This window comes from Leptothoe spongobia TAU-MAC 1115 (genome assembly GCF_018739885.1).
Taxonomy (GTDB): domain Bacteria; phylum Cyanobacteriota; class Cyanobacteriia; order Phormidesmidales; family Phormidesmidaceae; genus Leptothoe; species Leptothoe spongobia.
Genome location: NZ_JADOES010000007.1, coordinates 1 through 57,671 on the forward strand (window position 1 = coordinate 1; position 57,671 = coordinate 57,671).

General features: G+C 45.4%; 36 protein-coding genes (1 of these 36 running past the window's edge). 19 read left to right on the forward strand and 17 right to left on the reverse strand.

Annotated features, from left to right (window positions below; genetic code table 11):
* Nucleotides 1-848: 848 nt before the first annotated feature.
* Complete coding sequence (locus tag IXB50_RS05180; protein ID WP_215607884.1) at nucleotides 849-1,700, forward strand: response regulator transcription factor; 852 nt, start codon at nucleotides 849-851, stop codon at nucleotides 1,698-1,700.
* A gap of 27 nt (nucleotides 1,701-1,727) precedes the next feature.
* Here IXB50_RS05180 and IXB50_RS05185 read toward each other — a convergent pair whose 3' ends face one another.
* On the reverse strand, nucleotides 1,728-2,354 hold the full coding sequence (locus IXB50_RS05185) for a transglutaminase-like domain-containing protein (RefSeq protein WP_215607979.1): 627 nt from the start codon (nucleotides 2,352-2,354) through the stop codon (nucleotides 1,728-1,730).
* 267 nt (nucleotides 2,355-2,621) lie between these two features.
* On the opposite strand from IXB50_RS05185, the gene IXB50_RS05190 reads away from it, so the two are divergent.
* The 4 genes from IXB50_RS05190 to IXB50_RS05205 all read left to right on the forward strand — a co-directional run bounded on the left by IXB50_RS05190 (nucleotide 2,622) and on the right by IXB50_RS05205 (nucleotide 9,612).
* The gene (locus IXB50_RS05190; protein WP_215607885.1) at nucleotides 2,622-5,909 is read left to right on the forward strand and encodes an aminotransferase class I/II-fold pyridoxal phosphate-dependent enzyme; all 3,288 of its coding nucleotides are present in this window, start codon (nucleotides 2,622-2,624) and stop codon (nucleotides 5,907-5,909) included.
* A 123-nt stretch (nucleotides 5,910-6,032) separates the two neighbouring features.
* Nucleotides 6,033-6,869, forward strand: coding sequence for an SAM-dependent methyltransferase (locus tag IXB50_RS05195; protein WP_215607886.1), 837 nt, complete (start codon nucleotides 6,033-6,035; stop codon nucleotides 6,867-6,869).
* Between the two features lie 38 nt (nucleotides 6,870-6,907).
* Complete coding sequence (locus tag IXB50_RS05200) at nucleotides 6,908-7,876, forward strand: NAD-dependent epimerase/dehydratase family protein (protein WP_215607887.1); 969 nt, start codon at nucleotides 6,908-6,910, stop codon at nucleotides 7,874-7,876.
* Between the two features lie 2 nt (nucleotides 7,877-7,878).
* Nucleotides 7,879-9,612, forward strand: coding sequence for an MFS transporter (locus tag IXB50_RS05205; RefSeq protein ID WP_215607888.1), 1,734 nt, complete (start codon nucleotides 7,879-7,881; stop codon nucleotides 9,610-9,612).
* Nucleotides 9,613-9,652: 40 nt separating this feature from the next.
* Here IXB50_RS05205 and IXB50_RS05210 read toward each other — a convergent pair whose 3' ends face one another.
* The gene (locus tag IXB50_RS05210; protein ID WP_215607889.1) at nucleotides 9,653-10,396 is read right to left on the reverse strand and encodes a metal ABC transporter ATP-binding protein; all 744 of its coding nucleotides are present in this window, start codon (nucleotides 10,394-10,396) and stop codon (nucleotides 9,653-9,655) included.
* Between the two features lie 183 nt (nucleotides 10,397-10,579).
* Entirely contained in the window at nucleotides 10,580-11,437 is an 858-nt protein-coding gene (locus IXB50_RS05215) for a metal ABC transporter permease (RefSeq protein ID WP_215607890.1), read from the reverse strand.
* A gap of 491 nt (nucleotides 11,438-11,928) precedes the next feature.
* Between IXB50_RS05215 and IXB50_RS05220 the strand changes: the two genes are divergently transcribed.
* Nucleotides 11,929-13,548 carry a right-handed parallel beta-helix repeat-containing protein gene (locus IXB50_RS05220; protein WP_215607891.1) on the forward strand — a complete coding sequence of 540 codons (1,620 nt, stop codon included), beginning with the start codon at nucleotides 11,929-11,931 and terminating at the stop codon, nucleotides 13,546-13,548.
* 13 nt (nucleotides 13,549-13,561) lie between these two features.
* Here the strand turns inward: IXB50_RS05220 and IXB50_RS05225 are convergent, their stop codons facing one another.
* From IXB50_RS05225 to IXB50_RS05235, 3 genes are all read right to left on the reverse strand, one after another.
* A complete protein-coding gene (locus IXB50_RS05225) occupies nucleotides 13,562-14,854 on the reverse strand; it encodes a cysteine desulfurase-like protein (protein WP_326520726.1) in 1,293 nt (430 codons plus the stop codon).
* Between the two features lie 13 nt (nucleotides 14,855-14,867).
* Nucleotides 14,868-15,545 carry a 2OG-Fe dioxygenase family protein gene (locus IXB50_RS05230; protein WP_215607893.1) on the reverse strand — a complete coding sequence of 226 codons (678 nt, stop codon included), beginning with the start codon at nucleotides 15,543-15,545 and terminating at the stop codon, nucleotides 14,868-14,870.
* A gap of 82 nt (nucleotides 15,546-15,627) precedes the next feature.
* Nucleotides 15,628-17,253, reverse strand: a complete 1,626-nt coding sequence (locus IXB50_RS05235) for an alpha-keto acid decarboxylase family protein (RefSeq protein WP_215607894.1) — start codon at nucleotides 17,251-17,253, stop codon at nucleotides 15,628-15,630.
* A 181-nt stretch (nucleotides 17,254-17,434) separates the two neighbouring features.
* Between IXB50_RS05235 and IXB50_RS05240 the strand changes: the two genes are divergently transcribed.
* Nucleotides 17,435-17,668, forward strand: coding sequence for a hypothetical protein (locus IXB50_RS05240; RefSeq protein ID WP_215607895.1), 234 nt, complete (start codon nucleotides 17,435-17,437; stop codon nucleotides 17,666-17,668).
* Nucleotides 17,669-17,816: 148 nt separating this feature from the next.
* Here the strand turns inward: IXB50_RS05240 and IXB50_RS05245 are convergent, their stop codons facing one another.
* The 3 genes from IXB50_RS05245 to IXB50_RS05255 form a co-directional block, all read right to left on the reverse strand.
* Nucleotides 17,817-18,950, reverse strand: coding sequence for a Glu/Leu/Phe/Val family dehydrogenase (locus IXB50_RS05245; protein WP_215607896.1), 1,134 nt, complete (start codon nucleotides 18,948-18,950; stop codon nucleotides 17,817-17,819).
* 181 nt (nucleotides 18,951-19,131) lie between these two features.
* Nucleotides 19,132-20,433: a fumarylacetoacetase gene (gene fahA / locus IXB50_RS05250; protein WP_215607897.1), complete on the reverse strand. Its 1,302-nt coding sequence runs from the start codon at nucleotides 20,431-20,433 to the stop codon at nucleotides 19,132-19,134.
* On the reverse strand, nucleotides 20,417-21,373 hold the full coding sequence (locus IXB50_RS05255) for a hypothetical protein (protein WP_215607898.1): 957 nt from the start codon (nucleotides 21,371-21,373) through the stop codon (nucleotides 20,417-20,419). The genes fahA and IXB50_RS05255 overlap by 17 nt, the downstream gene beginning before the upstream one ends.
* Nucleotides 21,374-21,739: 366 nt before the next feature.
* Between IXB50_RS05255 and hppD the strand changes: the two genes are divergently transcribed.
* From hppD to IXB50_RS05305, 10 genes are all read left to right on the forward strand, one after another.
* Nucleotides 21,740-22,855 (forward strand): 4-hydroxyphenylpyruvate dioxygenase, encoded by a 1,116-nt coding sequence (hppD, locus tag IXB50_RS05260; protein ID WP_215607899.1) that lies wholly within the window; start codon nucleotides 21,740-21,742, stop codon nucleotides 22,853-22,855.
* A complete protein-coding gene (locus IXB50_RS05265) occupies nucleotides 22,852-24,060 on the forward strand; it encodes a homogentisate 1,2-dioxygenase (RefSeq protein WP_215607900.1) in 1,209 nt (402 codons plus the stop codon). Before hppD ends, IXB50_RS05265 begins: the two co-directional genes overlap by 4 nt.
* A gap of 30 nt (nucleotides 24,061-24,090) precedes the next feature.
* Nucleotides 24,091-25,014 carry a hypothetical protein gene (locus IXB50_RS05270; protein ID WP_215607901.1) on the forward strand — a complete coding sequence of 308 codons (924 nt, stop codon included), beginning with the start codon at nucleotides 24,091-24,093 and terminating at the stop codon, nucleotides 25,012-25,014.
* Between the two features lie 11 nt (nucleotides 25,015-25,025).
* Nucleotides 25,026-26,885: an AMP-binding protein gene (locus IXB50_RS05275; RefSeq protein ID WP_215607902.1), complete on the forward strand. Its 1,860-nt coding sequence runs from the start codon at nucleotides 25,026-25,028 to the stop codon at nucleotides 26,883-26,885.
* Nucleotides 26,886-27,457: 572 nt separating this feature from the next.
* The gene (locus IXB50_RS05280; RefSeq protein ID WP_215607903.1) at nucleotides 27,458-27,637 is read left to right on the forward strand and encodes an NblA/ycf18 family protein; all 180 of its coding nucleotides are present in this window, start codon (nucleotides 27,458-27,460) and stop codon (nucleotides 27,635-27,637) included.
* A gap of 84 nt (nucleotides 27,638-27,721) precedes the next feature.
* Nucleotides 27,722-27,967, forward strand: a complete 246-nt coding sequence (locus IXB50_RS05285; protein WP_215607904.1) for a hypothetical protein — start codon at nucleotides 27,722-27,724, stop codon at nucleotides 27,965-27,967.
* Nucleotides 27,968-28,042: 75 nt separating this feature from the next.
* Complete coding sequence (locus IXB50_RS05290; RefSeq protein ID WP_215607905.1) at nucleotides 28,043-28,267, forward strand: hypothetical protein; 225 nt, start codon at nucleotides 28,043-28,045, stop codon at nucleotides 28,265-28,267.
* Between the two features lie 421 nt (nucleotides 28,268-28,688).
* Nucleotides 28,689-28,877, forward strand: coding sequence for a hypothetical protein (locus tag IXB50_RS05295; protein WP_246564112.1), 189 nt, complete (start codon nucleotides 28,689-28,691; stop codon nucleotides 28,875-28,877).
* A 233-nt stretch (nucleotides 28,878-29,110) separates the two neighbouring features.
* The gene (locus IXB50_RS05300) at nucleotides 29,111-31,333 is read left to right on the forward strand and encodes a CHASE2 domain-containing protein (RefSeq protein ID WP_215607906.1); all 2,223 of its coding nucleotides are present in this window, start codon (nucleotides 29,111-29,113) and stop codon (nucleotides 31,331-31,333) included.
* 328 nt (nucleotides 31,334-31,661) lie between these two features.
* On the forward strand, nucleotides 31,662-32,600 hold the full coding sequence (locus tag IXB50_RS05305; protein ID WP_215607907.1) for a DUF928 domain-containing protein: 939 nt from the start codon (nucleotides 31,662-31,664) through the stop codon (nucleotides 32,598-32,600).
* A gap of 111 nt (nucleotides 32,601-32,711) precedes the next feature.
* Here the strand turns inward: IXB50_RS05305 and IXB50_RS05310 are convergent, their stop codons facing one another.
* The 6 genes from IXB50_RS05310 to IXB50_RS05335 all read right to left on the reverse strand — a co-directional run bounded on the left by IXB50_RS05310 (nucleotide 32,712) and on the right by IXB50_RS05335 (nucleotide 53,584).
* Nucleotides 32,712-35,624, reverse strand: a complete 2,913-nt coding sequence (locus IXB50_RS05310; RefSeq protein WP_215607908.1) for a CHAT domain-containing protein — start codon at nucleotides 35,622-35,624, stop codon at nucleotides 32,712-32,714.
* A gap of 28 nt (nucleotides 35,625-35,652) precedes the next feature.
* Nucleotides 35,653-39,888 carry a two-partner secretion domain-containing protein gene (locus tag IXB50_RS05315; protein WP_215607909.1) on the reverse strand — a complete coding sequence of 1,412 codons (4,236 nt, stop codon included), beginning with the start codon at nucleotides 39,886-39,888 and terminating at the stop codon, nucleotides 35,653-35,655.
* A gap of 156 nt (nucleotides 39,889-40,044) precedes the next feature.
* The gene (locus IXB50_RS05320; RefSeq protein WP_215607910.1) at nucleotides 40,045-43,836 is read right to left on the reverse strand and encodes a two-partner secretion domain-containing protein; all 3,792 of its coding nucleotides are present in this window, start codon (nucleotides 43,834-43,836) and stop codon (nucleotides 40,045-40,047) included.
* Nucleotides 43,837-43,863: 27 nt separating this feature from the next.
* Nucleotides 43,864-47,775: a two-partner secretion domain-containing protein gene (locus IXB50_RS05325; protein ID WP_215607911.1), complete on the reverse strand. Its 3,912-nt coding sequence runs from the start codon at nucleotides 47,773-47,775 to the stop codon at nucleotides 43,864-43,866.
* Between the two features lie 108 nt (nucleotides 47,776-47,883).
* Nucleotides 47,884-51,687 (reverse strand): two-partner secretion domain-containing protein, encoded by a 3,804-nt coding sequence (locus IXB50_RS05330; RefSeq protein WP_215607912.1) that lies wholly within the window; start codon nucleotides 51,685-51,687, stop codon nucleotides 47,884-47,886.
* Between the two features lie 115 nt (nucleotides 51,688-51,802).
* Complete coding sequence (locus tag IXB50_RS05335) at nucleotides 51,803-53,584, reverse strand: ShlB/FhaC/HecB family hemolysin secretion/activation protein (protein WP_215607913.1); 1,782 nt, start codon at nucleotides 53,582-53,584, stop codon at nucleotides 51,803-51,805.
* A 320-nt stretch (nucleotides 53,585-53,904) separates the two neighbouring features.
* Here IXB50_RS05335 and IXB50_RS05340 point away from each other — a divergent pair, with 320 nt between their 5' ends.
* On the forward strand, nucleotides 53,905-54,993 hold the full coding sequence (locus tag IXB50_RS05340; protein ID WP_215607914.1) for a TIGR03032 family protein: 1,089 nt from the start codon (nucleotides 53,905-53,907) through the stop codon (nucleotides 54,991-54,993).
* Between the two features lie 82 nt (nucleotides 54,994-55,075).
* Here IXB50_RS05340 and IXB50_RS05345 read toward each other — a convergent pair whose 3' ends face one another.
* Complete coding sequence (locus IXB50_RS05345; RefSeq protein ID WP_326520727.1) at nucleotides 55,076-56,344, reverse strand: hypothetical protein; 1,269 nt, start codon at nucleotides 56,342-56,344, stop codon at nucleotides 55,076-55,078.
* A gap of 82 nt (nucleotides 56,345-56,426) precedes the next feature.
* Nucleotides 56,427-56,717, reverse strand: a complete 291-nt coding sequence (locus tag IXB50_RS05350; RefSeq protein WP_215607915.1) for a hypothetical protein — start codon at nucleotides 56,715-56,717, stop codon at nucleotides 56,427-56,429.
* 187 nt (nucleotides 56,718-56,904) lie between these two features.
* Between IXB50_RS05350 and IXB50_RS05355 the strand changes: the two genes are divergently transcribed.
* A protein-coding gene (locus IXB50_RS05355) for a CHAT domain-containing tetratricopeptide repeat protein (RefSeq protein WP_215607916.1) crosses the window boundary here: on the forward strand, nucleotides 56,905-57,671 show its 5' end (the start). The gene runs 1,891 nt beyond the window's last position; 767 of the gene's 2,658 nt are visible here — the first part of the coding sequence; the start codon lies at nucleotides 56,905-56,907; its stop codon lies beyond the right edge, outside the window.

Genomic DNA, 57,671 nt, shown 5'->3' on the forward strand with positions numbered 1-57,671 from the left:
TCTCTATTATCCCTAACGGGGAAGAATCTGAACTCTACACTAAATGTAGGGGGCTCCACGGGAATTCCGGAAGAGCCGCCCTGTTTTGCAAGTCATATTATGAGTGTTATGGTTACTTGATACTGATCAACAGTCGTAACTAGTGAGAAACAATTAGCTTAGTAAGGCTTAGGAAACGACTAATTTTTAACTCTAAACATCAATCCATTAGTCCATATTTAGAAAATAAAAATTACAAATGAGCTCTCAATAATAATGCTAAAGGCTAATAGCTTAGAGCTATTAAAGGCGATAGTATAAATTTCATACTATTAGCTTCATGCACAAAGAATCACACTCTAGCATCAGTTAAAATTAACGATTTTCTTGATCCCCATATTATAAATATATTCGTCTAATCCGGATAATAATAGTCAAACGCGAAATCCTATATATAGCTAGTCCACTATAAAATCGCAATTAATGTTTACCCTTACTTAGCAAAGATCATTATTTATGAGCTCATTTTATTCTGTACTATCAAAACTAACTACAGGCTTCAGAAAACCTAGATAAGAGCATGAAATAAATGATCTGAACTGAAGATTAGAAAACTTTAATCATTTTGATTATCGTTATAGTCTTCTCATATTTTTTTCATAAGTCTCTCATGACTTATATGCTGGGATTTGCTTAGATAGGAACTATAGTTAGGGCTATTAGATCATTTTTATTTGGCGATGAATCAATTGCTCTAGTCATACGCATAGTGTTTTAGTGCGGCAACATAAAAGCTTTGCATTTCTTTTTATTAACGTGTGAAGGCTTTTGATGAGCGCTTCATTTGAATAATCTTTAATCCGTTTCTCATGGTCAAAATAGTATTGATAAATAATGGTGAATCTAGCTATCAGACCCTGGAGCAAGGACTTAAACTCTACGAATATGAGGTGATAACCACTGATCGAGGGGATGACGGGCTGCTATTAGCATTGAGCGAATCTCCAAACTTAATTTTGGTTGATATGGAGGCCCCAGTATTAGATGGCTGGCAAATAATCAAAAACCTGAAGCAGTCTAGAGCTACCTGGCTAATTCCAGTCATCGCTTTGGCAAGTCGTGATATTGAAGGACAACTACTTATTCAGGCAGGCTTTGACGCCTATGATCGCAAGCCACTATCTCTCAAGCATCTTTTACGAAGAATTGAAGCTTTATTAGGTTCTCCTGCCTCTATCCAGACAGGAACAGACTATACCCATGCTATCCCAGTACCTATTAACACCACTTCTTCACCTGAAAAGATCGCTAACCTTGAAGAATCGTTAGCGTCTACCTCAGTAGTTTACGTGGATGATAGTCCAGCTGACAGCGAGGTTATGGCCGAAATTGTAAAAAAAGCAGGTTATAGCTATTTCAATATTTCTGACTCTTTACAAGCGTTACCACAACTGTTGGAGCTTAAACCGCAGCTTATCTTTTTAGATCTAGTCATGCCAATGGCCAATGGTTATGAATTATGTGCCCAGATTCGACGCATCTCTGCCTTTAAGAAGACTCCCATTGTCATTGTGACTAACAATAATGGAATTGCCGATCGACTACGTTCCAGGTTTGTAGGTGCGTACGGTTTTTTGCACAAACCGATTAGGGAGAAATACGTTTTAAAGATACTGAAAAAGTATGATTGTCAGCCACAAAGATATAAAGTGAGTGTTTAAAGCTATAGCAAGCACTGATGTTATGAACTATATGCGCAAGACTCTCTCTCTCTTGTCTAGAAGGCCATAACTTTTTGCAATTTCTAGAGAAACATCGGGAAGATTTTTCAGAAGGTTATCCCAGGTCTGATACGTGTGTAAGGCCTTAATCACCAGGGCTAAAGGTTCTGAAAGGATAGCAGGAAAATCAACCTCTTCTGTGAGTTTTAGCTGAAACGCCAATTGCTCTTGGGGTGGTCTAAACCGTGCGTCCACCCCTTGGCGGTTACCTCTGGCATCCATACGATACCAGCCGATTTCTGGTAGATAGACTGCACTCAACCCATGGAGACAGTAAGGTGCACCCTGGTCATTAATACTCAGGCGTTGATAGCAAAAACCAGCAGGAATACCATTGGCTCGTAATAAAGCGGCTAGCAGATGGCTTTTGGCATAACAATAACCTGTACGGGACTGCAACACATCTGATGCCTGGCAGGTAATAGGATTTAGCTGATAGTCAAAACTGTGATAAATTTCATCGCGCACCCATCGAAAGCAAGCTTTGGCTATTTCGGTTGAGCCTTCATGGTTTGCCGCTAACGTCTTAGCCAGGTCTAGAATGGCTGGATGTTGCCAGTCAATAATGTCAGTGGTCTGCAAATAGGCATCCATGGTCCCACAAGCGGTCATGTTGACCTCCAGGATTAAGTCAGTCTTCTCCTAGAAGCTTAGGAGATCAGGCCGCTATTGTAGACCAGTTATTTTGGCCTTATCTATCAACCGAATCAATGGATATTGATACATTTCTTATCTTGTCCCTCAAGCTTAAACCTGAATTTAGACCTGAAGAAACCTGAACTTTTAGGGATTTTTTCTGCCAGCTTTTGTCGATAACATCGAAGCATAGTGAACAGAACCATCATGAATGGTAGAGCTACTATGACAACCCCTGAATTCTCGATCCTTGTTGATTTACTAAAATATCGCGCAACTTATCAACCCAACCAGATTGCCTATACTTTCTTGCAGGATGGGGAAGTAGAATCTACAAATCTTAGCTATCAAACTTTAGATCAACAGGCTAAAAACATTGCTATTCACTTAAAACAGAAACTAATTCAGCCTGGCGATAGAGTGCTGTTACTGTATCCCTCAGGGCTAGACTTTATTGCAGCCTTTATGGGATGTCTGTATGCCGGTGTGGTAGCAGTACCCGCCTACCCACCCAGACACAATCAGAAATTATCGCGGCTAGAAGCGATCGCAAATGATGCCGACCCATCAGCTATTCTTACAACCAATGGGCTCCTGAGCAACTTGCAACGGCAATGGAAACAACATCCTCAATTGGCCCATTTACCTTGCGTCACAACAGAGAATATCCAGAACCAAACCCCGACTCACCTCGGCAATAACCACCCGCAAACTCACCATATCATCACAGCCGATACCCTGGCTTTCCTACAATACACATCTGGTTCTACCGGTAAGCCCAAGGGTGTCATGGTCAGCCATCGCAATATCCTTGCTAACCAAGAAATGATTAAATCCGCATTTCACCATAATGAAACAACGGTAATAGCCAGCTGGTTACCACTCTTTCATGATATGGGCTTGATCGGCACTATTTTGCAGCCCCTATACTTGGGCAGCCGCTCTATTTTAATGTCACCAACAGCCTTTCTACAAAAGCCCATTCGTTGGCTAAACACCATTTCCCATTACCGTGTCACCACGAGTGGCGGCCCCAATTTTGCTTATGATCTCTGTGTAAAACGGATTACTGCAGCGGAAAAAGCAACCCTCGACCTCAGCTCCTGGCGCATTGCCTTTAATGGTGCTGAACCCATACACGCCAAAACCTTACAAGCTTTTACAGAGGCTTTTTCACAGTGCGGATTTCGCTCTCAAACGTTCTACCCATGTTATGGCATGGCCGAAACAACTCTGCTAGTCTCTGGCGGCAGTCCTGAACGTACCCCCGTGCTTAAACAGGTAGAAAGGAACGCCCTGAAACATAATCAAGTCATTGCAAATAAGGATTCACAACAGGACTGCCAAACACTGGTGGGTTGTGGCCAAACCGTTTTAAACCAAGATATTGTTATCGTGGATCCCCATACCCAGAGGCCATGTCCTCCGAATCAGGTAGGCGAGATCTGGGTCACCGGAGCACATGTTGCCCAGGGTTACTGGGGACGTGAAGCAGAAACTCAGAAAACGTTTAAAGCCCATCCATTGGGCCTGTCAGAAAAAAACTATTTGCGCACAGGTGATCTCGGCATACTTGACTCAGGAGGAGAATTATTTATCACTGGACGGTTGAAGGAAGTCATTAATATCCGGGGTCGTAATTACTATCCCTATGACATTGAAAAAACGGTTGAAGAAAGCTGCTCACTATTATCTCCCCATACCTGTATCATAACCACGATTGAGCATAAAGAAGAATTAAAACCGATTGCAGTCGTAGAAGTCGCTAGACAATTTCGGAAATCGATCACACCAGAGGTATTCAAGGATATTTTAGCAGCCGTTTTCTCGCAACATCACCTTACTCTACATGACATCGTGATTCTCTCACCGACAAAAGTACCTAAAACGTCCAGTGGAAAATTAATGCGGACGTATTGCTCTGAACTATACCACGATCAGAAATTGCAGCCCATCTTATCCCTTCAAGAGGCATCCACACCGGATGCAATCTCAGAACAACCTGACAGGAAAAGTTTAGAGATGTTTGTTGTCAGAGAAGTTTCGGCCCTCGCCAAGATACCAGCAAAGCAGATTAAATTAACAGACAACATCAGTAGTTTAGGTCTAGATTCTCTATCAATTCAAGAGTTAGCGGTTAAGCTAGAGGCCGCCTTTAGTTGCTCAATATATATGGATTGGCTAGTCAGCGATCCAACCTTAGAAGATTTTATTGCTAAACTTTTGCATTCATCATCTGACGAGACTCAAGTTTCCAGGACTAAAGATGCAACTAGAAAAAATCTTCTGTTAGGGAAAGACAATCTACTCCATACTCTTTCTCAAGGACCGATTGCTGAACAGCTAACTAAAGTACCGATTCAGTTCTTAACAGTAGATGCTCAAAATGGCCGAGAAGTGATCATAAACAACAAAAAAGTTATTGATTTTGCATCCTGTAATTATTTGGGCCTGGATTTAGATGAAGAGGTGATGGCAGCGATCCCTGAGGCCATGAAAAAGTGGGGTGTGCATCCCAGTTGGACCCGTGCTGTGGCGTCCCCAAGGCCCTATCAAGAATTAGAAACGAACTTAGCAAAATTTGTTGGGGCTCCAGATGTGGCAGTATTTCCAAATTTAGCCATGACGAGTATCGCCACTCTAACCAGTTTAACGGTGCCTGGCTCTGTCATTTTTCTGTGCCAGGCCGCCCATAACACCATTCGAGAAGCGGCTGAACTGGCAATGGCGCGAGGTCGAGAAATTTGTGAATTTCGTTACATGGACTTCGATGATTTGGCCCAGAAAATGGCACGCTATCCTGAGTCTCCTAAGCTGATCGCTGTGGATGGAGTCTATTCGATGACATCAGAGTTTATTGACTTGCCTAAGTTATTGGCGGTAGCAGAACAGTTTGATGCTCAAATTTATGTCGATGATGCCCATGGGTTTGGGGTGATTGGGGAAAAGCCGACAGAAGAACTACCCTATGGTTTGCATGGCAACGGAATTGCTAAGCATTATGGCATTGACCTATCAACGGACCGAATTCTTTATGCCGCCGGTCTCTCTAAATCCTTTTCGTCCCATGCTGCCTTTGTGACTTGTGCCAACGCAGATATAAAACGGAAGTTGCAGTTGTCGTCTCCTTATATTTTCTCGGGACCAGTTCCCATTCCCACGTTAGCATCTGCATTAAAGGGGCTAGAGATCAATGCAATTCGGGGACAAGAAATCCGACAACGACTCTTTCAACTTACCACGCGATTGGTTGAAGGAGCCCGACAGCTGGGATACCAGGTCGATAACCACCATAGTTTTCCAGCCGTCTTTGTTGTGATTGGAGATTTGAATACTAGTATTAAAGCCATTGACTATCTGTGGGAAAAAGGAATTCTGTTGACACCAGGGCTCTATCCGGCAACCTCCTTGCACCGATGCGGAATTCGGCTATCGGTAACCGCCAATATTACCGAGCATCAGGTTAATTATTTACTGCAAGTGCTTTCCGAGCTTAAATCACAAGATTTATAACGCATGTCTAGATCAATCAAATGATGCCTAAGATTCTGAAGCCCCCTTAGCTCAATAAATTTGGGAGAGAGAAACCTCAAGGTCTATCAAATTCTATATTGCTAGTCAAATTAGGAGTTAACCATGAATACAACTATCAACCAATCGCTAGAACAAGTCTATGACCTGGATATTTGTGATTATTTAGGCCTACCGTACTCTATGACGGGCTATTGGGCTAATCATCCTGTTTCTGTAGCCGAAGCGCAAGAACACCAACTCGAATATCTATTTGCTCCACTCCAGCTTAATCCTAGCTGCCATGTTCTGGATATCGGTGGTGGTCAAGGAGGTTGTGCCATTTGGCTAGCCAAAAAGTATGGTTGTAAAGTCCTGGTAATCGATCTGGTTGAAGCTCAAATTTCAGCTGCTCAACAGCGTATTAAAGCAGAGGGATTAGAGGATCTCGTTGCTGCTGTCACTCAGGATGCCATTACCCTGGATTTCAGCCAGAAGTTTACCCACATTATCAGCATAGAAGCCATTTTTCATATCCCTGACAAAGCAAAATTATTTCAAAAAATGTTCAAATTCCTAAAAAAAGGAGGCGAATTTAAATTAACAACTCACCTGTACGACAAAGCTGTTTATCAGCCTTCTTTGATCGATAAAATCATTTTGTATCTTGTGTTAGGACAAGATCATTTAGAGTCAAAATCGATCTATGAAGATGCCATCATACAAGCAGGGTTTCAAGACTCTTGTTTTGAGAATATCAGTGCTCAAACCTTATATCCAACCTATAACAACATTGTTTCAGATCCTATTATAGGGCCTAAGTTAAGAACATATTTGAAGGAGATCAATGGTCGTTGGACACTTTGGTTCTATCCCTTGATCAAAAATAGGTTGCTGAAGGAATGCCAGAAGTCTGAACGGCTGTATGATTTGTATTCCATTAGTGGGAAAAAACCAGAATAAGGATCGTTATGGCAACCTCAGATCCTGGAGAGACACCTATGAAATTCTTTATCACCGGAGGAAACGGTTTTATTGGCTCCCATGTTGTCAAAAAACTGATAGAACAAGGTCATTCAGTTCGGTGTCTACTCCGGACAACCAGTAAATTACACCGCCTCGACAATCTAAACTACGAAGTTCAGTACGGAGATATTCGTGACAAAGAATCGCTAAAACAAGGCATGGCTGGGTGTGATGGGGTCATACACCTGGCCAGTTTATCGAGTTGGGATAGCATGACTGAACAGTGTAGTGATGGAATCATAATCACAGGGACCCAAAATCTTTTGGAAGCTGCTCAAGATATGGGACAGTTACGCTGTGTTTATGTGAGTAGTGCAGCAGCTGTCAACGGCAGTCTGCAACCAACCCTACACAATGAGAATAGCTCGTTTAGTCTGACGGGGAAGAGTTATGGGTATGCGATCGCAAAACATCGAACCGAAGTCCTTTGCCAACAATTCGTGAAATTAGGCTTACCCATCGTCATTGTTAACCCCACTGAAGTCTATGGACCTCTGGATACCGAGCAGGTCACCTGTGGTACACTCATCGACTTTCTCAATAGTAATCCTGTCATCGTCCCTCAGGGTGGTACCAGTATTGTCCATGTAGAAGATGTGGCCACTGGCATCATCCAAGCATGGAAAACTGGCAAATCTGGAGAGCGATATATCCTGGGAGGAGAAAATCTTACTGTTAAAGAACTGGCCAAACTCACCCTTAATATCCAGGGACAACAGAAGCCGATCTTCACCCTACCCCGTGCTGTTATCCTCACCCTGGCCTGGTTAGGGAAACAGTTGAAGATCCCCATGCCCTTCAACCCCAGCATTATTCCCTACGCCATACGTTATTGGATGATGGATAATTCAAAAGCCCGCCATGAACTCGGTATCGAATTTCGATCTGCCAGGGATGTGCTTGAGCCGACTATCCAATGGCTCGACACCACCTGGTTTCACTAGCCATGGATGAAAAACAGAGAACATTAGTCATTCTGATTTCTAGTATCCTGATAGATTTCATTGGCGTTGGCATTGTGATTCCACTGCTACCGTTCTACGCCCAAACCTTTAATGCATCTGCTTTAGAAGTAGGCATTTTACTGGGCCTATTTCCCCTAATGGGTATCCTGGCACCGACCCTGTGGGGAAATCTGAGTGACCGTATCGGGCGACGACCTGCACTCCTCTTTAATATTGCTGGCACCACATTATCTTATCTGTGGTTAGGATTAGCCAATTCACTCTGGATGCTGTACGTAGCCAGAATCTTAGCAGGAGCATCCAGTGCCAGTATCACCATTGCTCAATCCTACGTTGCGGATCTGACTACAACTGATCGCCGTACCAAGCTCTTAAGCTTTCTAGACGCAGCATCGGCTATTGGTATTGTGTTAGGTCTCGTCATTGGTGGACTCTTAGTCGGCAGCAACCCGTCACAGCCGAATTTCCAGCTACCTGCTTTCGCAGCAACGACTATTTCTGGGTTGACCTTTGGTTTGGCCTTGATGGCCTTACCTCAGTTTAGACATCGCACAATCGCCTCTAAACGTAGCCTCAATCCTCTCTCAAAACAGTTTTTCCTTGACCTGAAAAAAACACTCCAGCGCCCCTTGGTCGGGGTACTGATGACAATGGTATTCGCAATCCTATTTGCGACCACAGGAGTTGAAGCAATCTTCGCCCTGTGGTGTGAACAGCGACTGGGATGGGGACCTCAACAATTTAGTATTCTCATTGTCCTTTACTTTCTGGCAATCGCCAGCCTGCAAATTGGGATTACGGAGAAACTTGCTCATTCATTGGGAGAGACCAAGTTACTGTTGTTAGGGTTGTGTATGCTAACGCTGGGACTGATACTGCTACCCTTCTCCAACACAATTCTGCAGTTAGTTGGCTCTATGATGTTTTTTGTTATGGCTGAAGCCACAGCAACTCCTACGCTTACCAGCTTACTCAGCCGTCTATCTGGAGCACAACAACAGGGTAAAACCCTGGGCTTAATGCAATCAGTTTCAGGCATAGGCGGATTCTTCGGTTCCATTGGGGCAGGCTTCGTCTTTGGTTATCTGGGAGCCAATTGGCCCTATTGGATCAGTGCAATTCTCATGCTGATCGGAACCTTTGTCTGTTGGACATACATTAACCAAACCAGCCTATTATCTGTAATGCATCGGCGGCGACGGCAAAAGTCTATCCATTTATTTAAGCTGCTGGATCACAATAACAACGGCACCCTTGAACTTACAGACTTTCAACAAGCAGGTCAAAATTTAGCAAAACTCAGAGGATGGTCACCGAAAACGACTGAGTATGAAGTTCTACAAGTTTCCTTTAGCGGATTTTGGGAAATGCTACAACGGTTGGCCGATCGAGACGGGAATCAACGCATCGATCTAGCAGAATGGTTGCATCGTTTAGATCAGCAAATTGATAACGACTTTTCGAATTTCTTTCTACAGGTGATTGACACCAACCAGGACGGTCAGATGGTATTTGAGGAGCTACAAACCTTTTATCAAGCCTATGGCATCAATACGGACGACTTCGAAGATGCGTTCCACTCCCTCGACCTCAACCAAGATGGCCACATTTCTCAAAAGGAATTTGAAACTCTCTTTGCCCAGTTTCTCTATAGTGATGATGTACAGGCCCCAGGCAACTGGATATTTGGCGTCAGCCTACCCAGACAGCTGTAGAGGGAAGAAATAAGGGGTTGACCCTTGACGATGCTGTTAATTAACTCACCAACCGCATTGTTCTTGGCTGGGTAAATCTCGACGGCATATTACTGCCAAAGGCTCGCTGGATATTGTCCATGGTCATGACTGCCTGGGGACGATCGTCTGCCAGTAACTTACGATTCAATAGCAGCAATCGATCGTAACGGTTGAGGTTATCCCCCCATTCATGGCTGCACACCAGCAGCGTTTTTTGCTGGGCACTCAACTCAGCAAAAATATCCACCATGATGGCCTCAGTTTTTTTATCGATCCCGGTAAAGGGCTCATCCAGCAAAAATAGCTCCGCCTGCTGGGCCAGGGCACGAGCTAAAAATACTCGCTGCTGCTGACCACCGGACAGTTGACCAATGGGGCGATCTTTCAAAGTCAACATATCCACCCGGTCTAGGGCTGCGCTGGTCAGGCGCTTAGCTTCATTGCCAGGACGACGTCCCCAACCCAAAGACTTTGTCTGGGCCATCATGACTACATTCCAGACAGTAACGGGATAGTCCCAATCGATTTGCGATCGCTGGGGCACATAGGTCACCCGTCGTCGCTGCCGTCGTAGGGGAATCCCATTGAACAGCACCTGTCCCTGACAGGGCGCGAGTCCCAAAATAGCCTTAATCAGAGTGCTTTTACCTGCTCCATTGGGACCGATTAAGCCGACCAGTTCCCCCGGCATTAGGCTTAATGAAATTGCCTCCAGTGCCGAGATACCCCGGTAGCTAACGGACAGGTTTTCCACTTCTAACATTGGCAAAAATGATAATCGTTCTCGTATGGCGTTGAAACTATAGCAAATTTTTCCAGGTCTGCCACGGGTAATGGGTCAATGATTAAGCAATCTATACTCACACCCCGCCCAACTCAGGTTAGGGCAGAGTTCTAGGTAACTGGGTTTGTGGTTGTCTACCTTGATTTCTGTGGGAAAAAAGATTTAGTCCAGGCTATTTTGACCTTTAGCCATAGAGAAGTGGCTGGTCAAAACGCCTTGGCTGGGACTAAACAGTAGTGCTAGTAAAAAGCAGACAAACAGGGTCAACGTAATGGCAGGTCCTGAGGGAATATTCAGAAAATAACTCATATACATACCTATTAGGCTAGAGAGAACGCCCAGTCCGGAACCAATCATCATCATCCAATGAAGTTCTGTGGTGAGTAATGATGCGGCGGCAGCTGGGCTGATCATCAACGCCATCACTAAAATCACCCCTACGGTTTTCATGCCTGCAACGATGGCCAGGGTGATGACGGTCATCAAGCCCAGGTTAATGGCATTGACCGGTAAGCCACTGGCTTCTGCCCCTAGGCGGTCAAAGGTAAAAAATAAGAGTTCTTTGTAGAAAAACTTGACGGCTATCAGAATGGCTACGGTGATGAGTCCGACTTGCCAAACATCGGCAACGGTAATGCCAAGAATATCGCCAAATAGGAGTTCTTCCAGGTCTAAACGACTTTTTAGGGTGGTCAGTAGGGTAATGCCCAGGGCAAAAAAGCTGGAAAAGGTGATGGCCATGGCCGTGTCGATCTTGACCTTTGACTGGGTCTGGATCCAGGTGGTGACAAAGGTGCTGATCATGCCGGAAATAAAGGCTCCGAGGAGGAGGGGGATTTGCAGGAAGTTTGCGATCGCAAGTCCTGGCAACACCGCATGGGCCACCACATCCCCCAGCAAGGCCATTTGCTGCACGATCAAAAACGTACCAACCACCGGACACAACACACCGATCAACACACCGGCCATCAGCGCCTGACGCATAAAATCATAATTAAGGGGATCCAGCAGCCAATCCATGGCGAACCTCAGAGCACACGGTGAGTCAGTCTAGCATTCGCAAACCCTTCTAGCGCACCCATTTACCCCATCAATTACAACAATCGCTAATTCATGACTATAATGACTGTGAAGTTGGCCTTTACCTATATAAAGAAGACATCAAGCAGGCATAAACCCCTCGCAGGTCGGCTTCCAGAAGCATCCCGTGCTCACAAAAACTCCCGTATATAAGTCAGTTCCCTGTTTTCTAGAGGGCACCTACCCCATAACCTCTAAGTTCCCTCCAACAGCAATGCTCTAAATCAAAACCTTGCAGATCAAGTCATCTCAAGGATCAGCAGTGCTGAAAATTTAATTGCAGAGAAGCATGCTTTCACTGCTGATATGCATTGCCAATTCAAGGATCTATTAATAGCTCGGCAAATCCTTAGGACCACAACTTCAACCATGGCTGAGAAGCCCCTATTTCTCAGTACCGGTAAACCTGTTAATAATCAACCAGCAACTATATGTTCTTTTCTATACCAGTTGCAGATTTTGCAGCAACTCCCACCCTGGCCTATGTTGCTCCTAGCGCTACCAGCATTGTGGCCTCTGCCCCGACTAACAAAGCCAGCGAAGGACCCACAACGATTGATATTACAAACCTACCCCAGGCCGTTTTTGAAGCACATCCAGGTTTGGACAATGCAGTTGCAAATGATGGTCGCGATGATGCGGAGACAATCCAGGCAGTACTAAAATGGCTGAAAGCTAGACGTACAGCAGGCAATACTCAACCGACAACTATCTATATTCCCGCAGGTACCTTTGACCTAGCCAACCCCCTCAAAGTACAGACAGCAAACATTACCATCAAAGGGGCAGGGCCAGGTCAAACCATCCTGAAAAATGCCCCTTCGTTCAAAGTGGGTACCCAAGGATTACCCGATGGGGAAACTGTTTTTGACTCCATTAATCAAGACGCTTATTTGTTCACCGTAAAGGAAGCGACCAATAATGTCTCATTTATGAATATGACCGTCAGTGGGCCAACTATTCATGGGGCCATTCTGAGTGGGCGCAATCAGGGGCTAGTGGTTAAGAACCTGGAATTTAATGACTTTCTATGGAGCTCTGTGAGGCTCTTTGAAGTCAGGAATGCCAAAATCCACAACAATGTTTTTATTGATGCTGGAGGACAATCTGAGGGAAATAGTGGCATCACTGGCGGCTCAATTTTTGCCACCTATCTCAAAAATTCTGAAATCTACAACAACAAAATTTCTAAAAGCAGACAGCGTGAAGGTAACGTCTACGGTATCAAGGGTAGAGAGTTTAGAGATACCCGCATCTACAACAACACCATCAATACAAATTTTGCTATTGAGCTACCCTTCGAGAACGATTACTTTGTAGAGATTGATCACAACTATCTCAACGGTGCAATTTCGGTCCCCAAGTTTGCAGGTGGCGAAGTTCCTAAGGATGGGTTTACCTTTCACATCCATCATAACTACTTTACCCGCTCCTATTCCCTAGAATGGGCTCGTAATGGTGCCGAAGTTGATCACAATGTCTTTGTGTTTGACCCTGACAAGGACGGCGGGAATTTGATTTCAAACTTTGCGTCGGAACCCGCCAATGGTCCCACCAAGTTTCATAACAATCTAATTGTGAATCCAGGCAGGGGGATCGTTTGGCATGAGAATATCTATAATAACTTCTCGTTTTACAACAACGAAGTCATTGCCAATAAAACTAAAACACCGCGAACCGCTGGTCTATTCGGCTTCCATGAAAAAACAGACTTTAGCACAATTGCCATTAAAAATAACCTGATTAAAATCAATGGCGTCTCTCGACCACTGATGCGCAATCAGCAAAGCTATGGGGCCACTATCGAAAATAATCAACTAGTCAACGTCTCTGATGCCAATAAGTTTGATAATCCCAGTACAGGAGCAACGCGCGGTCTTACGGCACCCCTTGCATTCCAAGTGGGGGCCAATGGGGAGTTTGCAGTTAATGGCCAAGAGCTGATCACACATGCTAACAGCAAGACTCTGACCGCTCAGACTAGATGGTCTCCCAAGGCATTATTTGCCAGCATAATGGGTATATTCTCACAGTATATGCCTCGTAACTAATTGACGTTGGCCGTTAAGATGTCACCATAGTTGTCACCATAGTTGTCAATGCTGTTAACAAACGATTGACCTCGGCTAACGTGTTGTAATGCATTAGGCCAATCCGCAATAGACCACCCCGGTCTTCAACCCCTAACCGTCGCGTTAGGTTAAGGGCATAGAAATTACCATGCCAGGTAAAAATTCCCTGTTGTCCTAATGTGTTTGCAATAACTGCTGGGGGACACTTTGCCATCCGAATAGCCACTGTCGGTAGACGCCATCCCATCTGCTCTGATGCAGTAATGCCATAAATGGTTATCTCCGGCAGCTGTAACAGTCCCTTGATTAAGGATTGGCAAAGTTGTCCCCCATGGTGATGAATTGCCGTCATGGCTGCCAATATGGCTTTACGACGGTGGCTTACCTGGGGAGACACAATCTGTCCTAAGTCTGCTAAATAGTCCACAGCGGCCGTTACACCGGCTAGCCCTTCATGGTTTTGGGTACCGGTCTCCCATCTATCGGGAATTGCCTCCGAAGCTGGTCTCACCTTATAGGGGAAAATCTGCTCCAGATGTTCTTGTTTGCCATACAAAACCCCGATATGGGGACCAAAAAACTTATAGGGAGAACAAACTAAAAAATCACAATCTAGCTGGTGCACATCAATCGGTCCATGGGGGGCATAGTGCACTGCATCCACATATACCCAGGCTCCTGCATCATGGGCCAGTCGAATAATCGCTGGTAAATCATTGAGGGTACCTACAGCATTCGAGGCATAGGTAATTGCCAACAGACGAGTCCGGCGACTCAGCTTACTGGTTAAATCGTCGAGATCTAGAGTGCAATCCTGAGGATGCATATCGATCGTGTGAACAATCATGCCCCGCTCTCCCAAGGCCAACCATGGAGCCACATTGGCATCATGGTCTAAACAGGTAACCAAAATCTCATCCCCTGGCCGTAGCTGACGACCAATGGCGCGACTCATGGCAAAGGTGAGGCTGGTCATATTGGGACCAAAAATAATCTCTTTAGAATCGCATCCCAAAAAGTCAGCCATGGCCCCATGGGCAGCTGCAATCACATGATCAGTGCGTTGACTATTAGCAAAGGCTCCATGGGCGTTCGCATTGTCATGAGCTAGATAATGCCCCACCGCATCAATCACTCTTTGAGGCACTTGGGTACCGCCAGGACCATCAAGAAAGGCGACGGGATTGCCATTAATAGTTTGATCTAAGGCTGGAAACTGAGGACGAATCCAGGCCAACGGCAAGGTAGTAGGCTCAGAGGCAGGTGCAGCAACAAGTCGAGACACTAGAAAAGCTCCTTTACGCAGGGGAATCGAAGGGGATATCTGGGCAGGTAAAGACAAACACATCACGATAGCCACTGTTGCCTATGGGCAAAATCGGAGTGGTATAGTGGAAAAACTGATGGTCGTTAAACACTAATAATTCTCCAGGGTTGAGTACCTTACGCAGGATAGGCTCAGCTCCTTTCACAACAGACAGCTGAGTTTCCGCTCCTGATACACCCTGGCGAGCGATGCAAAGAATACCGACGAGATCAACACCGTCATGGTGGATACCCTCGGGGGCAGGGTTACCAGACTGATTGAGGTGGGTGGCAATGCGAATCTGATGTACGCCCACTTCCCGAAAGGGAGAACACTGTCTGCAGAACTCAAAGAAGGTCAGTACAGCCTGCTTAAACGGTTCGGACTGGACCAGCGCTATCGATAGTTCCTCGTAGTCTCGTTTGACATTGCCCAGCAGCCGATTGTAGGTTTTACTCTGGTAGAAAAAGGCATGGGGCAGCTGGGTGAGCTGACGATCTGTTATTTGGAAATGAGAAAATCGTCTAAAGCGGTAATTGCCTTCCAGGTAGGGGTCGGTTGGTAATGTTTCAAAAAATGGTTGGATCGTCTTGAGGTTGCGCTCGCTAATGGTTTCAATCGCGTAGCTACTCAGACAACTAAATTGTTTTCTGGTGGATAAAGACAGCATATAAAACTCCCGGCATTTTTGAGATCGTTTGAGTCCCCATGGGTCTCTCCTTGCACAAGTGCTGGAATGGTTCTAGAGATTATTATCCCTTCAATGTTTTAGCGAATAACGAGGCGATTTGCTGAGACGCCGGAGAAACATCATCGGCGGCAAGATGAACATCAAAGAGACAGACAGCATCAGATGTCCGCGCCTCGGTAAACGCCTGACGGAGTTGTTCACCCGTCTCGATGACAAATCCTTTGCCGCCCATCAAATTAGCTAACTGGGCATAGTCCAGCCGAGGAATCTTGACAAAGTCTGCCTCTTGGTGAGCCATCATCCGTAGTGAGGCATAGGAGCCGTTGTTAATCACAATTACAATTGGATTTAACCCCAGCCGCTGAGCCGTGAGCAGCTCCATGCCCGTCATCTGAAATGCCCCATCCCCCACTAAGACAATCGTCCGGCGGAAAGGGTCAGCCAGCTGCGCCCCAATCATACCGGGAATACCAAACCCCATACTGGCGTAGTAGGCGGGACTCAAGAAAGAGGTACCCTCCTTCATCCAAATATCATCCGCTGCAAAAATAACATCTCCTGAATCTGTTACCAAGAGAGTGTCACCATCAATAAACTGATTTAATTCGTAGATCAAGCCACCCATGGACAGAGAGCCCAAAGATGGGGCTACACGGGGAGCCATGGCCATAATAGATGACGGATCACGGTAGGGTAAATCCTGACTATTTCCCAATGCACGGATAAAATCTACAAACCGAATGTCAGGATATTGATGATGCTTAACAGAAACATGCTCTGATGTTACGGAGATGGCACAGGCTGGCTCTAAATGGGCACTAAACAACCCCAAGTTGATATCGGTCATAAAGGTGCCCAACATAATTAGACAGTCGGACTCTTCGACTACCCTGGCCACATAACTATTGCCAACGGCACCATTGTAAATACCAATATATTGAGGATGGCCTTCTGGAAAAGCAGATTTTCCCAGCATTGTAGAACAAACAGGAATGCCTAATCGTTCTGCAAAATCGATCACTTGCGCCTGCAACCCAAATCTGTGAACTTCTGCTCCCACAAGCATTACGGGAGATTTAGCTCGATTCAGCATCAGGCGTGTTTCAGCCATAGCTTCCACTAGCGTATCTGGATCTGTCTGTTTTAGTGAGAGGGGCGGATAGTCAGCCAACTCGATCTCGGCATAGACCATATCGCGAGGAATTTCCAGATAAACAGGCCGCTTAAATGTGATCGCCTGATCAAGGGCTCGATGAATTTCTAGATCAGCTGTGGCTGGATTATCAAGGGTCACGGCGTAAATCGTCACCTCATCGTACACCCGACGCTGGGAGTCAAAGGATTTAACCTTATGGTGCAATAACTCTCTTTCATGGCGTTCCTGTACTCCTGGACTGCCACTTAAAACCACCAGTGGTGACTTTTCAGCATAGGCTCCGGCAACAGGATTCACCATATTTAAACCGCCTACACCATAGGTGACGACGGCTAAACCCAAACCTCGGATCCGTGAATAAGCATCAGCAGCAAAGCCAGCCGATGGTTCGTGGGTCATGACAATCGGTTGAATATCACTCTCGGCTAAAGCGTCGTAGAGTGTCAGAGCAAAATCTCCAGGAATACCAAAGGCATGTTGCACCCCTTGCTGATGCAACAGATTAAAAATATGTGGTGCCAACTGAGGCATTTTACTTCCTCCTCAAAGGCTTGACTTTCTTAAAGAATTAAGTTGGCCCTAATCTCTTCTATAGATAGATCATGGCCGACATAATATAGAATGTGTGGATTTTGTTAAGAAAAAACATACGATAATTTGTGAAGATGTTGCGAGAGATTCTATATCTTTCAATGTCAAAGTATAAATAGCTATGATGGAACGACAGGCCTGTCGGGGGGTGTGGGGGAGTTTAGGCCCCCACGAACAGGAGGGGTTCGGGGAGGAAAGCCCTGAGCAACCCTTATCGCTATTGGCAAATTTTCAACCGATGATTTTTAAGTGGTTGGTCGATCGCAGAACCGACTGTTTGGGGCTCCTCCGAGTGCCCCAAACCCCAATGGCTAAGACGGGGCCGCCCGTCCTAGAACCTAGCGGAAAAATATAAATGTTATTCCCTAGTGGCGTGTTTGGGTGGTCGGTTGGGTGGTTTAGAATTTTGCGCGCTGCGACAAAATTCTAAAAAGAGGAGTCATCTAACTCTTAGCAGACTAAAATAGCCTAATTAGAACTTTGCTCTCATCTTCTATGAGTCTTTACGCAATCAACTGTAATCCAGCACCATGGCTCTTACTTCGATAGGCGGTAGCTCGACGTATACGCTGCTCAGCCATTTCAATCGCAATTTGTCGGGGTAGTTTATCCGTCTGCACAACATTTTCCAACATCAAGGTTATGTTCTTACGAATTTTCTCTTCAATGGTTTGAAATGCAATCTCCTGATTACCACCGCCATATTCTACCGCACCACAAATAACACCACCTGCATTGGCAATAAAATCAGGAATTACCAGAATATTACGGTCATGACAGATTTGTTCTGCTTTAGCCGTAAACGGAATATTGGCCCCTTGAATCACCAGTTTAGTCTTCAGTCGATGCACATTATCAGCCCGGATAACATCCGGTCTAGCTGCCGGAATCCAGATATCACAGGGAATATCGATGATGGCATCGCGAGACAGTTTGTCGCCGTCAGTATAATCTAGAACACTTTTCTTCTTACCCTTTAGTTTAGTTAGTTGAGTGACATCGATGCCGTTAGAATTAAATAATGTTCCTTGGGAGTCGGTGGCACCGATCAAGATAGCGCCTTGAGCAGTGAGAAATTTAGCCGCATGGAGACCGACTGAGCCAGTACCTTGGATCACAAATTTTGCCCCGATCAGATCAATATGACAAAAATTGCTAGCCACGTCTGCCACAACACTGAGTCCATAACCTGTCGCGCCCACTTCATCCAAAGGAATACCACCAATGGTTGCAGGTAAGCCAATGGCTCGACCTGTTTCTTCTCGAACCCAGGCCATACAGGCTTCATCTGTACCCATATCAGGGCCAGGGATATAGTCAGTTATATCTTTGATGGCTCTGCCAAAGGCCCTCATCAGAATTTCCTTTTTGGCTGCCGAAACTTTTGGATTGCTTAGAATGGCCGCCTTCCCACCGCCATGGGATAGATCGGCTGCGGCATTCTTCAACGTCATGGCTCGTGCCAGGCGAAAGACTTCTTCTGTAGTCACATCGGGAGCCATGCGAACGCCCCCCATAGCGGGACCACAGGCAACATTGTCCACCACCACAATAGCCTTTAGCCCACTGTCGTGATCATAAATATGGATGATTTTGTCTGGCCCTAAGCAGTCACCAAACTCAAAAATATTTTTCATTATTAGATTTCCTCCGAAGCGACATCTCGCCGTCATGTAATTCGGAGCATGTTAGGAGCTACCTACAGTGTGAAGAAATTATTCAATACCGTGTTGAATTTGATAAAAAACATAATGTAGCCTAAAAGGCCTTAGTCTTCATAGTTTCTCAGTACCCCTGGGGGCAATGTCTAACGCTCTCTTACCTTGAAAGAATTTTTCCCCGACAGTCACCAAAGCCAATTTTCCTATAATTGGGAGATTCGCAATATCCTCGCAGTATGACTTCGTCACCGTCGGCTAAGAAAGAACGCTGTTCTCCCGTAGGCAATTGAATGGGGGTGGTGCCCTGATGAGTGATTTCTAAGAGTGACCCCCAGGTCTCTGATGTGGGGCCTGAGACTGTCCCACTAGCGAGCAAATCGCCTGGCTGCAGGTTACAGCCATTGCTAGTGTGGTGGGTGATCATTTGAGCAGCGGTCCAATAAAGTTGGGCAAAGGATGCCTGACTGAGACGTATAGGGGAGATATTTTCCTGCGACATCTGGGCTGAACTGAGCCATACTTCTATCGTCAAATTAATTCCGCTCAAGTTGTTGTTTTCAGTTAAATATGGCAGTGGTTCTGGATCATCTACAGATCGCTGTAATGGAGAACACCGGAAGGGGGCCAGGGCAGCCATAGGGATGACCCAGGGAGATAGGCTGGTGGCAAAGCTTTTACCGAGAAAGGGGCCCAGGGGCTGATATTCCCAGGCTTGAATATCGCGGGCTGACCAATCATTGACCAGGCATAGGCCAAACAAATGCTCTTCTGCTTGATGAATAGGGATAGGCTCTCCTAAAGCGTTTCCCCGACCTACCAGTAGTCCTACTTCTCCTTCATAGTCAAGGCGTTGACTGGGGCGGAAACTGGGGAATTCTCCAGATGCTGCAGGTCGCTGTTGGCCCTGGGGACGATGAATCGGCGTATGACTGACCACAATAGATGAGGCCCGACCGTGGTAGGCGATGGGAATGTGCTTGTAGTTGGGTAATAGGGGGTGGTCGGGGCGAAACAGTTGACCGACGTTGGTAGCATGGTGAATCGATGCATAAAAATCAGTGTAATTACCAATTTGGGCCGGTAACAACATGTGAACCTCAGCCATGGGCACCAGAATCTCTTGGTCAGGGGGTGGGGTGGCTACTTCGAGCAGATGACTGAGCTGATGACGTAGGGTTGTGATCGCCCGTTGCCCTAAGCCCATGAGAGGGTTCAAATGGGTTGCCATACAGGCGACTTTGATCGCTTCTGGCAAGTCGGTCAATACCCCATTCTGAATACAGACAGACAAATCTACAATATAGTCACCAATCGCGATGCCAATGCGGGGTTGTGACCGACTCCGTTGAAATATACCAAAGGGAAGATTTTGGATCGGAAAATCAGTGTCTGGGAGGTTGGCACTAGCAACCCAGCTTTGCAGGTGCGGGTCATGGGTAGCATCAAGTGGAGAAGGCATAGGAAGATAATGGCGAAGGAGTCCGTAGCAGCCCTAAACGGTCCAGGTCCGCCAGGGAGTCTTGGAAGGAGCAGGAGCCAATGCCTAAAAAATAGCGACTGCGCACATGGGTCAGGAGCGCTAAGGGTAAATGTCCGGCTACAGTGGATAGTTCTGGTTCTTGGGACCACAGGGGACTATGGCAAATAATCTCCCGAGACGAGAAAATGAACGCATCAGGGTTTTCGATTTCTAGAATACTGGCAATCTCAGCCACGGTCGCTCCATAGCCATAGGCAAAGGCAGCGGCAAGAGCCATATTAAGAAAGCCATGCATTTTGACAAACCTACCGTTTGGCAGGGGTTGCCAGCTCCGTAGGGGATGGTGTAAACCGGCTGTTGCCTTAAAGGGAATACTGTTGCTGGCACAGGCGATGAGAAACTGAGCCAGGACTTTGATGCTGGGAAAATCGTTTGGAGTTAAGCCCCCTGTACGAACTTTAACAGCAGCCCGAGTACCCTGGAGTACAGCAAGATACTCGGACAAGGTGGCATCAAGGGGGACTTCGAAGAAGAGATCACTATGGGGGGGTAAATGAGGTAAAAGAGGTGCGATTGCCTCCACGCCACCCACCTTAAATTCAAGAGCCGAGATCGTAAACCGGTTTTGTTTTTCTAGCCACGGCGCTAACCTTTCTAATGCCTGCAATGAGGGCTCTAGAACAATACTAAGGGGCCAGAACGCAGCCGCATATTGCTGATCAAGCTGATCTAAACAAATTTCAAACTGTGGCAATTGAGACAGCGGTAAAACGAATCTACCCAGGAGCCAACGATGGGGAGTCTTGCTGTAATGCTCATAGGCAGCAATTACGGCTGACAAATCTAATGCTGCAGGAGGGAAAAGCCCTGCATAGTCAATTAACGTTGAGAGAAATAACCGGAGAGAAGGGGCAGCCATAGACTATCAACGCATGATTAAACTAGTGTGCATATGATGTGCGCAATAATTTGTGACGGAATTTAGTAAACGGAATTTAGTAAACGCTAAGCTACTGCGCCAGCAAAATCAATTATAGTCTCTCCAGCTAGACTAAAGCATTGGCTATAATAAAAATGTGAGACATCTTCAAAAGAGTGTCCTCAATGTTTATCAAGTCTCCATCAGAAACCCTGACGGAGACCTATATTATCCCTAAGCTAACCAGACTTGACGTGTCTGCGCTAGAGGTATTCTGTTATAAACTCCTCTAAACTCTTACCTGACTAGCCTTTGACCTTAGATTCAAGCCAGAATGAGGCTTTAGGGAGGAGGCTGTTTCAAGTTATGAAGAACACCTGTCCCCTACTAGGACTTGATCATTTGGAATTTTATGTAGGCAATGCTAAACAGGCTGCCTATTTCTATGAGCAACAGTTCGGTTTTACCCCCATTGCGTTTCGAGGATTAGAAACGGGCGATCGCAAAGCCGCATCCTATCTATTGCAGCAGGGCCATATTCAATTTGTACTGAGTAGTGGCCTGAATAGCGAAAACTCTATCACTGAGACAGTGGCTCGCCATGGCGACAGCGTCGCCGTCATTGCCTTTACCGTGGCCGATGTCCATCAAGTTTATAAAACATTGTTACAACATGGAGCAACCGCTGCAATTCCACCAACGACCATTGAAACGGAAGCTGGTCAATGGCGGTTTGCAGCCATCCAAGGCTATGGCGATGTGCTCTTTAAGTTTGTTGAACGTCACCATTACCAGGGCATTTTTGCCCCTGGCTTTGTGCCATCTCCCATCACTGTTCCGGCGCGGAACGAAACCGGTCTATTTGAAATTGACCATGTGGTGGGCAATGTTGAAACTGGAGCCATGGACCGATGGGTTAACTTTTTTATCAGAGCCCTGGGCTGCCAACTGCTGGCTCACTTTGATGATAAGACGATTGCCACTAAGTATTCAGCCCTGATGTCTAAGGTGGTCCAAGACCCAACCGGTAGGATTAAACTACCGATCAATGAGCCTGCCCACGGTCAGCGACAGTCACAAATTGAAGAATATTTACAGTTTAATGACGGGCCTGGGGTCCAACACATTGCCCTGGCTACCCGAGATATTATCCACACGGTGCGACAGCTTAAATCAGCGGGTGTGGCCTTTCTCAAAACCCCGATGACCTACTACGACACTTTAGAAAAGCGGGTGGGGGCCATTGATCAATCCATTGATGAACTGGCTGAATTGGGCATTTTGGTGGACCGCGATGCTACCGGCTATCTACTACAAATTTTCACCCAACCGGTGGAAGACCGTCCCACTCTATTTTTTGAAGTAATTGAGCGGCACGGAGCCACCAGCTTTGGTGAAGGCAATTTTAAGGCCCTGTTTAAAGCGATTGAGCGAGAACAGGCCCGCCGTGGCAATCTTGAGCCGGTTGGGAGGGTGGCATGACCTACTACACTCATTTGGGCCAGATTCCCCCCAAGCGTCATACCCAATTTCGACAGCCGAATGGCACACTCTACCATGAAGAACTGATTGGTAACCAGGGATTTTCAGGTAGTCATTCGCTGCTATACCATCTGCGTCCGCCCACAGAACTGGAACAGGTTACCGTCATCGGGTCTACCCAACTGGCCCATGAAGACGCTGGCGCATTGCGTCCACGACATTTTAGAACTGCTGAGAGGGGCACTGGAGAAGATGCGAATTACCAAGTCAGCGCTGATGCGATCGCATCCCGCATTCCCCTACTCACCAATACCGATCTCACCCTTGCCATTGCCCAGCCCAACGAACCCATGACCTACTGGTATCGCTTTGCCCATGGGGATGAACTCCTATTTATTCATCAAGGCAGGGGACAGCTAGAAACCCAGCTAGGGGAACTGCACTATGGTCCAGGGGACTATCTAATTATCCCAGCGGGTGTCCTTTGGCGACTGATACCAGACGTTGATGTAGCACAAACCCATTTGATCCTAGAAGTAACCGGACATCTCCACCCACCGTCCCAGTATCTGAGTCCCCAGGGTAAATTTCTAGAACAGGCCCCCTACTGCGAGCGTGATATTCGCCCACCGGAGAGACTGTTGACCCACGACGAAGTCGGCATATTTGAGGTGCGAGTCAAAGCAAGAGGCCGTCTCACCCAATACCTTTACAGCCATCATCCCTTAGACATCGTGGGATGGGATGGCAATTTATGGCCCTACGCCTTTAATATCGAAGACTTTGAACCCATCACTGGACGGATTCACCAACCCCCATCGGTACACCAAACCTTTGCAGGACCTAATTTTGTTGTCTGCTCCTTCGTGCCCCGTTTGTTTGACTATCATCCCCAGGGGATTCCCGCTCCCTATAATCATGCCAACGTTGACTCCGACGAAGTAATTTACTACGTCGAGGGACAGTTTATGTCTCGCAAAGGTATTGAACCTGGCTCCATTACCTTTCACCCCAGCGGGCTGCCCCACGGCCCCCACCCCGGCACCTATGCCGCCTCTATTGGTCAATCCCACACCGAAGAGTTAGCGGTCATGATTGACACCTTTCGACCGCTGCAGGTAACAACCCAGGCCAGGGCCATGGAAGATGTTGATTATGTCCATAGCTGGCGACCCTCGCAGCATAAAGAGCCCATGTCTCAATGATATTTTGCAATTCTCCTGGAGTTCCAGACCATGACCTACACCCCTCTCCCCCCTCCCAAACCCCTAAAAATTTCATCCCGTATCCAAACTCGTCTCTATCGTGGTGAGCTAGCTTCCCAACAGGTTGAAACATTTCAAGACTTTTTAAACGAGGTTGAACAGCAATTTTTGCATCATCGGATTATTTTGCACAATGCCTATACCCATTGGTTTAGCAAGGGATTGGCCACCGACAAAGAATTACGCCACTTTGTCCAACAGTTTTCAGTGTTCTCCAATCAGTTTTTGGTGGCGGCTCTAAATAAGGTGATTAATGCCCCAACATTAGAGCAATCACGAGCTAGTCGTGAGATTCTACTCAATGAGCTAGGGGTCATTTATCGTAACCCTCAGGTCACCCAAGCACAGCTTCCCAGCCTTAGCGAAGAGGATAAAGATCGGCAGGGTGACCCAGCCTTAGTCAGCACCGAAGGCACCGTTGACGGCGGCATTTGCCGGTTTCGTGCCGCTCACTTTGAGTGGCTACTCGGTGTCGCTAAGGGGTTGGGTCTCTCCTATGAAGACCTGGGTCAGTGTAAACACGGTAGTTCCACCACAATCCACTTCTGCAATGAACTCATTCGCCTCTATGGTAGCGACAACCCCAACCTTGCGGAAGGAGCTAGCTTTGCCGTTGAAAACTGGGCGGCGGCAGGATTCTGGCAAGAGCTAGAAGACGGCCTCCTAAAAATCAAACAGAGTCGTCATCCTCAGCTAAAACTAGCCTTTTTCACCTGGCATAACCGAGTAGAAGCCCAGCACGCCGGACATACCCTCGAAGAACTGGAATCAGTGTACTTCCATCCTGAATTTAACCGCGACCAGTTTCTCCAAGGTGGCCAGGAGATTCTAGAAGCCATTGCTGTGTTTTGGGATGGGTTAGAAGAGGATCGGCTCCCGAGAGGGGAGTTATGAGGCTTCCTGTTATGACACCTGCTTCACTTACCAATAATCTGTCTACCAATCCATCCGCCTGGTATCCTACTTCTGACCAGATCCAGAGTACCAACATCACCGCCCTACAACAGCAGCTGGGTCTAGATAGCTACGAGCAGCTCTACCAATGGTCCATCGACCATCGCGATCAGTTCTGGCACCAGATGATTCAGCGGCTGGGTATTCAGTTTCAACAGCCTTACTCCACTGTTTTGGACCTCAGCAATGGTATAGAACAGCCCCACTGGTTAGTGAATGCTCGATTTAACATCGTGGAGAGCTGTTTTTTGGCACCGCAGACAGAGACGGCGGTGATTTTTCAGCAGCCGGGTGGCCCCCTGCAGCGATGGACCTACGGTGAACTGGAGAGGCTTACAAATCGGGTAGCCAATGGACTGGTAACAGCGGGGTATGGCGTGGGGGATGAGATCGCAGTCATCATGCCCATGACCGTACAAGCCGTCGTTATCTACCTCGCCATTATCAAAATGGGGGGTGTCGTTGTATCCATTGCCGATAGCTTTGCTCCAGTAGAAATTGCCACTCGGCTCCATCTAAGTCGGACTAAGGCCGTTTTTACTCAAGTCAGCCTGAGGCGACGGGGCAAGGACTTGCCGCTTTACAGCAAATTAGTCACCGCTGTCGCCCCCCGTGCTGTGGTGATACCGACAGAAATTCCCTACGCTTTACGACCTGGAGATCTAACCTGGGATGACTTTCTCAGTGACGACGACCAGTTCACGGCTATCCCCTGTGACGCCAAGGCACCGCTCAACATCCTTTTCTCCTCTGGCACCACAGGCACACCGAAGGCTATTCCCTGGACCCACACCACCCCGATCAAATGTGCCACCGATGGCCACCTACACCACGATATTCACCCAGAAGATGTCATTGCCTGGCCCACCAGCCTGGGCTGGATGATGGGTCCCTGGCTGATCTATGCCGCTATGATCAATCAGGCAACCATAGCCCTGTATGACGACGCACCTCTGGATCGAGGGTTTGGTACCTTTGTCCAAGCGGCCGGGGTAACCCTCCTGGGCGTCGTCCCCAGTCTAGTCAGTGCCTGGCGACGCAGCGGCTGCATGACCGGTATAGACTGGCATCAGATCAAGGCCTTTAGCTCCACAGGAGAATGCTCTAATCCAGGTGATATGGCATTTCTGATGGCTTTGGGCGGTCACAAACCAGTGATTGAATATTGTGGCGGCACTGAGATCGGCGGTGGTTATATCACCGGCACCCTGGTGCAGCCAGCTTACCCATCGACATTTTCCACTCCGGCCCTTGGGCTAGCGGTGGTTATCCTTGATGACCAGGGGCATGCCAGTGATCGGGGGGAGGCCTTTATCATTCCTCCGTCCATGGGCCTATCGACCACGTTACTCAATCGCGATCACCATCAGGTTTACTTTGCAGATACCCCTGCCTACCCGCGCCCCTTGCGCCGCCATGGTGACCGTTTAGTGCAACTGGCTAATGGCTATTATCAAATCCAGGGACGGGTTGACGACACCATGAACCTGGGCGGGATTAAAATCAGCGCCGTCGAGATTGAGCGTGTGCTACAAGCACTGCCTAATGTGCAGGAAGTTGCTGCCATCTCAAGCGCGTCGAGTGGTCCCAGCGAGCTCGTGATCTATGCCGTCCTCACCCCATCGGGGCAATCTACCCAACAAGACTTACAAAACTGTTTCCAGCAAGCCATTCGACAGTGCTTAAACCCTCTTTTCCAAATTAAAGATGTTGTCATTGTCGAGACACTGCCCCGGACAGCGTCTCAAAAGATTTTACGACGAGACCTGCGAGCACATTATCAGGGCCAGGAATCTATGACACAGGAATAATCCGAAATCCTGACTGATAGCATCCGGTATCGAAGGGCATCCACAAGGGAGTGCCCCTACAGGATTGTCCATTATAGGCAATCTGTTACCATAACAATAACAACTGTAAAGTACTGTTGCGAAAACAGGGAAATTGTGTTTGCTATAATGAATATAAGAAAACGCAAGCTTGATAAGTGTAGTTTATCAACATAACCTCAAAACACTGTTCAAGTCTGCTTTTCCTCAGAGATAGAGCGTCTAGAAAATAAATTTAAAAGACAAAAGACGGGTCTACCTCTGATCACGCTACTTGTCCCGATAGCAAGTACTCATTTCGCTTGAAGGTCGATCGTTTTGGGTATGTCACCTTGAAAATTGGATAGCTATTGAGGCAGTACTATTCACACTTGTCGTAGAGTACTAACAACTGTTGGACATAATCTGGTCGATTCAGCATTCAACAAGTTAACTCCGCTAGTTTAGAGAGTTTATCTTTGGGACATTCCTGTAAAGGACTCTACACTACACCATGTGAATCAGTCATTAATAGCTGGTAAACGTGGGCTTTTGCAGAGCCCAAGGAGGATCTTATGAATACACCTGGCACATTATCATTAGAGCAGGAATTTCAACTCAAAATCTTGAGAGAACAAGTTGAAAACCTCTCACCCAATCAAGCTCAAGAGTTTTTGCTTGAAGCCATGCGTCAGCTCATGCTGAAAGATAATTGGATCAAGCATACGTTCAAAGAGTGTTGTTTGCAACTATAGACTCATGCTCAAAATCCATACTCAAAAGAGTGTGAACGGGCTGATCGAGATCTCTCAATCAGCCCTTAAATTAAGGAGGTTATCATGATTAGACAAATGGCTTGGCTACCCCAAGATGAGGGTAAGGAAAAGATTCTACATCTACGCATTGAGAGAGGCACACCCTGGCGTCCTTACACAATGTTCCCTCAGTTTACAATCCCTGACCATATGGCCATCGGCTCACGGGGCTTCTCTACGTTTCAAAAACTGTTGCGTGAGGGCTGGGAAATTATTGCTACTGAAAATGCCAATCAGCTATCGCTATTGAATGATTCTGAAGCTGCCTAGAGTGTCCTTGATAGAATTTCCGGGAAGCGGGCGTGTGATGCTTATAATGCGCAGACTCGGTTTGTCAATCTTGAAATGAATCTAAAGCCGTTGCGAGGCAAGTATCGGCCCAATGCTGTCAGGCAGGCAGACGTGCTGAATGATGAATTGATTTTGGATCGGTACCTTCGGTGTTTGGAGTTACCGTTCAAAATCTATGACTTGTGTTGTGCCCATGCAGGACGGATGGCGATTAAGGGAACTGCCCCGGCTATTGCCGCTAGATCTCAAGGTCATAGTCTGGGTAGTACAATTTTGTAAAGGTTAAAGAAAACTAACCTGAAACTAAGAATCCCATACTGTAAGGACTTTGGTACTGTCTGATTATTCTCTAGTCTTTAAGAAATAAAACTACCCGTGATTGTTTCGTGACAGGTTATGAATGGATGATTCTTCAGTTGATGTAGCCTATGCCCCTTGCTGTAATTTTGACAACCTTACCGGTTGCTGGCGTTTAGACAAATAATCTCATCAAGAGCGAGACAGATCACTCCACAAGCGACTCTGAGAAAGTACCACCAACCTCAGATGCTATGAATAGTGTTGCTGAGCTTAATTATTTCGCAAACGTGCCTACGGGTTATTATACGGCCTGACTGATAGCACCCGATATCGAAGGTCTCCCACAAAGGGATGCCTCTACAGAATTATCCATTTTGAATCGGGGTTGAGGAATTCGGATTTGGTATTAGGCAATGGGCGATATGTATTGTTTGACCTCATGGATATGGATAGCGTGATCACGAGTCGTAAGCTCCCTAGCTTTGCGGAAGCGTCTCTGTTGCCTGCGTTTCGTCGTCAATGGTCAAGCCTGTACAAAACCCTTGAGCGCCTTGAGTCGTCTGCTGACAAACTGATGCATTTGCAATAGACTACTACTTGCTTAAGGAGCATCGGCTAGTGTTGGCAGGTGACCATACGGCCTGGTCACGGCTCTGGTCACCAACATTAAAAGGGCATACCCATGCGCAGCCAAAGTGAGCTCCAGGCACAAATCTCGTTTTGACGAAATTCTATAGAAAAGCAAAGAAGCAGTGGGTTTCTTTGGCATTTCAGGTTGAAATAGCCAGAATGGTGGAATCAAGCTGATTTGAAATGAAGCCCATGCCCCATGCATTGATATTGACAGCCATCCCTGTTGAGTACTTGGAAGTACGTCAGCATTTAAAATCATTGCGAAAACAAAAACATCCTATTACAGGGAAAAATTACGAGCGGGGAAAATTTATTGCGGATAATCGCTCAATATGGAATGTCAATGTTGAAATCTATAGGCATTTAAAGTCGCTACGGAAAGACAATCTTCATACAGAGAAAGCTTATGGGGAAGTAAGAAAATTTATTTCTAACATTCAAACAATATACAACGTAGTTATTTCCGAACTGAAGAAGCTTCTTCTCGGTAAGCGGACAAGATGGGATGTGACCATTACTGAAATTGGCCTGAGTAATTCAAACGCAGCTGACGTCACAACACAGGCAATTAATTACTGCAATCCAGATATTATCTTTTTTGTAGGTATTGCTGGGGGTATAAAAGATGTCAAAATTGGCGATGTAGTAATTGCCGATAAAGTTTACTACTACGAAATGGGAAAAGATAATAAAAAATTTTCACCTCGCCCAGATATACGGCGATGTTCAAATGTGCTTATTGACCAGGCTAAATCAATTATAGGAAGTGAATGGTCCCAACGCATAATTAACGAATCAATGGCCATTATTAATCCCAGAGCCATGGTAGGGGCAATTGCAGCAGGAGAGAGAGTTTTAGGGGCTAAAGATTCAGAAACTTATAAGTTGTTGAGAGAAACTTATGGAGATGCACTTTCAGTTGATATGGAGAGCTTTGGCTTTCTCCAATCGGTTGCTAATTATCCTAAAGTCAAAGCACTTGTAATTCGCGGTATATCAGATAAAATAGAAGACAAAAATGCTGACGATCCCATTGAAGGGAGTGAAAATGAACGCCAGAGACGAGCATCTTGTCATGCCAGTGCTTTCGCGTTTGAGATGCTAGCAAGCCTGGAAGTTTCAATACCTCTGCAGAAGCTACTAAGGCATGGCCTTCATGCAATGATGCTAATTATTTTGATGCGCTTAATAGGTATACTACAGCCTTTTGAGTTGATAGCCTATGACATCTTAATGAGTTCACGGCCAGATGAAAAAATGGATAATCGAATTGCAATTATCGAGATCACAGAGCAAAATTTCCAAGGGACTGAAATCTCAAATGAAAAGCTATTAGCTCTCTTAACCACACTTAAAGAAGACTATAAACCTGAGATAATTGGCCTAGACGTTTATGTGGATCGACCTGAAAAGTCAGGCAATAAAGAATTAATCGAACATTTAAGAGATGCAAATAACAATATAATTTCCACATGTGTCATTGTTTCCCAAAAACCAGAAAGTACTCCAGGTGGAATTCCACCTGCTACCGTTCCAGCACAGCAATTAGGCTTTACAAACGTTCCATCTGAGGACGTTTTGGGTTTCAACTTACTTAGAGAACCTAGTTTCATTCGACGTTATCAATTAACTCCTCCTACACCAACCAAGGATGAGCAAGAAAGATTACCTAGTTGTGATGCAAATTTTTCGCTAGGTTTCTCACTAGCAACAAAATATCTAGAGTCCAAAAATTTTACACCTGCTCAAACTGTTTATAATTCAGAAATATACATGGAAAATGAGGAAGGTTATATTGAATATGAGCCTAAAAATATCGTTATAGAAGAACTTGAAGCTTGGGGAGGATATCGATGGCGAGATGTAGAAGGCTACCAAGTTTTACTTAATTATCGGTCCAATAAACATGGAAATAGTTTTCTGCGAGTAGGCATTGATGAAGTTATAGCTGAAAAAGTGCACAAAGATGTCTTGGCTAACAAGATTGTACTAATTGGTTACACTTCGGATATTCCAGGTCAATACCCTGATCATTACTATACTCCTCAAAGCTTACGATTCCCTCCTGGACAGCGTATGCCAGGGGTTCTTATTCATGCTCATCTAGTAAGTCAAATTCTCAGTTCTGTTATAGATGATCGCATTCAGATTAAGGTGTGGTCCTTTTACCATGATCTTCTTTGGATTGGAGTTTTGTCCTTTATAAGCATCGGAAGCATTTGGTTACGTCCACTGATGAAGCTATGGTTATTTGCAGTTATCAAAACAATATTAATAATCTCGATGTGCTGGTTTTTATTATCCAAACTTGGATTGTGGGTGCCTCTTGTTCCACCCACGTTAGTAGCATATAGAATCACATGGAAAGCACATAAACTAAGAGTGATTGAAAATAAATGGCTAACTCAATAAATATTTGATGAAATACCTTACACAGTATAAAGTCAGTATGTTAATCTTCCATACTTTGATTTTTGAAAAAGGCAGAAAGGAAATTATCATTATATTTTGAACTTATTTTTTATATTATTTTTTATATGGCATTTCTTTATCTGGTGAGATGTGTACTTAAAGCCAAAAAATTAGTCAGTCAATACTCCTGGTTCACTTCATTTGAGTAGGTCTCACTATAGGCTTGCTTAAATCGTAGTTAATATTCATAAGTAGTTTCGATCAAATTTCAGTTTTCAGACTTTTTGAATGTCAACAGAATACTAACAATGAGGAGAATATATACAGAATGATGTCGCGAATTATAATGATATTTACTTTAGTAATCATCCTATCGCTTAGTGACTTCACTAAGCATGATCTTTCTGCAATAGCCCAACCTTATTTCTCAGCAAAATCAAATGTGCAGACTAACCTTACTAAGATATTGACCTCTAAGCCAATATTTTTCATTGCTGAGGAACAAGGATTTGGAAAACAAGCTCAAAATCAACAACAAGCTAATCCTCCAAGGCGCGAAAGACGTAACCGTTCATTCTGGGCTCGACTACAAGATTTAGGAAGACGAGGTTCCTGCGGTGACTTGAATCCACCTCTGATCGCCCTTATGCCATCTTCTATAAATGATCAGGCCTTGGAATGGAATTTATTAGGAGAACTCCAAGATGCTCTAGCGTTTACTGTAAACTCATATCCAACTTTCTGGTTTTATATACCTGAGCTTTTACAAAAGGTCGAAGTCGCTGAGTTTATGATGCAAGATGAAAATGGTAAGGATATATTTGAACAACCAATTTATGTTCGACTTGAGACATCTGGCATTGTTGGCCTTGAACTTCCGAACCAAGAAAGGCCTTTAGTCCCTAACACACCATATCACTGGTATTTCTCTCCAATATGTGATTCTGAAAGGCCTGCCAGAAATCCCAGCATTGATGGATGGGTTGAACGGATTTCAACCAATACAACCGTTGAACTACAAGCACAACAAGACAATGTAGAAATGACGATAGAAGAGCTCTATAGCGTCAATGCCTGGTACGATGCTTTAGCACTCCTGCTAAATCTCCGTTGTGATGATCCAAAAAACTCTGCTCTAGGGACATACTGGCCCAGCATGCTTGAAGCTTTGAATTTGCCAAAAGCAACCTTGTCTGAAACAGACTTTTGCCCCCAGCAAAGGCAATTACAAGTTATTTACAACGGCCAATCGGCTGATACATTTTAAAGCTAGTGTTAGTCAAAATGCAAGAAGACTCTTCAACTTTGAAGCTTCTGGCCGAGACTTTAGAAATAAAAGGAGCAATGATCAAGCTTATTTTAATTTCTCAGATCTTCTCTAACGCCAGTCCCCTACCAGAAGATAAGGTGCCCAACTAGACAGGTTATGACCATTCTTTAAGAGGTTAATTTGAGCATTCTGTAAAGCTTGAGCTTTTGAGATATCTCGATCAACCAGCTGTTCATAGAAGGTTCTCATCAAAATAGATGTAGAGGAATCGTTAATACTCCAGAGAGTTGCCAAGGTACTTCTAGCACCTGATTGGATAGAAATACCTGCAATGCCCAATACTTCGCGATTGTCTCCAGTAGCAGTTTCACAAGCGCTTAACACTAATAGTTCTATGGGATTTAGGTCTCGACTGCGAAACAGCTCATTCAGCTCATTCAAGTTGATTTTGCCATCAACATCAACTTTAGCTTTATCTTGATCTTTTACCTTATCCTGAGATTCTTGACTTGGTGGTGTCGCAACGATAAACGTGTTTTCTCGCCCTGTTCCAAACTCACCATGGGTGGCTAAGTGCACCACATTGTGATTTGTAGAAGCTAAAGCTTTTTCAAGGCTTTCTTGGGTGAAGTTTTTATTTTTGATTTCATCCATATTGGGTACTGTTGCTCGAATGAAATCTAATTCCCTCTGTACAAAAGGTAAGGGGCCGAAACCCTTTAGTTTGGGATCTTCTGAAAGCCCTGCGGCTAATATGCTGAAGGTTTTATCAGGTTCTGATTGTGGTAATTGTAGGTCACCGAAGGTTACTGCGATCGCATATTTCTCAATCAAAAACTGCTCCTTTTCTTGATCATATAGAGCAGCCATGGGCACATTACGGAATGCCCCATCCAATATAAACACTAATGTTTCCATTGATTCTAGTTCTTCCCCAGCAGGACGAATCAACCAGTCATAAATCTCTGATGCTAATGGCTTACCTCGTTTGCTAGAGAAATAGGGACGTTCAAGTTCCTTACGAAATTGCTCTAGTTTTTCCTCGGTAGCAGAGAAGTTAGCATTAGTGCTAATCCCACTGGGGGGCTCTATCAGAATACTTTTTGAGATATATCTTTCTATCGGTTTGTCTGGTAGTTGTAGCAATACCTCTAATCGATCAGCTCCAGGATTATCTTCATCTGGCAAAATGATCGGATAAATGATGGCTGTTTTTGTATCTTGTTTGGCAATGTCTTGAATAGATGCTCTTTGAATGTCATCATTAGGTTCGATCAGTCCACAGGCCAAAAAACTTTCTAATTCGGCTACTCTTAAGTCATCAATGACGGTCTGAGCTTGGATGAGTTGGGTTGGATCCCCTTGTAAGTCTACATCCTCTTTTTCCTGATTTTTGGGGAGTAGTACCCCAATGTATTGTCGATATAAGGGCTCAATATTATCCCGAAAATTAAACTGCTCATCTGGCCCCACATATAGCAAATCTTTCCTCACCGTCTGTGCGTTTCTAAACGCTGCATCATAGTGCCAAAGTACACTTTCTCGATTTCGTTGCAGATTTTTATCCAGACGTCCCAGTTGCCACTCCCATTGATAAACCAAGCTAGGTTGATTATGGGCTTTGACCAGGGCCGCATCAGTGAATCGCCAAGCATCTTCATCACGTTTTGTCGTTTCGTAAAGATTTCCCAGGTAACCTAACGCGTAAGACTCGGCGATTTCGTCGTTGAGTGCTTGAGCTTTTTCTCTAGTATCAGCTAATAGTTCATAGAGCCGACTCTTTGAAATGTGCAGTTTAGTAGGGCATTTTGCTGTGCAGGTATCAAGAAGGCGTACCAATTTCATACGGATAAATAGTGACGGACGGCCTTTTGGTAAAGCATTTAGTTCTTCTAGTAAAGATTCTGGCTTCTTTTGTAACAACTTTTGCAGAAGTTCTTCTACTTCCTGCCACTTTTGATGGTGAATGGCCATATCAAGATGATTAAGTTGTGCTTGAAACTTTATTAATAAGGGAGGAGTAAGCACCTCTCTCTCATCATCTTTTTCAGAGTTATATAGTTCCTTATAGGCAGTGGATGCATCACCATATAGTTCCCCCGCATAATCCCAATCAGATGTTTGATTAGTTCGACTCGCAATAGCTCTCTTTTGTTGAGCCATAGCCTGTAACGTATTACCTAAGCTCAGCTGGGTTGCCGCTACCTCTGTTGGTAGATTTAACTTCTCAGCTAGCTCTAGACTTTTGTCTAGTGAAGTTTTAGAATCCACCAGATTTCCCATCAGACGCTCGGTTTCTCCTAAGTGACGCATAAGGATAACCTTGAGGGAAGATTCGGTTTGTTTCGCTAAAAGCTCACTAGCTTCTGACAGATGGTCGCTTGATTGTCGGAAAAAGCCTAAACTTCGTAGGGCAAGGCTTTGGTTGATTAAGCTTTTGACTCTGCCCTCGGGATAGTTAGCCTGTGTATAAACTTTGGTTGCTTCTTTCCATTTCTCCCGAGCTTCATCAGTTTGACCTTGAGCTAAATATAAATGCCCCTGAGTGTTAAGGGTTTGACCGTAAATTCTTAACCCTTGCTTAGAAAGCGATTTCGTTGGCTCAAGTAATTTATGGCTTGCGTTAATAGCAGCCTCGGCTTCTGGCCATTGGCCTAATTGACGATAGGCTAATGACAGGTTACTCAAGACTGTTGCTTGACTAAGGGTATTACCCTGGCGTTCAAATAACTGTTGAGCCTGTAACCAAGTAGTAGCGGCTTCAGCAAATCGTCCTGCAGTGTAGTATTTTCGCCCCTCTTGTAGCAGTTGCTGGCCATTGTTAGATTGGGCAAGAACCTGACTTTCTAAGAGTTGATCAGAGTGAGAGCTAACCGATGAAGTGATTGCTATTGCTGGATTCAGAAACTTGATCGGACTCCAACCATGCATGCCTAAAAATACTGTTAGAAGCGTAGTAGTTAGTGCTAGTCCTAACGGACGAAGCCATTGGCGAAATCGTATGAAGGGACTGATTTTCATGGTTAGCTACCGTCGCAATTGATCAAACTTATGAGGGCTGATGTAGAGATGCACAGGATAGGGAAGGTTGCCAACTGCTTTCAGCAATTAGAAATACTTCCCCTAATTCTGTCATAATTGCGTCTTGAGCGTCAGCTAACGTATCAAATTGTGGCTTTTCCGGGAGTAGACTTTCTGGTAATGGGGTAGATGATTCAGGTTGAGTAATAGTGGGTCCCAAGTCATCAAGGGGAGCATCATAACCTGGGATACCGGTTGGACCGATGGGCTGTCCCCCACGTCCGGTAATCTCGAAGTTACCTGCTGTTGAGCTATCTGCAGTAGCATTACCTCCAATATTGCAGCCTTGAGCAATCTGATCACTAGGATCGTTCAAATTACTGGGGAGTTCAGTAAGGCCCTGACTAGGGTCAAGATTTAAGTTATTGAGAATGACTTCTCCAGGATCACCAAATTGGGAGCTAGCACTGAGATCATTAGTGGGTCGGGCTCGCAGCTCAGCTGTAGTGAGTCCTTCTGGATCACTAAAGTTTAAAATACTTAGAGCAGTGACCTCAATGCGTCCACCATTACCACTGACTGCATTAGCAATGATGTCATTGTTTTCAAGCAAAGGGGCTACTAGAAAATCGGTTGAGATCGTAATGTTGCCTCCATCACCAGCATTTGGGGTTGTATTGGTGGATTCTGCATTAATGAAACTCCCGCGACGCATGACAATGGCTCCATCCACCAAAAAGTTGATATTGCCTCCTCCTTCCTCTGAAGCCGTTTGAGCAGAGAGTTCAACCGCATCTTTTAAGATGACTATGTCAGCAGCAACATCAAGGTCACCTGCCGGACCAGTTGTAGCACCTGTACTTTCAACGGTTAGATCACCTGCCCCTTGAACGGTAAGAGTATCTGGCACCGTAAGTATCAAATTGCCCCCTGCAGCTCCACTAGATGTCTTGGCTTCAATCAAGCCGTTACTCGATAAGGTGATACGTAAGTCTGAGCTGTTATTAGATTGCAAACGGACATCCCCTGCTGTGCCTTCATTGGAGGTAGATGCACTGATCTGACCATCATTGCTCACTGAGAGAGTATCGGTAGCAATGTTAATCCCGCTACTATTACCCAAGCCGCCTTCTTCTTCTTCACTCATCGGCTTATTCACCTGGCTAGCAATGGAAGAAGCCTCTCCATCAACCATAATATCACTGGCAATAATGCTTAAGAGACCTGAATCCCCTGTACCTCCAGTAGAAGTATCTACTTTGCCACCGTTTTCAGCGATTAGGTTCCGGGTGGTGATAGTCAAATTCCCACTATTACCTATTGCCCCTTCCTCAGCTTGGCTCCCAATACGAGAGCTAATGCCCTCAAAGCGACCATTTGCATCAATGCGCTCAACACGGCCATTGACTCTTGTCTCACCAGTGGCGGTAATTTCGATGGAACCTGAATTTCCTTTCCCCCCGTTAGCAGTTGAAGTACTGACACTACCTAGATTCTGCACCAAAAGATTATTCGTGTTGATGATCATCCCGCCACTATCACCTATCGCCCCTGAACTCACTTCACTAACAATGGCAGAATCTTCACCATCAACAATTATGTTGCCAGTGGCAGTAATTGTTAACTGGCCTGAATCATTACTAGGTGTAATAGTGGTTTTATCACTAGCCGTTGAAGTACTGACCCGACCAATATTTTGTACGAAGAGATTTCCAGTGTTGATGACAAGGCCTTCACTGTTGCCATCTCCATCTATGTTTACTTGACTAGCAATAAAAGAACCATCACCATCAACTGTAATGGTATCAGTGACAGTGATCATAACGGGGCCTGCATTTCCAATACCTCCAGTAGAAGCATCGATCTTTCCACCCTCTGTAACTGACAAGTTATTAGCATTAGTAATAACAATACCTTCACTGCGACCTTCTGCCCTATCTTTTACTAGGCTCAAGATACCTGAACCATTACCGCTAACTGTTATATTGCCATCAGCAGTAATCTGCACCTGACCTGCATCGTTAGTAGGGGTAATAGCAGTCGCATCACTAGCAGTTGAAGCACTAATCTGTCCCTGATCAAGCACTAAAAGATCATTGGTTTGGAGAATAATACCTTCACTACGACCATCTCCATCTACATTCACCTGACTGGCAATAGAAGAACCCTCATTCTCAACCCTAATGTTGTCATTAGCAGTAATCATTATGGGACCTGCATTTCCAGCACCTCCAGTGGAAGAATCAATCTTTCCACCACCTGTAACAGTAAGGTTATTAGCATTAGCAATAACAATACCGCTGCTATTACCCTCTGCTCCGTTTTCTACTTGGCTTAAAATTCCTGAACCGTTCCCACTGACTAGTACATCATTAGTAGCTGCAATGGTTATCAAACCTGCATCTCCGATTCCTCCGTTAACAGTAGAGGCACTAATACTCCCTCCATCAATAACTGAAAGAGGATTGATATTGTTCTCAAGCCTAATGTTGCCAGTAGCAGTAACCACTATGGAACCTGCATTTCCGATACCTCCAATTGAGGCATCAATCTTGCCACCGTTTTCAACAGTAAGATTTTGGGTAGCAAGAGTGATGCCTCTGCTATTGCCCACAGCACCGTTTTGCACCTGGCTAAAAATGCCAGAGCCATTCCCACTTACTAGTACATCACCAGTAGCCATAACGGCTATCAAGCCTGCAGTTCCAGTACCGCCGCTAGTGGTAGAAGCACTAATACTACCACCCTCTACTAATTCAAGATTATTGGTGATGATAACAATTCCACCACTCTCACCATTTGCCCCCGGATTTACCTGACTAGTTATACCCAAGAGGGCCTCGACTCTTATATTCTCAGCAGTGATATTAATCTGACCTGAATCACTACTACCGCCTGTAGAGGTGTCGAATTTTCCAAAACCTGCAATGGTCAAGTCTTGGGTCTCTACAATAATGTCCCCACCCCCTTGTTGGGCTAAGCCATCATTCACTTGAATAATTGGGGCTTCGAGAGCTAAATCATTAGAACTGTTGGAATTTACCTCTCCATTTACTGAGATTGTTTCTGAAGCTTGTAGGGTTAAGTTGCCGTTACTCAGTAAACTTCCAATTGTTCCGCTAGTGAGGGTTTGATCGCCAGGGTCTTCTGAAATAGACCAAATCCCATCATCCTGAAGCCCTGAAGGAATGTTAACAGTAACTGGATCATCCACAATGGTTATATTGGTCGGATCCAGCAGCAACATTCCGGTTTCACCCAAGGGTGCCGTCGTGTCTACCGTGCCTTGGAAGGTCAAAAACTCAGCTCCACTAACTTCTACGAAGCCTCCATTACCTTCCGTAATGCCACCCTTTGCGGTAATCGAGCCATAAAATTGAGTATTCCCATCTGCCCAAACAATGACTTGACCACCATTACCACCTTCTAATGCATCAGCGGTAATAATTACATCTAGACCAACAAACGTTTGCTCTGCAGTGGGCACCATTCCCTGGCCTTGATAGTCGCCACCCAGCAAAACTGAGCCACCTCCAGCAATGCTAGCAACATCTACCGTAGCCTGGTCAATTAAACCGACTGAGTTACCAAGAACCTGTATTTCGCCGCCCACAGCAGTAAGATGACCACTACTAAGAACAGTATCGCCAAATAGTGTAAGCGTTTGGCCTGGTCCTACAGCCAAATTGCCTTGATTGGTGATATCTTCCTGAGGGACATCGCTGAACTGTACCCCCAATGGCACACTCATCGTTAAAAGTGATGCTCCTTGAGGATTGTCAGCACTAAATAAGCTTCCGTCAGTGAATTCAAGCGCGCCTGCTGTACTAGCCGTAAACGCACCTTGAATATCAAGCTCAGCATTGGGACCAAAGGTAATGCCATTTGGGTTTAGCAGAAATAAATTAGCCGTACCATCCACACCCAGTAAGCCGTCAATATCAGAGCTATTGAGTCCGGTAATTCGACTCAGAATCGTTTCAATGTTTTCAGGGTTGGAAAAATAGACCTGTTGCCCATTGCCGATATTAAAATCTTGAAAGCTGTGGAATAAATTTGCTCCTCGAATTGCTCCGCCATCAACACGGTCAATGTTGTTGTCATTAATAACAATGGAGCTTTCATTTCCTAACGTGTCATCGGGAATAATTTGTGCGATCAGAACTCCGTCGTCAGGTGATAATGCATGAACTGCCGTTGTCCCATAACTGATGACAAACACTAAACCAAATTGCAGCCAGCGAGCATATTGGGAGTAAGCCATAGGACACGAAGGTAGATTATACTCATACTACACAATCGCTGCAGTAGCATAACTCTTACGCAATCTTTTGTATAGGTAATTGCACTTAACCTTTGTTGACGTCCAGAAATGGCATATTTCCAGAAAGGAAGCTAATGGGTTCAAATCGGACTTGGTCTATGAAGGTGGATGTAAGGCTGCACATGATACGGAAGACCGCCAGGCAGTGTCTGCAACTAGAAAGACCTCTCCTGATTCGGTTACAATCGCTTCTTGGGCATCAGTTAATTGGGACCGATTTGGAGCAGTAGGGATTGAACTTTCTGTATCTGGCTTCTTCGATGACTCAGGCTGAATTATGTCTGGCCCCAGATCATCAAGCGGTGCATCTTCGCTAGCAATATCAGTTGGTTCTAGACGCTGTCCCCCACGCCCGGTGATGATAAAGTCACCAGGTGGACCATCATTACTAGTAAAGTCCTCAGCACGGCAGCCTTGAGTAATGCGGTTAGCTGGGTCTACAAGATCGGTTGGCAGTTCAGTAAGTTCCGGGGCAGGATCAGCATCCAATCTCACCGTTCCATCGATACCAAAGTTAGAACTGGCGCTAATATCGCTGATAAAGTTTCCTCTCAAAGTAGGACTGAACTGCTCGACTTCTCGAAACCCAACAATAAGATTGGCATTAATGTCAATGACACCACCTTGGCCAAACAAGCTATTAGCCAGGATGTCGTTGTCTTCTTCGGGAATCGTGAAGACAAAACTTGCATCGATATCAACATTACCACCTCCACCTGTAGTACTTGCATCTGCCAGAATCAGACTACCTCGTCGCATAAGGAGCAAATCCACATTCTGAATAAAGATGCTCCCTGCACCACCAGGACCATTGCTGCTGGTTATAAGCTCCGTGTTGTCTAACTTTACCACTTCTGCATCACGAATGCTGATGCTGCCTGCACGTCCACTTCCGCCTGTGTCTGTATTAAAGATAGTACTATTGAGGACAACATTGTCGTTAGCAACAAAGGTAACATTACCACCATTGCCAGTGCTATTTGCGCTGGTATTACTAAGGATTTGACTATTATTTAGTTGGATTGTACCAGAACTCAAGAATTGAATATCACCAGCATCTGTAGCTCGATTAGTATTACTCCGAATGTCTACATCAGTCAAATTTAAATTCCCAGCACTGGTAATAATCGTATTGCCGGACTGGCCAAAGTTACTAAGATCTAAAGGTATCCGATTGTTAGGATCGAAAGGATCCATAATGTCTACTTGACGGCTTGTGGTCAGATTTAGATTGCTGATCGTTAAATTCTTCCCTAAGCCTTGAATATCAATATTGCCTGATTCACCATCACTTGAGAGGGTAAATATCTCGATGCCAAAAATATTGCTCGCTTCTAAGTTTGCGAGTCCGCCTGCTCCTGTTGTACCTCCTCCTGGCGCAACAGAAAAAGCCAATATCGAAGTATCGTTGCCCATAATGAGACCATCTTCAGTCAGAAGAGTAATATCACCACCACTTCCTGCAGTGCCCGACAATGAAAACGAAAATAAGTCAAGATTTTTATTGATTGTGATATTGCCTGAATTCAAAGATTCGATAGAAATGCTACCTCCATCGCCAGCACTACGTGAACTTGAAAGCGAAGATGAGTTTAACCTTTCGTTGGTTGTAATATCGCCTGAGGTAGAGGAGAGAACAATGTCCCCACCATTGCCAGCATCACCCAAGTTGGAGTTTGAGAATGAGAACGAATTCAACCTTTCGTTGGTTGTAATATCGCCTGAGGTAGAGGAGAGAATAATGTTTCCTCCATCTCCAGCATCTCCAGAAGTTTGAAATGAGGCAGAAGATGAGTTTAATTCGCCATCACTAATGATATCACCTGACATGGAAGAGATAGTAATGTCCCCACCATTGCCAGTGACACCCGAGCTAGAGTACGAGGTTGCTCTTACATCCTGGGTGATTCTGATATCGCCTGACATGGAAGAGATAGAAATATTTCCGGCATTACTAGTAGCTCCTGTAACCGAGTCTGAATAAGAATCTAATCTTCCATCGATTGTAATATCTGATTTTGAAGAGATAGAAATATTCCCACCATTCCCAGTATTGCCATTACGTGCGAATGAGGAGGACGAAGTCAAAGAGTCACTATTATTGATTGTGATGTTGCCTAAGGTTGCCTCGATGGAAATATCTCCTCCATTACCAGCATTACCTATTTCAGAGGATGAGGGTGAGGCCACATTTCCATTGATTGTGATATCACCTGATATTGAGGAAATAGAAATATTACCCCCATTACTAGAATTTCCTGGGTCTTTCATTGAAGCTGATACTGAGTTTAAGTTTCTGGCACTAATATCCCCCAAGGCGGAGATAGAAATACTTCCTGCATTACCAGAATTTCCCGCATAAGAGTAGGAGAAGGTATTTACTTCATCATTAATTGAAATATCACCTGAACTTGAGGTGATCGAAATGCTTCCCCCATTACCAGAATCATCCACGGTTGAAACTGAGAGAGATTCTAACTTTCCATTGATTATAATATTGCCAGTTGCCGAGATAATAATCGACCCTGCATCGCCACCATTGTTATCAGAGGTATTGATACTGTCAATAATGATACTTCCCGGAGGTTGGTCAGCTACGGTACCTTCTTCAAACGTTGTTCCTCCGACTGTTTGTGGTAAATTAGGTGGGCTAACTAAATTTACCCCTGATCGCAGGATTGCAGTCCGATTGCTGGCCAATAAATCTTCATCAGAACCTGACCCATCCGCCACCAAGGTTGTATCTGGACCCGTGATAGAAATATCCCCACCTTGAATACTGCCTGTAGCTTCAACCTTTAAGGATGCACCAGTGTAATCTCCAAGTATCACATCTCCATCAGCAAAAATACTTGGGTCATGGAAGCTGACAAAATTTCCCGGTGTCCTTTCTAGTGTAAGCAACTGAAAGTTTCCCCCACTCTCAAAGTGGGCATCCCCTGAAATTGTCCCGCCACTGATGAGGGTCAAATCCCCTCTACTAATAAAGGGTGTGTGCTCTAAATGTTGTAATGTCCAAATATCAATACCTTGATTTCCCTGAATTGTTAGATCATTGCCTGATCTAGTGATAAAAGCATCTGTCGCTGTATCTCTAATTGTTACTGTATCTTGGGCCTGCAATGCTAGATTGCCTCCCGCCATTAATTGCCCTTCCAAATACAGCTGATTTCCAAATAGCGTCAGACCTTGTCCAGTTTCTAAAATTCCAGTGCTGGTAATATTCCCTTGGACTGAGTTACCGAATTGTACTCCCAGTGGAACACTCATCGTCAAAAACGATGTCCCTTGAGGATTGACAGCACTAAACACACTACCGTCGGTAAACTCAAGTGTGTCTGCTGTACTTGCTGTAAACGCACCACGAATATCAAGCTCAGCATTAGGACCAAAGCTAATACCGTTTGGGTTTAGCAGAAATAAATCGGCAGTGCCGTCAACACCTAGTAATCCATCAATGTTAGATACATTACTCCCGGTAACCCGACTGAGAATGGTTCCGATACCCTCAGGATTCACAAAGTAAACCTGCTGTCCGGTATTAACATTAAAGTCTTGAAAGCTATGGAATAGGTTAGCGCCTCTAATTGCTCCACCGTTAATGAAATCGCTATTACCGTTATCAATAACGATGGAACCTTCACTGCCTAGGGTATCATCTGGAATAATCTGTGCAATGAGTTCCTCTTCAGCAGGAAACAAGATTTCAGGAGAATTAGCAGGATACTTGTTAGGTATGTAAGACTGAAGTTGGATATCATTCGGTGAGGCAGCATAGACAACTGTTGTTATCTGATTTGCGAGTAAAAATAAACCAGACAGCAACCAGTATTTACCTTGGTGAGTATGAGGTATGACAACAGGGAATCGGATGGTAGATATCTTCATTTTCAGAAACTCCTAAGTTGCTCCAACTCATGAGGGTTGACTTAATGCAGTACATGATACAGAAGGTTGCCAAGCACCATCAGCAATAAGGAAAACTTCACCTGATTCAGTGACAATGGCGGTTTGAGAATCTGCTAATGGGACAGGTTGCTGGTTTAAGGGAAGCGAACTTTCTGTATCTGGCATCAATGATTCAGGCTGAACTATGTCTGGCCCCAGGTCATCAAGCGGTGCATCTTCGCTGACGATGTCAGATGGTGCCAGAAGCTGTCCCCCACGTCCGGTGATAATGAAATCACCAGGTGGACCATCGTTAATGGTAAAGTCTTCGGCACGGCAGCCTTGGGCAATACGGTTCGCTGGGTCTATCAGATCTGTCGGTAATTCGGTGAGTTCCGAAGCAGGGTCAGTATCCAGGCGTATTGTGCCATCGACATCGAATTCAGAGCTAGCATTAATGTCGCTGATGCGATTGCCCCTCAATGTTGGGCTAAACTGCTCGACTTTTCGAAAACCAACAATAAGATTAGCGGTGATATCAATCATGCCGCCTTGACCAAACGAAGCGTTAGCCAGAATATCGTTATCTTCTTCAGGAATGGTAAACACAAATCCTGCATCAATGACAACATTACCGCCACCTCCTGTATCACTTGCTTCAGCCAGTATCAAACTACCTCGACGCATAAGAAGCACATCGACATTCTCAACAAAAATGCTGCCTGCACTACCAGAGCCGTTACCACTGGTGACGAGTTCAGTGTTATCTAATTTTGCAACGACTGCATCACGGATGGTGATATTTCCCCCAGTACCTCTGCTACCAGTCCCCGTAGAGGCTGAAATTTGAGGGCCTTCTCCAAGGGTATTGATTTCAATACTGCCGCTGTTTTTAGGTTGCAGTATTACGCTACCAGCAGAAGCTGGGCCACTAGTACTGACTGATACTATCGTTTCGCTGTCAGCAAGATTAATCTCATCAGCTCCTATAGTTATGGTCCCGCCAATACCTTCATTTACAGGGCTGCTAGTTTCGGCAGTTACACGGGCTCCATTTTGAATATTTAGCAAAGGCGTCATGATACTAATACTACCTGCACGACCACTGCCTTCTGTGTTGGTATTAATGCGGCCACCGTTAAGCGTTATACTGTTTTCTCCTGTAATGAAAATATTGCCACCATTTCCGCTACTACCAGAATTGGTATTACTAAGAATTGCACTGTCGTTGAGTTGAATATCGCCAGCACTAATTATTTCTAGGTCGCCAGCAGCCGCAGCCCGATTCGCATCGCTAAGGATTTTAACTGCATTCAGTGTTAAGTTTCCATCACTGGTAATGGTTGTCTTACCAGCCTGGCCGAAATCGCTCAGAACCAGTGTGATTGTTTCATCACCTAGAATACTGGGCTCTTCGAAGGGATTTGAAGTTATTACCTGACCACTGGTGATCAGATTCAGATTACTAATTGTTAAACTATCGGTAGAACTATCAATTTCAACATTGCCAGATTGTCCAGCACTCGAGATAGTTAATACTTCTAGATTGGAAATTTCTTGTGCTTCGAGAGATATTGTTCCGCCTGCTCCAGTGATACCACCTTCTCTTACAATTGACAAAGCATTTATCTGAGCATTGTTATTACCAATAATAACGCCATCTTTAGCCAGAAGAGAAATGTCTCCCCCATTCCCAGCAGTACCTGAGTCTGAGAATGAAAATGAGCTCAAACGTTCATTTGTTGAAATATTGCCAGAATCTGAAGAGATAGAAATCGCCCCTCCATTCCCAGCAGTGCCTGAGCCTGGTGAGGACGAGAACGAGTTCAAACGTCTGTTAACTGTGATATCCCCAGAACTTGAAGAGATAGAAATCTTCCCTCCATTTCTAGCAGTGCCCAAAGCCGAGAACGATCGCGAGGTCGAGTTCAAACTTTCATTGGTTATAGTGCTACCAAAAGTTGTAATGTTGCCTGAACCTGAGGAAATAGAAATTGCCCCTCCATCCCCGGCAGTACCCGTGTTTGTGGACGAGGATGAGTTCAACGCTGCACTGGTTGTAATGTTACCTGAGCCTGAGGAAATAGAAATCGCCCCCCCATTCCCAGCAGCACCTGAGGCTGCAAATGAGTTCGATTCCACACCGCCATTAATCTCAATATCACCCGACTCTGAGGAAAGATAAATAGCACCACCATTGTTAGGAGTGTCTGAGGATGATTCTGCCGCTGAGGCCGAAAAAATACCTCCATCAATCGTAATACCACCAGCACCCGAAAAAATATCAATACTCCCGCTATTGCCAGCATCACCCGACTCTGAGAATGAGCCTGAAGATAAACCTCCACCAATTGTAATGCCACTAGCATCCGAGGAAATTTTTATGTCTCCACCATTACCGCCATCCCTCAAGAATGAGAGCGAATTTGAAGACACATTCCCACCAATTGTAATATCGCTAGTCTCTGAAGAGATAACAATATCCCCTCCATTATTCCCTGAATCAGAACCCGAGAATACTGTTCCATTAATCGTGATACTACCTAACTCTGAGAAGACAGTAATGGCTCCTCCAGTACCCGAGCCGGTCATAAGTTCCCTGTTGCCCGAGGATGAGTTTAAGTCCCTCATAATGACGATATTACCAGTAGCATTAAGGATAATTGGTCCTCCATCTCCACCGTCGGGATCAGATGTATTTATATCGCTAACGACAATACTGCCTGAAGGTTGATCGGCAATAACACCCTCTGAAAACAAAGTAGGAATCTCACCAGCAGTCTGAGGAATATTTGGAGTATTCGTTGAATCTACCCCAGCTCGTAAAATCGTAGCACGACTACTAGCCAACAAATCTTCATCAGAACCCGATCCATCTGCCATCAAGTCTCCACTTGTATCCGGCCCAGTAATTTTGATATTCCCTGCCTGAATGCTTCCCGTTGCCTCAACCTTCAACGCCGCTCCCTGATAATCACCAAACACCACATCCCCATCAGCAAAAATAATCGGGTCATACAAGCTAACAAAATTTCCTGGCAGTCCTTCTAACGATAGAAACTGTAAACTTCCCCCACTCTCAAAATGAGCATCCCCCGAAATCATCCCATCACTGATGAGGGCCAAATCCCCCCCACTCACAAAAGGAGTCTGCTCCAAATGCTGCAGCGTCCAAATATCAATCCCTTGATTCCCCTGAATCGTCAGCTCATCCCCAGACCAAGCCATAAAAGCATCCGTTGCCGTATCCCGAATCGTCACTGTATCCTGGGCCTGCAACGTTAAATCATCCCCCGCGATTAACTGTCCTTCCAAATACAGCTGATTACTCGATAGCGTTAAGTCTTCTCCCGTTCCCAAAACCCCAGTGCTGGTAATATCCCCCTGGGGTAATGCCCCAAACTGAACCCCCAACGGCACACTCATTGTTAAAAATGATGCCCCTTGAGGATTTACAGCACTAAAGACACTCCCATCGGTAAACTCCAGTGTGTCTGCTGTACTCGCTGTAAATGCACCAAGAATATCAAGCTGGGCATTAGGGCCAAAGGTTATGCCATTTGGGTTCAGCAAAAATAAATCAGCGGTACCATCAACGCCTAGTAGACCATCAATGTTGGACACATTGTTTCCGGTGATCCGGCTAAGGATTGTCTCAATGCCCTCAGGGTTTAAAAAATAGACTTGCTGGCCTGTGTTGATATTGAAGTCTTGAAAACTATGGAATAGGTTGGCACCTCGGATTGCTCCGCCATGAATGACATCACTATCATTTCCATTAGTGAATATGGAGCTTTCTGGCCCTAGTGTGTCATCAGGAATAATTTGGGCAATGAAAACCTCATCACCAAGCGGGGCTGCCTGGACCACCGTTGCTATATGACTGATGAAAAGTACTAAACCAAGCTGAAACCAGCGAACACATTGGATGTGTGTCATAGTCCTATGGCAATAGGTTTTGCCAATACGATCAACTGTATTCTTGCTTCAGCACCCTTCAGTAATCTTATTGGATAGATGCTGGATAGGTGTTTGAGTTTGTGAAGCTTAACGCAAGGCTGTACAGGATACTGAAGGTCGCCAGTCACCCTCAGCAAGCAGAAAAACTTCACCTGATTCGGTGACAATGGCCTCTTGAGCATCCGCCAATGAGGTATGGGGTGAGTTGTTTATAAGCAGTGAGCTTTCTGCATCTGATGTCGAAGGCTCTGATTGAATAATGTCTGGTCCCAGGTCATCAAGTGGTGCATCGTCGTCTGCGATATCTTCCGGGCTTAGGAGTTGTCCCCCGCGTCCGGTAACGGTGAAGTCACCTGTTGAACTATCAGTAGTAGTCCTATTTGCAGTACTGCAACCTTGGGCAATACGATTAGCTGGATCAGCTAAGTCAGTAGGAAGTTCAGTAAGCTCTGGGTTGGGATCAGCATCTAGATTCACTATGCCATCAATGCCTGAGTTGGAACTGGCACTGATGTCGCTGATGCGATTACCCCTTAATGTTGGGCTAAACTGCTCAACTTCTCGAAAGCCAATGATGAGATTAGCTGTGATATCAACAGTCCCGCCTTGGCCAGAGTTAGCAGTAGCCAGGATATCGTTGTCTTCTTCAGGAATAGTGAAGGCAAAACCTGCATCAATGAAAACATTACCACCACCCCCTGTGTCACTTGCTTCAGCCAGAATCAGACTCCCTCGGCGCGTAAGGAGTAAATCTACATTCTCAATAAGAATACTCCCTGCGCTACCAGAACCGTTACCACTAGTGACAAGTTCGGTGTTATCTAATTTTGCAACATCTGCATCACGGATAACGATATTTCCCCCAGCACCACTGCTACCAGGCCCTGTGGAGGCTGAAATTTGTGGGCCTTCTCCGACGGTGGTGATATCAATGCTATCGCTACTAATAGGCTTAAGAATTATGTTGCCAGCAGTAGCTGGGCCACTGGTACTGACTGATATTGCCGTCTCGTTGCCAGAAAAATTAACTTTGTCAGCCTCTATGTTTACGGTCCCGCCAGCACCTTCTCTCACAGAGCTGTTAGTTTCGGCAGTTACACGGGCTTCGTTTTGAATGTTTAGCCGAGGTGTCTGGATGTCAATACTACCTGCACGGCCACTTCCATCGGTATCAGTATTAATTAGACTATTATCGAGAGTGGCGCTGCCTATAGCGTTAATAATAATACTGCCTCCGTTGCCACTACTCTCGATATTGGTATTGCTAAGAATCTGGCTATTATTAAGATGAATGTTACCAGCACTAAAGACTTCGACATTTCCAGCATTCGTAGATCGATTGGCATCACTTCGAATTTCAACCTCATTGAGGATCAAATTTTCAGCACTAGTAATGACTGTATTACCAGCCTGACCAAGGTTACTAAGATTTATGGTGATTGTCCTACCAAATAACGAGAGAGGATCAGGAATTGTTACTTGACCACTTGTAATCAGATTTAGTTCGCTGATTGTTAAGCTTTCCTCTAGGCTTTGAATTTGAACGTTTCCCGATGCATTAGTATTGGAAAGAGTAATGATCTCTAGGCCAGAAATGTTTCTTGCCTCTAGGTCTACCATCCCACCTTCTCCAGTTGTTACACCTTGTTTTGAAATAGAAGCAGTAATTAGCTGAGATTTATTGCCAACAATAGTACCTTCTCTAGTAAAAAGGGAAATATTTCCTCCATTACCAGTAGTACCGAAGGCTGAGTATGAAGATGAATTTAAACGATTGTTAATTCCGATATTTCCAGACACTGATGAGATAATAATATCTCCGCCATTGCTTGCATAATGTGAGTATGATCGAGAACCTGATGCTGATCTCGTACTCAAAGCTTCATTGGTTATAACATTGCCAGAAACCGAAGAAATAGAGATGGTCCCTCCATTACCAGTGGCGATATTATTAAGCGAAATTGAGTCGGCAGACAAGGCTTCATTGGTTGTAACATTGCCAGAAACTGAAGAAATAGAGATAGTCCCTCCATTACCAGTGGCGTTACTAAAAATTGAAGATGAGCGTGTACTTAAACGTCTATTAGTTGTGATATCACCAGAGGTTGAGGAGATCGAAATTGTTCCTCCATTACCAAGAGTGCCAGAATTTGAGAATGAATTTGATTGTAAAAGCCCATTAATTAAGATATCACCAGAGGTTGAGGAGATCGAAATTGTTCCTCCATCACCAGAATTGCCAGTGCTTGAATATGAGCTAGAGGATAATTCATCTGTAATAATATCACCAGAGGTCGAGGAGATCGAGATTTCTCCTCCATTACCAAAGACACCTACAGCAACTATCGTATCTGCATTAGAAGAATTTTCAATGGTGATATTACCACCCGCTGCAAGGACAATGGGACCACCATTGCCAGAATTCCTGGTGCGAGATAATGAAAAAGAACCTAAAGCAACAGTTCCTGAGCTTGGAAAGGGCACACCAGCATTTTGCATGGTGGGAGTTTCAAAGAAGCCTGTAGTAGTTATATCGCCACTTGCTGTCAGCATAATCGGCCCTCCATCTCCACCATTGATATCAGAAGTATTGATGCTGCTAACAATAATACTTCCCTTCGGCCACCCATTTACAGCATCTATATTAAAGGCTGTACCTTCAGCTGTTTCAGGCACATTCGAAGTACCCATCGCATCCACCCCAGCTCGCAAAATCGCAGCACGACTACTAGCCAACAAATCTTCATCAGACCCTGACCCATCTGCTCTTAAAATTGTATCCGGTCCCGTGATAACAATATCCCCTGCCTGAATACTCCCCGTCGCTTCAACCTTTAAAGCAACACCAGTATAGTCACCAAACACCACATCCCCATCAGCAAAAATAATCGGGTCATGCAAACTAACAAAATTTCCAGGCAGTCCTGCTAACGTCAGAAACTGCAAACCTCCCCCACTCTCAAAATGAGCATCCCCCGAAATCACCCCATCACTGATGAGTGCCAAATTTCTTCCACTAACAAAAGGAGTCTGCCCCAAATGCTGTAACGTCCAGATATCAATCCCTTGATTCCCCTGAATCGTCAGCTCATCTCCAGACCGAGCAATAAAAGCATCTGTTGCCGTATCACGAATCGTCACCGTATCCTGGGCCTGCAAGGTTAAATCATTCCCCGCAATTACCTGCCCTTCCAAATACAGTTGATTACCCGACAGCGTTAAATCTCCTCCCGTTTCCAAAACCCCAGTACTGACAATATCCCCTTGGGGTAATGCCCCAAACTGCACACCCAACGGAGCACTCATCGTCAACAACGATGCCCCTTGATGATTGACAGCACTAAACACACTGCCATCCACAAACTCAAGCGCGCCTGCTGTACTCGCCGTAAACGCACCACGAATATCCAGCTCAGCATTAGGACCAAAGGTAATACCGTTGGGATTCAACAGAAATAAATCAGCAGGTCCAGCCACCCCCAACAAGCCATCAATATTAGAACCATTACTGCCAGTCACCCGACTGAGAATTGTTTCAATGCCCTCAGGGTTAACAAAATAGACTAGCTGGCCAGTATCAATATTAAAATCTTGGAAACTATGAAAGAGATTACCTCCACGAATAGCTCCACCATCAATACTGTCAATACCATTGTTCTCGACAAGGAAAGATCCTTCATCTCCCAATGTCTCATCTGGAGAAATCTGAGCAATCAAGATACCTTTGTTGGAGAATACACTCTCAGGCAGACTTATAGGATGTTCATCAAGTAAACGATGTTGAAACTGCACATCACTAAGAGAAGCTGCCTGCACAGCTGTTGCCATATGACTGGTTGCAACAACAACTAAACCACACTGAAACCATCGCACACATTGAGAATAAGCCATAGGGAACCGCAGCGTTTTTCGCCATTGCTATAAACCGTTTTTCTAGTTCGGCACCCTTGCGCATCGTTCTACAAAGTGATTAATGGAGCTGGTAGCAGGCTCTTAACATTAGACATTAAAAGAATGAGTATTGTAACGTAAAATATACGCCATTCTCTTGTAGAGAATGGCGATCATCTGGCACAGAAATTAACGGAATTCCCCAATCCAGCCGAGCAATTAGATCTGGCTGTTGAAATAACAGACCAACCCCCACGCTCGCTAACGAGTCAGAGTTACCCCCTTCCGCATTCCAACCGTAGCCCGCATCTAAGAATGGAGTAAGTTGTAGAGTTTTTTTATTTTTGCCATCCTGATCTCGCCATAACGGCAAACGCACCTCTGCAGATGCCAACACCCCATTATCCGTGGATAAAAGGTTCTGACGGTAGCCCCGCACCGTAGACTGGCCCCCAATGCTAAGCTGCTCCAGATTTAACAAAGAATCCGTAGCTAGTTGAGTACTCCCTTTAAGTAGCAATAATGTATCAGGACTCAGGACGCGTACCCACTGGGCTTGCCCCTGCCACGAAAAAAAGCGACTATCAGGCACGTCTCCCTCATTGACAGTGGCATCCAGAAAATCCAGACCTAAATTGAATTGTGATCTTAAGGCCAATACCTGCTTAGGGCTACGGTTAGTCCACTCTTGAAAAAATCGCAAAGCAGATACCTTTGTACGCCCCTCATCATCCGCCCCCAAGGACAGGGGAGTCGGGCCAATATCGTCAATCCCCAAAGACGTCTGAGACCTTTGATGAGAAGCCGTTAGCCCGATAGCAAATTCCTGGGTTGGCGTTAACTGAAGAGGATGCCTCAGAGTTAGCTCATAAAAGTCAGAATCCGAATCAATCTCCAGAACATCAAACGGCTCCTCGATCACATCGTTATCTGATTGATCCACAGCCAGATTGAGCGTTGTGCCGTAGGGACTGATCGGTAGCGTATAGTCAGCATTTATGCCATTACTGCCGCTGGTCAGGGTATACCCAATACTCAGGCTATCCCCTAGCCCGGTTAAGTTAGCTTCAGTAGCCTGAAGTTGATGGCGCACTGTGCCAACGCTGGGTGATCGATTATTGTCCAGAGTGTACATTACCCCAAAGCTATCAGCTTCCAACACATCAACTACCAGGCGGTTCTCGCCCGGTTCGGGAGTGGCCTGCAAATCAGCCGAGATACTCGTTACCAGCGGATCAAGCTGCAGGAGCTGTAACCTTTCTACCAGGTCATTGACATTTAGGGGAGCGGCAGCCCCTAGGGCAATACGGCTACGAATATAGCCCTGATGCAAACGACGGGTTCCTGTCACCACAATCTCTGACAAACTACCCTCAACGATTGTCATCGTCACTACCCCATCTGTGATTTCCTGGGGTGGAACGATAGCTCCCGAAGTGAGATAGCCATTTTCGAGGTATAAATTAGTAACTGCCTCACGCGCTGCAGCGATATCAGCAAACGTTTTAGACTCTCCCTTATACTTATCTGTTTCCGCCCGTAATTCTTCTTCGTCAAAGACGGTGCTTTCACTAAATTCGAATTCTTTAATCAAAAATGTTGCGCTATTTGGTGGTAAGGACGGCCCAATCGGTGGTGCTGGGGATGGACCTAAAAGTTCATCAGCAGAAGGCAACTCTTGAGGCGGTAGCTGCTCAGGTTGAGATTCAGGCTGAGGAATGATTACATTTTGTGGCGTTATACGCTCCAAAGACGGCGCTTGTGCATGGGCTTTGCCACCACTACTTAACCAAAGCAAACATGCAACACTTATTGCATTAAGAAACCAATATCCTACAATGGCCCTTAGCCCATAAGCAGCACGTCGTTTATCGTGCAAGTTACTTGTTTGATACATACCCATTCCCTATAACCTTGTAAGGGTTAGACATCCAGTCCGTAAATATATCTGCGATACTTCGTATTTGATAACTGTGAACAAGGCATTTCAAACCTTATCAGCACAAAATTAAAAGATATCAATATTTTCTGATGGAACAATAAACTATAGAGTTCCTTGCTAACCAAGGCCCAAAAGTTTAGGTTTATTCAGATATTGACCAAACAATCGACTTTATAGGCGATGCACAAATCTAAGTAGTAATACGTATCATTCAGGACTGATATGCATTATTTCCAGTTTAAATTGAGAAATTTGTTGGCATTAAGGCAATTGCCATGACTGTTTCTGATGTTCCAGATGCTTCAGCACCATTGCGCAGCATCCACACTAACAATTTTCCGGTGCTGCTAAATCATCTAGGTATCTCCTTGATCGTTTCAACCTATCAGGCTGGCAAAGTCGTCTTGATTCGGGCTGATGGTGCAACGCTAAATACCCACTTTCGGGTATTACAAAAGCCAATGGGCTTGGCTACCGATAATAATGGACGCATGGCGATTGGCACCAGTGCCCACATCTGGGAATTTCGTAATGTACCTGCTGCTGCCTCCAAACTGGACTCTAGTGGCAAATACGATGCCTGTTTTTTGCCTCGTAATATCCATGTAACCGGAGACATTGATATCCATGAAATGGCTTGGGGCCATGAAGGGCTTTGGTTCGTCAATACTCGATTTTCCTGCCTATGTACCCAGGATCCTGACCATAGCTTTGTACCCCGTTGGCGGCCCTATTTTGTCAGTGCCTACGCTCCTGAAGATCGTTGCCATCTTAATGGTCTGGAGTTAGTAGACGGCAGTCCAAAATATGTAACCGCTCTGGGTACTACCAATACAGCTGGTGGCTGGCGAGAAAACAAAGCCGATGGGGGTATTTTGATGGATGTCACTACAAATGACATCATCGTTCACGGGTTATCGATGCCTCATTCTCCACGATGGTATCGCAATCAACTTTGGGTGCTGGAATCTGGCAAAGGCAACCTGGCACTTGTAGATGTGTCAACTGGCAAAATAGAGCCATTGATTCAATTACCTGGTTTTACCAGAGGGATTGATTTCTACGGTCCCTTAGCCTTTGTGGGTTTATCCCAAGTGCGAGAATCAGCAGTATTCAGTGGTCTACCCTTGACTGAGCAACTAACTGAACGAACATGTGGCGTATGGGTTATTAACATTGAAACTCAGGAAATTTTAGCGTTTCTAAAATTTGAGGATGCTGTACAAGAGATTTTTTCGGTGCAAGTACTACCTAATATTCAATTTCCTGAGCTATTCACTGAAGAGAATGAACTGTTGCGAAGTTCCTATGTGTTGCCTGATGAAGCTTTAGCAGAAGTTGAGTTTTCTTATTCACCACCGTAGACAAGTGCAGGCCCTAAATCAACAATGGCGTATTTTTACTTGAAATAATATGAGGTAGGGCGTTTAGGGGTATTACTATGGATTAACTTTTCTCTAACTCACTTAGCTTGTCTAAGATCAACGGATTGCGGGCTAATTGTTGACCGAGAACGGCGGCTCCCCTCTGGTTTAGATGACTGGGGTCAGCGAAGAAGACGTCTTGTTCTAGCCACTGGGATAACAGGTCAATGACTGTAAAGTTTAAGCGTTGACTTTGGTTTTGTAAGAACCTTTGAAATTGTTGATCGAGGGGCAGTCGATAGTCGTCTAGATAGTCACCGCTGAGGGGGAGATGGACAAACACCAGGTCGATGTTACGGCTTTTGAGATAGCCCACGAGCGATCGCAATGACCCCACCTGTAATCCCGTCAGACCAAACGGGTTATAAAACCCGTCATAGCGACCATTGACCCGTGGATAGGTCTGGTAAAACACCGTTCGGTCGAATACCGCAGGCTCAGATAAAAAACCATAGGCATTAATGGCACTGGGTTGTCGGGAGATAGGAGGTCGATCAGAAAAACCAGGCCTTTCCCCGGCGAGGAGCGCTGCATAGCCAGGGGAATTGAGGATGCGGGCAAAGGTGGCATCGAGCCGACGACTATTAAAGGCTCGGGAGCCATCCCCCCAGATCACTAGCTTGGGCAACTGCTCCGGGGTGAGTAGCCGCTGCAGCACAAAATTCATCACCTGGGCCGTGGCCCCATTAACGCTAAAGTTAAACACACGAACGGGATAGTTCTGCTTGACTAAATCTGTTTGTAACAGCTGGGGATCCAGTCCCTGGAGTGCCCTGGAGCTACCGACGATGAGAATGTCGGGAGGGCCAAATGTCGCTATATAGCTTAGATAGAGACGCAGTTGTTCATCCAGAACGGCACTGCCCAAACTAGGAAAGACATCGGGCCAGCTCAGTTGATGGGCCTGCTGTTGAGCAAAGGCTAGATTGCCCAGATATTCTTGCTGCTTGCGTTGGGCAAAAAAGCGCTCTGGGCTTTGGGCCGGGATGGTTTGCAGGGTTGCGATCGCTCCGGTCCAAGCACCCACGACCTGATCCCACTGGTCAACTGATTTAGCCGTTTGGGCCATGGCCATGGCCTGGTCAGCCTGGGCAAACCCAGACTGTAGCGCCGCCACCACCCGTCGATCGCTCCAAAAATTTACCTTGGCAGCTAAAGCCGGTCTGCTGGCATCCCCACGACTAACCAAGACACTGAGCGACACCAGCATTGCTAATGCAAATAGCAACGCCATCAGCCAGTGCCGTCTATTGAGAACTTTCATCATGCCAACTCGACCCGTGTAAACCACCAGCGGTATAGCCGTTGCTGATTTAGAGAAGGAGCAGCAACGCCACGGTATATAACCATAGCGCGGTAGAGGACAAACCTGACTAGCTCCCCCCTAGACAATGGCGATGGACCAAATCTCCAGATAGTCTTAAGCGGTCATACATTTTTGAGGGCGCGGTTTTTAGCTCTACAGAGTCAGCATTCACCCCTTCTTTGAGACGCCAGGTTTCCCATGCCTGACGACCAAAACGCCAAGTAAAAACGCTCAAAACTTCCAGACCATTTTCAGTGTAGTAAGAATCGATACAACAGTAAAAAGGTACCAGCCAGCCAAGTCTACGAACACGCAAAGCATTGAGGATTTGACGTGGGGATAGGGTTTTGTGTGTCATAGCAGTGAATAAATCAAGAACTCTTGTTCCTGATTTATTCACGATGATTAATGCGCATTCATTAAAGGGAGTATAAAAATTTACCTTTGTTCAGGATTGAAGCGGATGATTGTCCGTAGGTCAAAACTAAGCCTTTACCCAGTCGTCCTTAAACTCCCCAATTGGGATTGTAGAGAAAGATAGATCTATGCCTTTATGGATCCTGGGGGTGACGTTCTATGGTTGGTTGTCACAGAGTTGGGAATTTATGGCAGGTTTTCGAACGTTTGGCTGGATGCTGGGTATCGGTTTACTGATAGGAACCGGTCAGGACTTAGAGGCCCAGGCTGACCAGAGTATGCCCACCAGCATAAAATCGATTGAATCGGCGCTCAATCAATCATCAACTAACAGCATAAAGTCCATCGAAGCGGCACACGTTCAATATGAGCAAGCACAAAACTTCTTACGACTGGGGAGTAGCCGCTCCGCCATTTTCCCACTGGAAACGGCCATTCAACTGTATCGTAGTGCCGGTGATCCAGTCGGTGAGCACAATAGCCTGATTGACCTCAGCTTTGCCCACTATCGCTTGGGAGATCATCACCGAGCTCAGCAAGCTTTAAATCGGGCAGACCAACTCTCCATACCCTCCTCCGCAGCGATTGCCCAACGTAACCGGGTATATCTGATGCAGGCATTAATCTGGCTGGAACAGGGAAATGTTGTACGCAGTTGGCAACGGCTACGCCAGGTGCAGCGTGGGTTACTCCAGGACTTTGCCGAAAAAAACCGGTTAAATCTAGCATTGGGCGAAATCTATCGCCATACGGGACAGTACAGTCGAGCGCTGGATACATTACAAGCCGCACGCTCTAGCAGTTCAGACCGAGTTGATCGCACCCGGATCTTGGGGGAAATAGGAAATATCCACTACACCCTAGGGGACTATGGTCAGGCTCAGTCAGCTTATCA

Coding starts and splice junctions, on each gene's coding strand:
- IXB50_RS05255 (WP_215607898.1), bottom strand. CDS start 21,373: ATGGCTGCCCCTTCTCTCCGGTTATTTCTCTCAACGTTAATTGACTAT.
- IXB50_RS05270 (WP_215607901.1), top strand. CDS start 24,091: ATGACCTACACCCCTCTCCCCCCTCCCAAACCCCTAAAAATTTCATCC.
- IXB50_RS05325 (WP_215607911.1), bottom strand. CDS start 47,775: ATGACACACATCCAATGTGTTCGCTGGTTTCAGCTTGGTTTAGTACTT.
- IXB50_RS05340 (WP_215607914.1), top strand. CDS start 53,905: ATGACTGTTTCTGATGTTCCAGATGCTTCAGCACCATTGCGCAGCATC.
- IXB50_RS05280 (WP_215607903.1), top strand. CDS start 27,458: ATGAATACACCTGGCACATTATCATTAGAGCAGGAATTTCAACTCAAA.
- IXB50_RS05200 (WP_215607887.1), top strand. CDS start 6,908: ATGAAATTCTTTATCACCGGAGGAAACGGTTTTATTGGCTCCCATGTT.
- IXB50_RS05245 (WP_215607896.1), bottom strand. CDS start 18,950: ATGAAAAATATTTTTGAGTTTGGTGACTGCTTAGGGCCAGACAAAATC.
- IXB50_RS05195 (WP_215607886.1), top strand. CDS start 6,033: ATGAATACAACTATCAACCAATCGCTAGAACAAGTCTATGACCTGGAT.
- IXB50_RS05180 (WP_215607884.1), top strand. CDS start 849: ATGGTCAAAATAGTATTGATAAATAATGGTGAATCTAGCTATCAGACC.
- hppD (WP_215607899.1), top strand. CDS start 21,740: ATGAAGAACACCTGTCCCCTACTAGGACTTGATCATTTGGAATTTTAT.
- IXB50_RS05190 (WP_215607885.1), top strand. CDS start 2,622: ATGACAACCCCTGAATTCTCGATCCTTGTTGATTTACTAAAATATCGC.
- IXB50_RS05290 (WP_215607905.1), top strand. CDS start 28,043: ATGAATCTAAAGCCGTTGCGAGGCAAGTATCGGCCCAATGCTGTCAGG.
- fahA (WP_215607897.1), bottom strand. CDS start 20,433: ATGCCTTCTCCACTTGATGCTACCCATGACCCGCACCTGCAAAGCTGG.
- IXB50_RS05235 (WP_215607894.1), bottom strand. CDS start 17,253: ATGCCTCAGTTGGCACCACATATTTTTAATCTGTTGCATCAGCAAGGG.
- IXB50_RS05215 (WP_215607890.1), bottom strand. CDS start 11,437: ATGGATTGGCTGCTGGATCCCCTTAATTATGATTTTATGCGTCAGGCG.
- IXB50_RS05305 (WP_215607907.1), top strand. CDS start 31,662: ATGATGTCGCGAATTATAATGATATTTACTTTAGTAATCATCCTATCG.
- IXB50_RS05330 (WP_215607912.1), bottom strand. CDS start 51,687: ATGGCTTATTCTCAATGTGTGCGATGGTTTCAGTGTGGTTTAGTTGTT.
- IXB50_RS05335 (WP_215607913.1), bottom strand. CDS start 53,584: ATGTATCAAACAAGTAACTTGCACGATAAACGACGTGCTGCTTATGGG.
- IXB50_RS05320 (WP_215607910.1), bottom strand. CDS start 43,836: ATGAAGATATCTACCATCCGATTCCCTGTTGTCATACCTCATACTCAC.
- IXB50_RS05300 (WP_215607906.1), top strand. CDS start 29,111: ATGCCCCATGCATTGATATTGACAGCCATCCCTGTTGAGTACTTGGAA.
- IXB50_RS05220 (WP_215607891.1), top strand. CDS start 11,929: ATGTTCTTTTCTATACCAGTTGCAGATTTTGCAGCAACTCCCACCCTG.
- IXB50_RS05275 (WP_215607902.1), top strand. CDS start 25,026: ATGACACCTGCTTCACTTACCAATAATCTGTCTACCAATCCATCCGCC.
- IXB50_RS05310 (WP_215607908.1), bottom strand. CDS start 35,624: ATGAAAATCAGTCCCTTCATACGATTTCGCCAATGGCTTCGTCCGTTA.
- IXB50_RS05315 (WP_215607909.1), bottom strand. CDS start 39,888: ATGGCTTACTCCCAATATGCTCGCTGGCTGCAATTTGGTTTAGTGTTT.
- IXB50_RS05185 (WP_215607979.1), bottom strand. CDS start 2,354: ATGGATGCCTATTTGCAGACCACTGACATTATTGACTGGCAACATCCA.
- IXB50_RS05350 (WP_215607915.1), bottom strand. CDS start 56,717: ATGACACACAAAACCCTATCCCCACGTCAAATCCTCAATGCTTTGCGT.
- IXB50_RS05285 (WP_215607904.1), top strand. CDS start 27,722: ATGATTAGACAAATGGCTTGGCTACCCCAAGATGAGGGTAAGGAAAAG.
- IXB50_RS05240 (WP_215607895.1), top strand. CDS start 17,435: ATGATGGAACGACAGGCCTGTCGGGGGGTGTGGGGGAGTTTAGGCCCC.
- IXB50_RS05230 (WP_215607893.1), bottom strand. CDS start 15,545: ATGCTGTCTTTATCCACCAGAAAACAATTTAGTTGTCTGAGTAGCTAC.
- IXB50_RS05210 (WP_215607889.1), bottom strand. CDS start 10,396: ATGTTAGAAGTGGAAAACCTGTCCGTTAGCTACCGGGGTATCTCGGCA.
- IXB50_RS05265 (WP_215607900.1), top strand. CDS start 22,852: ATGACCTACTACACTCATTTGGGCCAGATTCCCCCCAAGCGTCATACC.
- IXB50_RS05205 (WP_215607888.1), top strand. CDS start 7,879: ATGGATGAAAAACAGAGAACATTAGTCATTCTGATTTCTAGTATCCTG.